55 protein-coding genes (2 of these 55 running past the window's edge) are annotated in these 56,599 nt (G+C 69.4%); 27 read left to right on the plus strand and 28 right to left on the minus strand.

Translation table 11 applies throughout. The features are described from left to right. Positions 1-1,644, minus strand: partial view of a BTAD domain-containing putative transcriptional regulator gene (locus OG866_RS18345; RefSeq protein ID WP_329335998.1) — the 5' portion only. It extends 1,320 nt beyond the left edge of the window; 1,644 of the gene's 2,964 nt are visible here — the first part of the coding sequence; it begins with the start codon at positions 1,642-1,644; the stop codon falls past the left edge of the window. 345 nt (positions 1,645-1,989) lie between these two features. Between OG866_RS18345 and OG866_RS18350 the strand changes: the two genes are divergently transcribed. Then, a complete protein-coding gene (locus OG866_RS18350) occupies positions 1,990-2,658 on the plus strand; it encodes a hypothetical protein (RefSeq protein ID WP_329336000.1) in 669 nt (222 codons plus the stop codon). Beyond that, positions 2,655-3,716, plus strand: a complete 1,062-nt coding sequence (locus tag OG866_RS18355) for a hypothetical protein (protein ID WP_329344177.1) — start codon at positions 2,655-2,657, stop codon at positions 3,714-3,716. The genes OG866_RS18350 and OG866_RS18355 overlap by 4 nt, the downstream gene beginning before the upstream one ends. 107 nt (positions 3,717-3,823) lie before the next feature. On the opposite strand, the gene OG866_RS18360 is transcribed toward OG866_RS18355, so the two are convergent. Together OG866_RS18360 and OG866_RS18365 are read right to left on the minus strand one after the other, a co-directional pair. Beyond that, positions 3,824-4,702 (minus strand): hypothetical protein, encoded by an 879-nt coding sequence (locus tag OG866_RS18360; protein ID WP_443063645.1) that lies wholly within the window; start codon positions 4,700-4,702, stop codon positions 3,824-3,826. Between the two features lie 7 nt (positions 4,703-4,709). Next, complete coding sequence (locus OG866_RS18365) at positions 4,710-5,117, minus strand: ATP-binding protein (RefSeq protein ID WP_329336003.1); 408 nt, start codon at positions 5,115-5,117, stop codon at positions 4,710-4,712. Positions 5,118-5,345: 228 nt separating this feature from the next. On the opposite strand from OG866_RS18365, the gene OG866_RS18370 reads away from it, so the two are divergent. Further along, entirely contained in the window at positions 5,346-6,197 is an 852-nt protein-coding gene (locus OG866_RS18370) for a helix-turn-helix domain-containing protein (RefSeq protein WP_329336005.1), read from the plus strand. Positions 6,198-6,205: 8 nt separating this feature from the next. Then, positions 6,206-6,421 (plus strand): DUF397 domain-containing protein, encoded by a 216-nt coding sequence (locus tag OG866_RS18375; RefSeq protein ID WP_329336006.1) that lies wholly within the window; start codon positions 6,206-6,208, stop codon positions 6,419-6,421. Here the strand turns inward: OG866_RS18375 and OG866_RS18380 are convergent. From OG866_RS18380 to OG866_RS18410, 7 genes are all read right to left on the minus strand, one after another. Beyond that, the gene (locus OG866_RS18380) at positions 6,396-7,346 is read right to left on the minus strand and encodes an SUKH-3 domain-containing protein (RefSeq protein WP_329336008.1); all 951 of its coding nucleotides are present in this window, start codon (positions 7,344-7,346) and stop codon (positions 6,396-6,398) included. The genes OG866_RS18375 and OG866_RS18380 overlap by 26 nt on opposite strands. Positions 7,347-7,398: 52 nt before the next feature. After that, entirely contained in the window at positions 7,399-7,869 is a 471-nt protein-coding gene (locus tag OG866_RS18385; protein WP_329336009.1) for a hypothetical protein, read from the minus strand. A gap of 27 nt (positions 7,870-7,896) precedes the next feature. Then, positions 7,897-12,498: a DUF6531 domain-containing protein gene (locus OG866_RS18390; protein WP_329336010.1), complete on the minus strand. Its 4,602-nt coding sequence runs from the start codon at positions 12,496-12,498 to the stop codon at positions 7,897-7,899. Between the two features lie 95 nt (positions 12,499-12,593). Then, positions 12,594-13,064, minus strand: a complete 471-nt coding sequence (locus OG866_RS18395; RefSeq protein WP_329336012.1) for a hypothetical protein — start codon at positions 13,062-13,064, stop codon at positions 12,594-12,596. Beyond that, the gene (locus tag OG866_RS18400) at positions 13,061-13,381 is read right to left on the minus strand and encodes a hypothetical protein (RefSeq protein WP_329336013.1); all 321 of its coding nucleotides are present in this window, start codon (positions 13,379-13,381) and stop codon (positions 13,061-13,063) included. The genes OG866_RS18395 and OG866_RS18400 overlap by 4 nt, the downstream gene beginning before the upstream one ends. Beyond that, positions 13,368-13,982, minus strand: a complete 615-nt coding sequence (locus OG866_RS18405) for a hypothetical protein (protein ID WP_329336014.1) — start codon at positions 13,980-13,982, stop codon at positions 13,368-13,370. Before OG866_RS18405 ends, OG866_RS18400 begins: the two co-directional genes overlap by 14 nt. Before the next feature lie 2 nt (positions 13,983-13,984). Beyond that, positions 13,985-14,632: a hypothetical protein gene (locus OG866_RS18410; RefSeq protein ID WP_329336016.1), complete on the minus strand. Its 648-nt coding sequence runs from the start codon at positions 14,630-14,632 to the stop codon at positions 13,985-13,987. Between the two features lie 151 nt (positions 14,633-14,783). Between OG866_RS18410 and OG866_RS18415 the strand changes: the two genes are divergently transcribed. After that, positions 14,784-15,119: a hypothetical protein gene (locus OG866_RS18415; RefSeq protein ID WP_126273691.1), complete on the plus strand. Its 336-nt coding sequence runs from the start codon at positions 14,784-14,786 to the stop codon at positions 15,117-15,119. A gap of 24 nt (positions 15,120-15,143) precedes the next feature. Here the strand turns inward: OG866_RS18415 and OG866_RS18420 are convergent, their stop codons facing one another. Next, positions 15,144-15,557: an SsgA family sporulation/cell division regulator gene (locus tag OG866_RS18420; protein WP_329336019.1), complete on the minus strand. Its 414-nt coding sequence runs from the start codon at positions 15,555-15,557 to the stop codon at positions 15,144-15,146. 239 nt (positions 15,558-15,796) lie between these two features. Here OG866_RS18420 and OG866_RS18425 point away from each other — a divergent pair, with 239 nt between their 5' ends. After that, the gene (locus OG866_RS18425; RefSeq protein WP_329336021.1) at positions 15,797-17,449 is read left to right on the plus strand and encodes a sigma-70 family RNA polymerase sigma factor; all 1,653 of its coding nucleotides are present in this window, start codon (positions 15,797-15,799) and stop codon (positions 17,447-17,449) included. 73 nt (positions 17,450-17,522) lie between these two features. Here OG866_RS18425 and OG866_RS18430 read toward each other — a convergent pair whose 3' ends face one another. The 9 genes from OG866_RS18430 to OG866_RS18470 all read right to left on the minus strand — a co-directional run bounded on the left by OG866_RS18430 (position 17,523) and on the right by OG866_RS18470 (position 24,135). Continuing rightward, positions 17,523-17,939 carry a pilus assembly protein TadG-related protein gene (locus tag OG866_RS18430; RefSeq protein ID WP_329344178.1) on the minus strand — a complete coding sequence of 139 codons (417 nt, stop codon included), beginning with the start codon at positions 17,937-17,939 and terminating at the stop codon, positions 17,523-17,525. Positions 17,940-18,007: 68 nt separating this feature from the next. Further along, entirely contained in the window at positions 18,008-18,445 is a 438-nt protein-coding gene (locus OG866_RS18435) for a TadE/TadG family type IV pilus assembly protein (protein ID WP_329336023.1), read from the minus strand. Between the two features lie 3 nt (positions 18,446-18,448). After that, entirely contained in the window at positions 18,449-18,829 is a 381-nt protein-coding gene (locus OG866_RS18440) for a TadE family protein (RefSeq protein ID WP_329336025.1), read from the minus strand. A gap of 118 nt (positions 18,830-18,947) precedes the next feature. Continuing rightward, positions 18,948-19,199: a hypothetical protein gene (locus OG866_RS18445; RefSeq protein ID WP_194084078.1), complete on the minus strand. Its 252-nt coding sequence runs from the start codon at positions 19,197-19,199 to the stop codon at positions 18,948-18,950. Positions 19,200-19,266: 67 nt separating this feature from the next. Then, a complete protein-coding gene (locus OG866_RS18450; RefSeq protein WP_329336028.1) occupies positions 19,267-20,190 on the minus strand; it encodes a type II secretion system F family protein in 924 nt (307 codons plus the stop codon). Continuing rightward, the gene (locus OG866_RS18455; RefSeq protein WP_329344180.1) at positions 20,187-21,137 is read right to left on the minus strand and encodes a type II secretion system F family protein; all 951 of its coding nucleotides are present in this window, start codon (positions 21,135-21,137) and stop codon (positions 20,187-20,189) included. The genes OG866_RS18450 and OG866_RS18455 overlap by 4 nt, the downstream gene beginning before the upstream one ends. Before the next feature lie 74 nt (positions 21,138-21,211). Then, complete coding sequence (locus tag OG866_RS18460) at positions 21,212-22,519, minus strand: CpaF family protein (RefSeq protein ID WP_329336030.1); 1,308 nt, start codon at positions 22,517-22,519, stop codon at positions 21,212-21,214. Beyond that, a complete protein-coding gene (locus OG866_RS18465) occupies positions 22,516-23,388 on the minus strand; it encodes a hypothetical protein (RefSeq protein WP_329336032.1) in 873 nt (290 codons plus the stop codon). Before OG866_RS18465 ends, OG866_RS18460 begins: the two co-directional genes overlap by 4 nt. Positions 23,389-23,403: 15 nt before the next feature. Next, positions 23,404-24,135 carry a hypothetical protein gene (locus OG866_RS18470; protein ID WP_329336034.1) on the minus strand — a complete coding sequence of 244 codons (732 nt, stop codon included), beginning with the start codon at positions 24,133-24,135 and terminating at the stop codon, positions 23,404-23,406. Positions 24,136-24,543: 408 nt separating this feature from the next. Between OG866_RS18470 and OG866_RS18475 the strand changes: the two genes are divergently transcribed. From OG866_RS18475 to OG866_RS18540, 14 genes are all read left to right on the plus strand, one after another. Beyond that, entirely contained in the window at positions 24,544-25,443 is a 900-nt protein-coding gene (locus tag OG866_RS18475) for a hypothetical protein (RefSeq protein WP_329336036.1), read from the plus strand. A 29-nt stretch (positions 25,444-25,472) separates the two neighbouring features. Continuing rightward, positions 25,473-26,219 carry a hypothetical protein gene (locus OG866_RS18480; RefSeq protein WP_329336038.1) on the plus strand — a complete coding sequence of 249 codons (747 nt, stop codon included), beginning with the start codon at positions 25,473-25,475 and terminating at the stop codon, positions 26,217-26,219. A gap of 60 nt (positions 26,220-26,279) precedes the next feature. Next, positions 26,280-26,810: an SMI1/KNR4 family protein gene (locus OG866_RS18485; RefSeq protein WP_329336040.1), complete on the plus strand. Its 531-nt coding sequence runs from the start codon at positions 26,280-26,282 to the stop codon at positions 26,808-26,810. A gap of 69 nt (positions 26,811-26,879) precedes the next feature. After that, on the plus strand, positions 26,880-28,928 hold the full coding sequence (locus OG866_RS18490) for a hypothetical protein (RefSeq protein ID WP_329336042.1): 2,049 nt from the start codon (positions 26,880-26,882) through the stop codon (positions 28,926-28,928). Continuing rightward, on the plus strand, positions 28,918-30,177 hold the full coding sequence (locus tag OG866_RS18495; RefSeq protein WP_329336044.1) for a hypothetical protein: 1,260 nt from the start codon (positions 28,918-28,920) through the stop codon (positions 30,175-30,177). The genes OG866_RS18490 and OG866_RS18495 overlap by 11 nt, the downstream gene beginning before the upstream one ends. A 183-nt stretch (positions 30,178-30,360) precedes the next feature. Beyond that, on the plus strand, positions 30,361-32,748 hold the full coding sequence (locus tag OG866_RS18500) for a lamin tail domain-containing protein (RefSeq protein ID WP_443063646.1): 2,388 nt from the start codon (positions 30,361-30,363) through the stop codon (positions 32,746-32,748). Between the two features lie 993 nt (positions 32,749-33,741). Beyond that, complete coding sequence (locus tag OG866_RS18505; protein WP_329336048.1) at positions 33,742-34,413, plus strand: hypothetical protein; 672 nt, start codon at positions 33,742-33,744, stop codon at positions 34,411-34,413. Further along, positions 34,404-35,495 (plus strand): hypothetical protein, encoded by a 1,092-nt coding sequence (locus tag OG866_RS18510; RefSeq protein WP_443063537.1) that lies wholly within the window; start codon positions 34,404-34,406, stop codon positions 35,493-35,495. Before OG866_RS18505 ends, OG866_RS18510 begins: the two co-directional genes overlap by 10 nt. A 128-nt stretch (positions 35,496-35,623) precedes the next feature. Then, the gene (locus OG866_RS18515) at positions 35,624-35,911 is read left to right on the plus strand and encodes a hypothetical protein (RefSeq protein ID WP_329336053.1); all 288 of its coding nucleotides are present in this window, start codon (positions 35,624-35,626) and stop codon (positions 35,909-35,911) included. 46 nt (positions 35,912-35,957) lie between these two features. After that, positions 35,958-37,304: a putative T7SS-secreted protein gene (locus tag OG866_RS18520; RefSeq protein ID WP_329336055.1), complete on the plus strand. Its 1,347-nt coding sequence runs from the start codon at positions 35,958-35,960 to the stop codon at positions 37,302-37,304. A gap of 13 nt (positions 37,305-37,317) precedes the next feature. Beyond that, the gene (locus OG866_RS18525) at positions 37,318-37,737 is read left to right on the plus strand and encodes a hypothetical protein (protein WP_329336057.1); all 420 of its coding nucleotides are present in this window, start codon (positions 37,318-37,320) and stop codon (positions 37,735-37,737) included. Continuing rightward, positions 37,727-38,395 carry a hypothetical protein gene (locus OG866_RS18530; RefSeq protein ID WP_329336058.1) on the plus strand — a complete coding sequence of 223 codons (669 nt, stop codon included), beginning with the start codon at positions 37,727-37,729 and terminating at the stop codon, positions 38,393-38,395. The genes OG866_RS18525 and OG866_RS18530 overlap by 11 nt, the downstream gene beginning before the upstream one ends. Next, positions 38,392-39,006: a hypothetical protein gene (locus OG866_RS18535; protein WP_329336060.1), complete on the plus strand. Its 615-nt coding sequence runs from the start codon at positions 38,392-38,394 to the stop codon at positions 39,004-39,006. Before OG866_RS18530 ends, OG866_RS18535 begins: the two co-directional genes overlap by 4 nt. Then, entirely contained in the window at positions 39,003-39,986 is a 984-nt protein-coding gene (locus OG866_RS18540; RefSeq protein ID WP_329336062.1) for a hypothetical protein, read from the plus strand. The genes OG866_RS18535 and OG866_RS18540 overlap by 4 nt, the downstream gene beginning before the upstream one ends. On the opposite strand, the gene OG866_RS18545 is transcribed toward OG866_RS18540, so the two are convergent. Both OG866_RS18545 and OG866_RS18550 read right to left on the minus strand, forming a co-directional pair. Continuing rightward, a complete protein-coding gene (locus tag OG866_RS18545) occupies positions 39,977-40,657 on the minus strand; it encodes a hypothetical protein (RefSeq protein ID WP_329336064.1) in 681 nt (226 codons plus the stop codon). The two genes, OG866_RS18540 and OG866_RS18545, sit on opposite strands and share 10 nt — an antisense overlap. 101 nt (positions 40,658-40,758) lie before the next feature. Next, a complete protein-coding gene (locus OG866_RS18550; RefSeq protein WP_063826091.1) occupies positions 40,759-41,058 on the minus strand; it encodes a WXG100 family type VII secretion target in 300 nt (99 codons plus the stop codon). A gap of 346 nt (positions 41,059-41,404) precedes the next feature. Here OG866_RS18550 and OG866_RS18555 point away from each other — a divergent pair, with 346 nt between their 5' ends. Both OG866_RS18555 and OG866_RS18560 read left to right on the plus strand, forming a co-directional pair. Continuing rightward, positions 41,405-46,012 (plus strand): FtsK/SpoIIIE domain-containing protein, encoded by a 4,608-nt coding sequence (locus tag OG866_RS18555; protein WP_329336069.1) that lies wholly within the window; start codon positions 41,405-41,407, stop codon positions 46,010-46,012. After that, on the plus strand, positions 46,009-46,638 hold the full coding sequence (locus tag OG866_RS18560) for a hypothetical protein (RefSeq protein WP_329336071.1): 630 nt from the start codon (positions 46,009-46,011) through the stop codon (positions 46,636-46,638). Before OG866_RS18555 ends, OG866_RS18560 begins: the two co-directional genes overlap by 4 nt. On the opposite strand, the gene OG866_RS18565 is transcribed toward OG866_RS18560, so the two are convergent. Both OG866_RS18565 and OG866_RS18570 read right to left on the minus strand, forming a co-directional pair. Then, positions 46,631-48,448, minus strand: coding sequence for a serine/threonine-protein kinase (locus OG866_RS18565; RefSeq protein ID WP_329336073.1), 1,818 nt, complete (start codon positions 48,446-48,448; stop codon positions 46,631-46,633). The two genes, OG866_RS18560 and OG866_RS18565, sit on opposite strands and share 8 nt — an antisense overlap. A gap of 75 nt (positions 48,449-48,523) precedes the next feature. Beyond that, positions 48,524-49,372: a menaquinone biosynthetic enzyme MqnA/MqnD family protein gene (locus OG866_RS18570; RefSeq protein WP_329336075.1), complete on the minus strand. Its 849-nt coding sequence runs from the start codon at positions 49,370-49,372 to the stop codon at positions 48,524-48,526. A 286-nt stretch (positions 49,373-49,658) separates the two neighbouring features. Here OG866_RS18570 and OG866_RS18575 point away from each other — a divergent pair, with 286 nt between their 5' ends. Then, positions 49,659-49,862 (plus strand): cold-shock protein, encoded by a 204-nt coding sequence (locus OG866_RS18575; protein ID WP_007490911.1) that lies wholly within the window; start codon positions 49,659-49,661, stop codon positions 49,860-49,862. A 91-nt stretch (positions 49,863-49,953) separates the two neighbouring features. Here the strand turns inward: OG866_RS18575 and OG866_RS18580 are convergent, their stop codons facing one another. Next, positions 49,954-50,511 (minus strand): helix-turn-helix domain-containing protein, encoded by a 558-nt coding sequence (locus tag OG866_RS18580; RefSeq protein WP_329336077.1) that lies wholly within the window; start codon positions 50,509-50,511, stop codon positions 49,954-49,956. 69 nt (positions 50,512-50,580) lie between these two features. On the opposite strand from OG866_RS18580, the gene OG866_RS18585 reads away from it, so the two are divergent. Genes OG866_RS18585 through OG866_RS18595 form a run of 3 tightly spaced genes read left to right on the plus strand, consistent with a single transcriptional unit; the run spans position 50,581 to position 52,270 of the window. Next, a complete protein-coding gene (locus OG866_RS18585; protein ID WP_329336079.1) occupies positions 50,581-51,258 on the plus strand; it encodes an AzlC family ABC transporter permease in 678 nt (225 codons plus the stop codon). Further along, complete coding sequence (locus tag OG866_RS18590; protein ID WP_329336081.1) at positions 51,255-51,569, plus strand: AzlD domain-containing protein; 315 nt, start codon at positions 51,255-51,257, stop codon at positions 51,567-51,569. Before OG866_RS18585 ends, OG866_RS18590 begins: the two co-directional genes overlap by 4 nt. 50 nt (positions 51,570-51,619) lie before the next feature. Continuing rightward, positions 51,620-52,270, plus strand: a complete 651-nt coding sequence (locus OG866_RS18595) for a class I SAM-dependent methyltransferase (protein ID WP_329336084.1) — start codon at positions 51,620-51,622, stop codon at positions 52,268-52,270. On the opposite strand, the gene kstD is transcribed toward OG866_RS18595, so the two are convergent. Together kstD and OG866_RS18605 are read right to left on the minus strand one after the other, a co-directional pair. Further along, entirely contained in the window at positions 52,267-54,006 is a 1,740-nt protein-coding gene (gene kstD, locus OG866_RS18600; protein WP_329336086.1) for a 3-oxosteroid 1-dehydrogenase, read from the minus strand. The two genes, OG866_RS18595 and kstD, sit on opposite strands and share 4 nt — an antisense overlap. A gap of 64 nt (positions 54,007-54,070) precedes the next feature. Next, entirely contained in the window at positions 54,071-54,628 is a 558-nt protein-coding gene (locus OG866_RS18605; protein WP_329336088.1) for a DUF6817 domain-containing protein, read from the minus strand. Between the two features lie 154 nt (positions 54,629-54,782). On the opposite strand from OG866_RS18605, the gene OG866_RS18610 reads away from it, so the two are divergent. Further along, a complete protein-coding gene (locus OG866_RS18610) occupies positions 54,783-55,676 on the plus strand; it encodes a LysR family transcriptional regulator (RefSeq protein ID WP_329336090.1) in 894 nt (297 codons plus the stop codon). A gap of 53 nt (positions 55,677-55,729) precedes the next feature. Here OG866_RS18610 and OG866_RS18615 read toward each other — a convergent pair whose 3' ends face one another. Further along, a protein-coding gene (locus OG866_RS18615) for an FG-GAP and VCBS repeat-containing protein (RefSeq protein WP_329336092.1) crosses the window boundary here: on the minus strand, positions 55,730-56,599 show its 3' portion. 507 nt of this gene lie beyond the right edge of the window; 870 of the gene's 1,377 nt are visible here — the last part of the coding sequence; the start codon falls outside the window, past its right edge — the gene reads right to left on this strand; the stop codon is at positions 55,730-55,732.

Consider the following 56,599-nt stretch of genomic DNA (forward strand, 5'->3'; position numbering starts at 1 on the left):
GGCGGCGACGGAGGCGAAGACGGCGGCCCGGTCGGCCTCGGGGCCGGAGAGGGACACGATGCCGGGCACGGACTCCAGGTTCAGGAGCAGCCGGGAATCGTCCATGGTGCCGAGGCTGACCAGACCCGGGTACGGGGCGGCGGCGTCGACGTCCTCGTACCGCTCGGCGTCGCTGCGCGCGAGCATCCAGAACGTCTGGTCCTGCCCGAGCTGCCAGGGCGCGGGCGGGTTGCCGGACGGCTGGGCGAGCTGGAGGTGAAGGTCACCGTTGCCGCCGAGCCAGGCCGCGTACGCGGTGGGCAGCGGGCGCGACTCGGCACCGAGGGACGCGGCGAGGCCGCGCAGGGAGCGGTCGAGCAGTCGTACGCCTTCGGGGTCGGCGCCCACGAGCAGGGCGTCCTGCGCGTCGGCGGCGTCCCCGGTCGGCGTGGGCGGCTCCATGCCGCGCCGCCCGCCGACCGCACCGAACGCCGACTGCCACAGGGCCTGACGGCGACGCCGGCCGAGGGCGCCGAGGAGACCGGCGGCGAGGAGGGGGGCGCCGATGAGGGCCGTGGGGAGGCCGAAAGAGGATTCTTCTGTGGCAGCGGTGGCGTGCTGCTGCTGGTGGCTGGGCTGCTGGTCGGGGGCGGGCCGCTGTTCGGGGAGGGAGACCTGGGAGGCGCCGCCTTGCTGGCCTCCACCCTGCGCGTGGCCGCCGCCTTGGGCGTGGTCGCCGGTCTGGCCGTAGTCGTGGACCTGCTGCTGTGCGGCGGAGCCACCGGCCTCCGCGGGCATCTCCACGAGGTCACCGCCCCGCGCGTCACCCGGCATCTCCATGATCCAGCCGGGCCGGATGAGGCTGGCCTCGGACAGCTTGGAGCCGTCGGGCTGTACGCGGTCCTTGTTGAGCTCGAAGATCTCCTTGTACCGGCGCCCGTCGCCGAGGTGGCGCTCGGCGATCTCCCAGAGGGAGTCGTGGTGCCGGCCCTCGGGCGGCTGGATCCGGTAGTACTTCGTGTCGTCGGACTTGGCCGTGCTGCCGCCCTGCGCGTCCGCGTGGGAGGCGGCCTGGGAGGCCTGTTCGGCGAGGGCGGCGGCGGTGCTGGCCGCCTGCTCCTGCTGCTGGGCGAAGAGGCCCGGGGTCTGCTGGGCGGCGGCGACGGTACCGCGCTGGTTCCCGTCGAGGCTGTGCTGCCCGATCTGCGACAGCCCCGGCGTGAGGCTGGCGGCCGTGGCACCGACCAGCAGCAGCGCGGCGACGAGCTGCCGGGCGAGGATCTGACTGGGCCCGGCGCCGGGAACGCGCCCCGGCACCCCCACCCCGGAGACGGCGGCCTTTATCTCCACGAGCACACAGGCGGTGAACTGCGCCCAGGCCAGCCACACGATGACGGTGAGAATGTGGAGGAAGGTGCCGGTGGTGATCGGCTGCTGGAGCCACTCCACCTTCGGCATCCCGCTCGGCAACGGCCACCCGACCGTCATGGCGAGCGCTCCGGGCACCCCGACCACCAGCACGGCGAGCGCGACGAACGCGAAGAACGCCTTGACGAAGTCCCCGAACGTCCGTCGCCGGATCCGCACGGGCTGGGGGGTGCGGTTGCGGGGCGTGCTCGCAGGCGTGGCGCTTCCCGTCGAGCTTGAACTGCGGCGTCGCGGCATGGCGGGTGTCCTGGGTGGTGTGTGTGGTGAAGGTGCGGTGGGCGCACTGGGTGCACTGGGCGCAGTGAGAGGTGTACTGAGCCTACAGAGATCTTATGTACGGCGTCGAAGAGCGGTCAGCCCCTGTGGACAACCTCCCTCTCCACCCCCGCTCACTTCCTCACGACCTGCCGGACAGGCCGGAGTTGCCCCACTTTCGACCGTGGTTCACTTGCACCCTTCGCAACTGCCACGCCACACTCTCACGTTCCCCACACAATCCCCAATGACCCGTCATGGGCGCATTACCCGCCCCTGATAGCGTCGTTCCCCGTTGCAATCGCCAATCCTCGGGGGAGATCCATCGTGGCCCGCCGCACCCTGCCCGTCACCGCCGCCGCGTTCGCCATGTCGGCGGCACTTCTGCTCTCCGCGTGCGGCGGGGGCGACGACACGTCGTCGGACGACATCAAGGGGGCGGACACGGGGTCGGGGAGGCCGTCGGCTTCGGCTTCCGCGTCGGCATCGCCCGCGGCGGACAGACCGGACGTGAGTCTCCCCAAGGACCTGGAGCTGGTCTTCGACTTCGAGACGCCCTCGGACGCGGACAACGCGGCGGCTCTCGCGGACGCGGCGAACTACATCCGTGCGCTCAACCACGGCATCACCGAGCAGGATCCCTCCGACCCCGCCTACCAGTACTACTCCGCCGGGGACGCGGCCCGATACGCGAACACCCAGATCAAGGAGTACGTGAAGGGCGGTTGGACGCTCACCGGCAAGGACCGCTACTACCGGGCGGAGACCAGCGCCGCCGGCGAGTCCAAGTCGGTGAAGCTCGTCCGCGTCGCGTTCTGCGAGGACCAGACCAAGGTCTACGGCAAGGAAGTGAAGAGCGGGAAGGTCCTCTCGACCGAGGCAGGTCCGGAGAACTACCTCAAGTTCAGCATCGTGATGGCTTCGGCGAAGAGCTCCCCGGTCTGGCGTGCCCAGCAGATCACGGTCAAGGAGAAGGCGACGGAATGCGAGGAGTGATCTCATTGCGTCGAGCGAAGTGGATCCTGCCCCTCGCCACGGGAGCCCTCCTCTGGACCGCGGGCACCGCCTACGCCGCCAAGCCGGTCCCCGGCGGACACGACACCACGCAGGGCGGCGCCGACGGCAAGACCCTGCTGGCCTCCGCCAGTCAGTCCCGGATCAAGGTCACCCAGGTCAGCGGCCCCACGAGCGGCAAGCGCGGTCCGGTCTCCTCGGTCGACGTCAACTGGAAGCCACCGGCCTGCTGGTACGAGCCGGTCTTCACACCCGCGTCGCTGAAGGACTTCTCGGAGAACACCGGTGTAGGGGACGTCGGCATCCACGAGTACTGGGCCGGTAAGGGACTCTGGACGGACTACTACCGGGACAAGAAGTCCACGATCAACTACTTCGAGGACGGGAAGACGGTCGAGGGCTACAAGAACTACAACCTCGGCCAGGACGGCTACTTCTGGCGCAGCGTGGCCCCGGACATCTCCGACCCGGACTCCTGGGACTGCTCCCGCATCATGTTCTGGCAGCCTGCGGGCCAGATCCCGAAGATCGCCCACGCGCCGACTCCCGAGACGCTGGCGAACTACGCCTACGACAAGGTAGAGGTACCCGACACCGAGATCGAGCTGAAGCCAACCACCAAATCCACAGTGAACCTGCCGACTTGGGTCTGGCTGGACAAAGGCACCTTCCAGGAGGTCAAGGTCCGCGCCGAGCTCCCGGACACGGGTCTGTGGGCGGAGACGACGGCCAAACCGGTCGCGCTGCACCTGGACCCGGGCACGGAGGACGCGCAGACGTTCCCCGCCTCGGGTGACTGCGAGATCAACGACGACGGCTCGATCGGCACCCCGTATTCCACGGGCGACGCCGACAAGACCCCGCCCTGCGGCATCCGCTACCTGAAGGCTACGAACGGCACGCCGTACCACCTCTCCGCGTCGGTGACCTGGCAGATCACGTGGGAGGGCTCCGGCGGCACGGGAGGCGACCTCCCCGACGGCACGTTCGAGACGACGCAGGACATGAACGTCCAGGAGATCCAGGCGATCAACCGCTGACGCGCGGAGTCCGACTCCCCTAGGAGCGACGCTGGAAGAGAAGCGTGAGCGGGCACCTGGATTCGTCATGACACTCGCCGTGACCTGCCTCGCACCCAGCCACCGCATCACACGGGGTCATCGGCGAACAGGTCCTCCGCCTGGCTCGCGTGGACAGCTCGCTGCGCCCACACCTCAAGCTGGTCCAGGTCGGAGCACGCTTCCACCCGGTCACGCACGGAGTCCGGGACCGCGATTCCGCGCCACTCGAGGATGTGCAGAGTCATCTCGGCACGATCCTCGATCCGGCCCTGCTCCCGCACCTTCTCGGCAACCTCGTGCCGGAAGAAGTAGTTCACCGGCATCATCAGCTCCTTCCAGATCTGCTTGGCCTGGGCATCGACCAGGCATGACTCGACGAACTGCGCGATCATTCCCGCGCTGTCGCCGTCAGTGGTCTCCAGAGCCGCCGCCAGCGGTCCCAGTATGGCAGCGGCGCCCGGCCCCTTACCATGCGTCATCGCCGAGAACGCCGCGAGGAACACATCCCGCCGCGCCTCCTCCTCGCTGGTGATGAGCGGCACGTTCTCCGGGCTCAGCACGAGCGGCCGTACGGTGAGCGAATGCCAGCCGGGCAGCCCCAGCCGGATCGGCCGGGCAGCCCAACGGGCCGTGGACCTGCTCTGGGTGAGCACGATCAGGACCGGCTCCCAGCGGTACTTCGCGTACAGGTAGCTGAGGTAGTAGGCCCAGCTGCTCCGCTTGTCGTCGTCCCGCGCTCCCTGTGACTCGACGACCAGCAGGTACACCCCTTCATCTGTCTCCGCCCGCAGCAGCGTGTCCACACGTCGCTCGATCGGCTCGATCTCGGTGAGATCCGCGTTCAGGACAGCGAAGTCGCGCGGCTCGGGGATGGGGATGTGCAACACATGCTGAAGGGTCCGCGTGAAACCCGCCGGGTCCTTCTGACTGAACCGGTGCAACCCTTCCTTTCCATACGACGTGATCAACGAGCTACGCCGCGACAAGGTCACACCACACGTACTTGCCCCGGTGGCCGTTCCTGGCGAGCGGCTGCCATCCCCAGACGTCGGCGGAGGCACGGACGAGGGCGAGCCCACGCCCTGCCTCGGCGCCGAGGAGCTTGGCCAACTCCCCCGGCGGCTCAGGCGGTTCAGGGTCCGCGTCCCACGCCCCGATCCGCAGCACGCCGCCCGCCCAGCTCACCCTCAGCGCCGCGGGGCCCTTCGTATGGCGTACGGCGTTGGAGACCAGCTCCGCCGCGAGCAGTTCGGCGGTGTCGACGAGGCGGATGAGGCCGTGCATGGTGAGGATGAGGCGGAGGGTGCGGCGGCAGACAGTGACCGCGCGGGGGTCGTGCGGGATGTAGAGGGAGTACTCCCAAGGCTCGGTTTCGGGCATGGCAGCTGAACTCCTGTCGGGGGTTGAGGGGTTGTGGCTCGGTCCGGTGGCAGTGCCGCAGCCGTCGTGGCAGGACGGAGTGGTGCGCTTCCGGGGGCCCGGCGTTCCGCAACGTGTGCGTCGCGTCACTGACAGTAGGGGCCAATTTTGGTCCGACGCAAGCCGTTGCCGTAATCTGCCCCTCGAACGAGGCACTGCCGCAAGGCAGTTGGGCGCAGGGAGAAGGACATGCCACGCAGGCAGCAGGCCACGGCGCGCCAGGCGCGCTTGGGCGCCGAGATGCGGAAACTCCGCGAGGCGGCAGGCCTGAAGGGGCGCGCAGCCGCCGCGCTGCTGGGTACGGACTCGGCACAGGTGAGCCAGGTCGAGGCGGGCCTCGCGGGTCTCAGCGAAGAGCGCCTGCGCCGGATGGCCGCCCACTACGCCTGCGCGGACGAGGAGTTGGTGTCAGCGCTGGCGGCGATGACCGCCGACCGGACGCGCGGCTGGTGGGAGGAGTACCAAGGCCTGCTGCCCACGCCGTTCCTGGACCTCGCCGAGCTGGAGCATCACGCCCGCTACCGCTGGGACGTGGACTTCCTGCACGTCCCCGGACTGTTGCAGACGCGGGACTACGCACACGCGCTCTTCTCCTACGTGAACCCGGAGCACCCCGCGAGCGAGCTGGACCGCTGGGTGGAGCACCGCATGCAGCGCAAGGTCATCATCGAGCGCCCCGATCCGATCCCGTACCGGACCGTGCTGCACGAAGCGGCACTCCGCATCCGTGTCGGCGACCGCGCCGCCACGCGGGCTCAGCTCACCCGCATCATCGAACTCTCCGAGGCCGACCACATCACCGTGCGCGTCATCCCCTTCGACCTGGACGGATTCGGCGGAGCCGGGAGCGACATGGTGTACGCGGGAGGTCCCGTCCCCGCGTTGGACACCGTGGTGCGAGACGGCCCCAACGGCACGGTGTTCATCGACGCCGAAGCTCAACTCAGCCGCTTTCGAACGCTCTTCCGTAAAGTGGAGGCGGAGTCACTGGAGCCCGGTCGTTCCCGCGACTTGATCCACAGGTTGACGAAGGAGCTGTGAGGCACCCCATGGACACCCCCGGCATCTGGCGAAAGTCGTCCTACTCCGGCGGAGGCGAGGGCAACGCCTGCGTAGAGATGGCGAACCTGCGCACCCACATAGCGATACGCGACTCCAAGCACCCAGCCCACGGCACCCTCGCCTTCCCACCCACCGCCTTCGCCACGTTCCTCAACAGCCTCAAGAGCCTCAAAGGCCTCAAGACGACCGAACTCTCCTCGTGAGCCTCTGCATCGCCTCGTCCGGCGTGGGCGCCAGAAGCGCGATGGAGTCCATGCCCACGTACACCGCGCCGTCCTCCGCGATCCCCAGGTACTGGTTCCGGCGGTCGACCATGCCGATCGGATAGAGGTACGTCCCGGCCTGCTCACTCAGGTCGTCGAAGATCTCTTCGTCCCACAGAGCGAGCAGCGGATCGAGCCGGAATTCACCCCAGGGCATGGAGTCCCACGGCTCCCGGAACGGGATCCCCACGCCACCGAATTCGGCAAGGAACCGCCGCGCGGCCTCGTGGATCTCGAATTCACCGTGCAGACGCAGCACGCTCTCCCAAGTCGCGGTAGGGACGGAACGCCCTGGGTACCACCCGGCGGCGCGCAGTACACGCCGGTCCGTGTCCTCTCCGACCGCCACCACCCCCACGCGATCCCAGAACGCGTGCGCGCGCACCGGAGTCCGTGGAGCCCAGAGGTCGGCCACAGCCGCCTGCGAGCGTACGAGAACGTCCAGCCCTCGGTCGGCGGAGTCGGCAAGCTGCTCTACGTCCTCCCTGGCGAGGTACAGAGCCCCGTCCTCCGCCATGGCCAGGTAACTGTTCCCGTTGTCGGCCCGGCCGACAGGGCACAAAGGCGTCCCGGCCTTCTCACTCAGCCTGGCGAAGGCCGCCTCGTCCCACTCAGCCGTGAGCGGGTCGAACCGGACGGCCGATCGCGTCGCGACAGCGTCCGCGGGCCAGCCGTAGGTCACCAACCCACCGAATTCGGCGAGGAATCGACGGGCGGCCTCATGGAAATGGAACAGGAAGAAACCGCGCTCACGAAGGAGTTCCTCCCACGTCTCGGTCGCCACCGAACGCCCCGGCTGCCATCCCGCCCGCCGCAGCACACGGTCCGTCTCCATGGACCAGCGCTGCATCGGCTCATGACTCATCTACGTGCCGATACGGGCCGACACGGCCCTGGCCACCAGTCGGTACACGAAATCACTGCTCCCGACGACCGCGTACGAATTTCCAGGCATCCTCGGCCGCATACGTGACGGTCAACCGCCAGGTCTCCAGTTTGTCCCACACCTTTGACGCGATCTTCCGCCACTTGAACCACGGCGGCAGTTGCCGGAACGGGACGTGGTCCAGGGTGTCGTCGACGGCGTTCTCGGCGATGCCGTGATGCCCCTCCGCACGCAGCGCCGCGTACAGCTCCGGTGTCAGCGTGCCGTTGAGCCGGGCCGCGGTGCCGGCCGCGGTGTAGGCGAAGATTCGCTGGTCGCGGTCCGGCAGCCGCATCGCCTTGAGGATGCGCGGCGAGGCGTCTTCCAGGGAGCAGTTGAAGGCCAGTCCGATCGCCGCCGTACCGAGGTGTTGCTCACCGCGCTCGTAGGCCGCGTCCCAGTCGGCGGGGTCGTCGAGACCCAGCAGACCCTCGCCGCTTTCCCAGTTCCACTCGGACGGCATGACTGGTCGTCTTCCTTCTTTCGTCCCTCACCCGTCGCACGGAGGCGGCGGGAGCACCTTCTGCTTCTTCTTGTTGTTGATCATCTTGGCCCTCACCAGCTTGGTCAGAGTGTTTTCCTTGACAGCGCTGGACGGGTACGAGGCCTGGACGTGGCCATGGTAGATCTCCTTGACGATCTTGCCGTTCTTGTCCGTGACGTAGTCGTGCCGGTCGAGCACCACGATCTCGTTGTTGACGTGGTCCACGCCGACGCGCCGGAAATCGTCCGCGTTGCTGCCGTCGCCCCGCGTGATGGATCGGTCCAGCGCGGCCTGGCCGTTCGAGGGAGCGCGGCCGATCTCGCCCTTGGCCGACGACGAGGAGCTCGAACCGTGCTTGTCGTACGTCGAGTCGTCGTAGATACGGATCGGCTCGTCGCCCTCCAGGCCGAGCGGGTCGCTCCAGCGCAGCGGGTTGTCGACGTAAGCGTGGTGGTTCGGCGCGGGTTCCAGGCCCAGGGGGTCCGGTGAGAGGTAGCTCGCGGTGTCCGGGTCGTAATAGCGGGACAGGTTGTAGTGCAGGCCCGTCTCCGGGTCGCGGTACTGGCCCGGGAAGGACAGTGGGCACAGGTCTCCGGCGTCGCCGCCGGGCAACGGCCGTCCCCACAGGGTCGTCGCCGAGCGCCAGGCGATCTCCCCGTCCTCACCGATCAGTTCGCTGGGCGTGCCGACCAGGTCGGTGACGATCGCGTAGAACCGCCGGTCGACCGAGGCCTGGTCGTCGTCGGCCCGCCACTGGCTGCGCACCTGCGCCGCCGCCCGGTGCGTGCCCGGCTCCCAGTCCCAGGTGTCGGTCTGCGCCACCCCGTCCCGCAGCGTCTGCTGCTCCGCGAGGTTGCCGGCGTCCCAGGTGAAGAGGGTCTCGTCGGCGACGGAACCGTCCTCGCGCACCCGTGCCTTTGCGGTGCGGCGGCCCAGCACGTCGTAGCGGTAACGCCATACGCCGTTGTCCGGCGTCGTCGCCTCGGTGAGGTGGTCGTCCGCGTCCCAGACGTACGTCCAGACGCGCCGCAGCCCGGACAGCGTGCGCCGGATCACCCGGGTCACCCGACCCTGCGCGTCGTGCTCGTAGGAGGTACGGCCCGCCGAGGTGACCTTGGTGCCGGAGTGCCGCGCCGCGCCCTGGGCGTCGTCGCCGCCCGGCGCCGGGTGCTCGGCGGCGGTGAGGTTGCCGAGGTCGTCGTAGGCGTAGGACTCGGTCCAGGTGTCCGCCGAAACCCGGGTGACGCGGCCCACGGGGTCGAGGTCGAAGCGGCGGGTGCCGGAGAGGCGGTCGGTGATCGCGGTCAGGTGGCCGTCCGCGCGATAGGCGTAGGCGCGGGCCTGGCGGACCGTGGGAGCGCCTTGCTGGCTGCTGCCGCCGGTGGCCGTCGCCGCCTGGACGACCTGCTCCACCAGGCGGTGGCCGGAGTCCCACGACTGCGTCAGGGTGGCCGCCGCGCCCAGGCCCCGGGAGGTCTCCCGGCCGGCCGCGTCGAACGCGAAGGTCAGCTCACCGGCCGCGGTGACGAGCGAGACGGGCAGGCCCGCGGAGTCGTACGACCACTGCGACACCGCACCCGAGGGTGTGGTCCGGCGGATGCGCCGCCCCAGCAGGTCGTAGGCGCTGGTGACGGTCCGGCCGTCCACCGCCTCGGCGACGATCCTGCCCGCCGCGTCATACGCGTACGAGACGCGGCTGTCGGCGTTCACGGCCTCGGTCAGCCGTCCGGACACGTCGTACCGCAGCTCGGTGACCGCGCCGCTGTCGGTCTGCGCCGTCACGACCCGGCCCGCGAGGTCACGGGTGATCCGCACCGACTGGCCGGTGCCGTTCCTGCGCTCGATCTGGCGGCCGGTCGGGTCATAGGCGTAGGTGAGCGTGCGGCCGTCGAAGTCCGTCTCGGCGAGCAGGTGGCCGGCCGCGTCGTAGTCGTAACTCCACCGGCCGCCCTGCGGGTTGGTCACGGCGGTGAGGCGCAGCTCGGCGTCGTGGGTGAAGACGTAGCGGGTGCCGTCCGGGTCGGTCCGGGCGCTGGGCAGGTCGAACGCGCCGTACTCGAAGACGGTGGCGGAACCGCCCGGCTCGCGGTGTTCGGTGAGGTTGCCCTCCGCGTCGTAGGCCCAGGACTCCCGGCCGCCGTCCGCGCGCTCGCGCCACAGCAGCAGGCCCTCGGGGTTCCAGCTCTGGCGGACGGTGCCGCCGACGGGGTCGTCGATGCGTACGACACGGCCGTACACGTCCCGTTGCACCGTCACGACGCTGCCGCGCGGGTCGACGACCCGCACCGGCATCCCGGTGCCGTCGGTGTCGTACCGGAACGTGTTGCCGAGCGCGTCGGTCTGCGCGATCCGGTGCCCGCGTTCGTCGTACGCGTACGAGGTCACCGCGCCCAGCGGGTCGGTGCTGGTGAGCAGGTTGCCCCGGTCGTCGTAGGTGCACTCCCAGCGCGAGCCGTCGGGCTGAGTGACGGCGACGGGCTGGGCGTCGGCGTCGTACTCCACCTCGATGCTGGTGCCGTCGGGCCGGTCCATGCGCACCGGCTCGCCGTGCGCGCCGAGCGTGAAGCGGGTCGTACGGCCCAGCTCGTCGGTGCGGGAGAGCATCCGCCCGTAGCGGTCCCACTCGGAGTACGTGCGGTGGCCGAGGGGGTCGGTCTCGGCGGTGAGCTGGAGGAGTTCGTTGTAGTGGTACGTCGTCGTATGGCCGAGCGCGTCTGTGTAGCGCGTCTCGCGGCTCTCCGTGTCATATGTGATCGAGGAGGCGAGGCTGCCGTCCGAGCCGGTACCGCCGGTGCAGCGGTCCAGGGCGTCGTAGGTGAAGCGGTAGGAGTATGCGTTGCGGTCGGTCCACGACGTGATGCGCCCGCGCGCGTCGTACGTGAGCTTCCGGGGCAGACCGCTGGAGTTGTGGATCTCGGTGAGGTTGCCGTCGGGGTCGTAGCCGAAGCGCTTGAGTGTCGTGCCGTCAGGGCCGTCCTCCGGGTTGTGGAGGCGGAGTCCGGTGACGCGTCCGCTGTCGGCGTCGGTGTCGACGTACACGTGGCGGCCCGCCGAGTCCCGTACGGCGACCGGTGTGCCGTCGTCGTCGCGGTCGAAGTCGATACGGAGGCCGTTGCGGTCGGTGATCGCCGCGAGGGGGAGGGTGAAGACGTCGTCTGCGGCCGTGGGGCGTCGGCGCGGGGCGAAGTGGCGGGTGATGCCGCTGCCCGGGTCGGTGATCCGCACGGGGGTGCCGGGGGCGCCGTCCCAGTCCAGCAGCAGGCGCGGGCCCTCCGACGGCAGGACCGAGGTGCCCGGTGTGGGCACCGGGTAGAAGAGGAGCATGCCGTCCTCGGTCGCGAAGACGGCGCCCTCGTCGTCCAGTTCGAGGCGTTCGTCGAGGGTGGAGGCCCAGGACTGCCCGAAGGAACGGCCGTACGGGTAGGTCGACAGGTGGGTCCGACGCAGCACGGTCGGGAGCAGGCCCGGCAGGTCGACGTCGGTCTCCTGCATGAGCATCTCGCCGGAGATCATGTCGATCGGGTCGCCGTTCTTGCAACGGCCCTTCGGGGGCTTGCTGTGCGCGGCGGCCTCGTCGGCCTCCTTGCGCAGGCCCTTCTTCCCCAGCCCCTTGGCCATGGCCTTGAGGCCACCCTTGCCGAGCATCTTCAGCCCCTTGGCGAGGCCGCCGAGGGTGGTCAGGCCCTTCATGCCGGGGATGCAGTCGAGCGCGGCCAGGCCTACGTCCCATAGGGAGGCCTGGCCCTTGGAATATTTGTAGAGCGTGTCCGCGAGTACGACGAGGGCCGCGATGAGGACGATCGCTCCGAGGATCGGCCCACCGATGATCATCGCGATGACACCGACCACGGCAACGACGATCTTGCAGACGGCGACGATGTTGTCCCAGTTGTCCGTGAACCAGTCCCCGACCTCCTCCCACCAGGAGCGGTTCTGGATGCCGGCGTCGGACGCCTCGTCGATCTTCGTCTTCGCGGTGTGGGCGGCTTCCTCACGCATCTTCCGCGCGTCGGCGGCCATCTTCTTCGCGGCGGCGAGGGCGTCCTGCGCGCTGTCGACGTCCGACTGGGCGCTGGTCTGGGCGGTCTTGGCGTGCTGGGCATCACGAGTGGCGGCACGAACCTTGCCCTCATCCGGCTTGTCACCGCCCGACTTACTGCCGGTCGGGTCGTCCTTGTACTTGTCCGCTTCCTTGTTCGCCCGCGTCACCCACGAATCGGCCGACGTGAGACGGGAGCTGGCGGAGGAGAGGTCGCTCTGTGCTTCCCGCCCCTTGGCCAACGCCCGGTCGGCCAACGCCTGCGCCCGCTCCAGCTTCGGCCAGAAGTCGGTCAGCGCGTCCCCGCACAACTCGTACGACTTCTTCAGCTTCTTCAGGTTCTTCGGGACATCGCCGAACTCGTCCTTGAAGACTTCGGCAGACTTGCCCGCCCACTCCAGCAGGGTGTCCTCACCCGCCATGCCGTTCACCAGGCGGAGGGCATCCGAGACGTCATCGGCGAAATCGTGAAGTGTCTTCGCCAGCCGCTTGATCCGGTCCGGATCACCCGGCGTCGGATCCTTGTCCAGATCCAGGACATGCCAGTCCGTGGGCCGATGCCCCGCCATACCGCAACCCCCGTCACGCGTGCATCACTCTCAACAGCTATGTGCACCCGCGAACCTACAGGGAACGGTCGTTCGACGCGACAAACAGCATGTCATCAGGTCCGACGGCGTCCGCGCAGCGCCCGCCAGGCCTCGCCGATTGCCTCCAACGGCCGTAGCCACCACCTCAGCAGCGTCTCCCGCACCGTCACGTAGACCCACCGCCGCTTCAGCCACGGCGGCAGATCCCTGAAGGGTACGAACGTCAGCGTGTCGTCGATCGCGTGGTCGGCGGCGCCGCCGAGGCCCTCGGCGCGCAGGGCCTCGTACAGCTCCGGAGTCAGGCGGCCGTCGAGGCGGGCCAGGTGGGCGGTCGCGGTGAAGGGGAAGTCCCGGCCCGGGCCCGGCAGCAGTTCCAGGGCGCGGATGATCCGCGGGGACACCACCTCAGGAGGGCAGTTGAGGGCGAGGCCGATCACCGCGGCGCCCAGCTTGTCGTCGTTGCGGTCGAGCGCGGCGTCGACTTCGGCCGGGTCGTCCATGCCGAGCAGGCCTTCGCCGGTTTCCCAGTTCCAGTCGCGTGTCATGCCGAACGTTCTTCTCTGGTGTCTCGTCCCATGACCCAGGCCTTCATCCTCGTCACGGCCCACGCCAATTGATCAGCATCGGCCAACTCCAGCACCTCGTCTGTCACCTCGCCACTGGCCACCTTCGCCAGCTGGAGTTGCGCCTCCGCCGTGTCCCAGACAGTCAACGCGGCCAGGCGGTCCGGGCCTTCGAGGGTGAGGCAGGCGCTCGGTTTGGGGCGGCTCGCGATCGGTGCCTGCCAAGTCACCTCGTACCGCCGCTCGTCCAGCTCCGCGCGCAGGCGGCCGTACCACCTACGCAGTTCATCCAGGTCCATCGAGCAGCACGCCCTCCAGCGCATGGGCGTACGCCCTCACGCCCGCCCTCGCCCCCTCCGGCGTCGGCGAATCCGGTCGCAGTACGCCCGGCAGGAACGCCACCCGCCACATCCGGAAGACTTCCGTCATCGAACATCTCCTGTCCGGGCCCAACAGCGCAGCCGCACTCCGCACCGCCGCTACGACGAGAGGCGCGCCTCTCTCCACCCCCGGCCCCCGCACGATCGCGGCGCCCACCAGCCCTTCCATGAGCCTCGTCAGCTGCAAGTCGGCGCCCATGCCGAGCATCCGCCCGAGCACCCGTGGATTGTCGACGCCCGGTGGATACTCCTCGATGCAGCCCGAATGCAGCATCAGGGACTCGGCCGTCACCTCCCCCGACCCGTCGCCCCAGCCACCCTGCCGCTCGAAGAGCCGCATCGTCCCGGGTGAGAAGTCGCCGATCTCCCGTACCCCCGCCAGCAGGCCGTCCAACTCTCCCCGGTGTGCCGTCACGAAGGTGGTCAGCGTCGACGAACCCGCCGCGGCCGCCAAGTCCAGCACCGACCACAACGGCCCGAAGACGTCGTACGCCAGCCCCCGCTCGTCGGCCCGTGCCACCGTCAGCCGGTGAACCGGAACGTCGACGTGATCGCGTCGAAGATGTCGAAGAAGGAGTCCGCGAGGTCCAGGACCTGGCTGCTACCGCCCACCAGGGCGACCTTGCCCTCCTGGCCGGGTACGGGGATGTACGTCTGCATCAGGACGGCGCGGATCGTGCGGTTGAGGGCGTCGCCGGGTACGACGATGTCCTCGATGCCGTAGGTGCGGGCCGCCGGGCCGACGCCGGGAATGTCGACCGTCGTGACCTTGCGCCAGGAGTCGCCCTCCTTCTTGGCTTCCTTGACGGCGAGTTGGCTCGCGATGACGGAGGGGTCGTTGGAGAGGGGCTCGCCGCGTTCGTTGCGGCCGCCGACCATCGACACCGTCACCGAGCCCGTGATCGGGGTGTCGCCGCCGAAGTTCTCCGCCATGCAGCCGCAGTACAGGGCGCCCGACTTCCAGGCGTCGGCCGCGGCCTTGCGGAGGAAGTCGTTGTAGACGTCCTTGTACTGCGCCAGTTCCGGGCGCTGGGCGATCCGGTCGTTGACCATGCGGTGGATCGAGTCGTCCCGGGATTCGGGGCGTACGTCGAACTCCCACCACGACTCGGGGACCTTGATCTGGAATCCCCCGCGCTCGACCGTGAGCGCCTCCATGTAGCGGGCCATGCCGTCGACCTTCCCCGTTGTTCGTACTTCTCCGTTGTTCGGAAGTACTTCGCGCTAGTAGTACGCGTTTGCACGATCGCTCGCTGCAACCGTTGCGTTGTACCGTGCACGTCAGAGTACGAGATCGGCATCGGAACCGGGGGACGGGGACATGGGACAGAACGGCAAGAGTGACCTCTCGCTCCCGCTGACCGAGCTGGAGGACTACGGACGCCGGCTGCGGTCGATCAAGACCCGCCTCAACCACACCAAGAAGCTGTTCGAGCAGTACAAGGACGACATCGGCGACGGCAGCGTCAACGACGCCCTCGACGACTTCGAGTCCAACTGGGAGGACGGCCGCGAGGACATCACGCAGCAGCTCGACGCGCTGTCGAAGATGTCGGACGCCGTCGTCCGCGAGTTCAAGAAGCTCGACGACGAGCTGGCCAAGCAGGTCAACGACAAGATGAAGACCGAGGACAAGCGGCCGAAGAAGGAGAAGTAGGCCAAGGCCTGGCCCCTGCCGGGCTCATACGCCACCCAACAGGGCGGCCAGTCCCTGTTCCAGCTCCGGCCCCACGGGCTCGCCGCCCGGCTCGGTGATCGTGTACGAGCGACGCAGAAAGCGGTGGAGCGTCGTCGTGTCGAAGAGGACGATCGCCACGCCCTCCGGCGCGCGGAACTCCACCGCCGTGCATGCCGGTCCGTACGGGCTCACGTGTACGTTCCCCACGCCCGCCGGGGTGCCGATGCCCTCCTCCAGGAGGCCGCGGGCGAAGGTCCAGGTCAGTTCCTCGCCGTCCAGCGAGATCCACGCCGGGAAGACGAAGTGGACGGCCAGCGGGTCGCGCGAGATGTAGCGGAGGGTCACCGTCACCGCCAGCTCCTCGTCGTCGGGGGTGAGCAGGCTGGCGCCGGTGGGCTGTTCCAGGGTGATGGACATGTGCGCGGTCTCCGTTGCGGGGCGTCTCGTGTGGACGGTGGACATGCGGGGCGGCGGCCCAGCGGGCCGACGTACATGTACGAGCACGTGCGGGCCGGTTTCATTACGCGACTTCGGCGGTCAACTCATGTGACGTGCGCCACTTTCCATGACGCTTGAAACTTTGATTGAAAGTTTTGTCATCTACGCTGACAAACCCTTCCCTGCCCCTCCCCCCGCAGGCCCTGGAGCGTTCCGCCATGTCCGACGGTTCCACTGCTTCGACCTTCTCCTATGCCCGGATATACGAGGAGCAACAGCCGCGCCTCGTCGCGTACGCCCGCTCCCTCACCCGGAACTCCTGGACCGCCGAAGACCTCGTCGCCGAGGCCCACTTCAGGGTGTGGCGGCGGCTGTCCGAGGGGCACGAGATCGACAACGTGCCCGCGTATCTGATGACGACCGTGCGGAATCTCGCGACCGCCGCCGCCGGAACCGCCGTACGGGAGACACCGCGCGACCCGCACAGCGACGAACGCGTCGTCGTCCCCGCGCAGGGAACGCCGGCGCAGGCGCCGGGTGGCGGCGATCCGGCCGAGCAGGTGTCCTCCGTCGACCTCCTGGTACGGGTGCTGGGGCAGTTGCCCGAGCGGTGGGTCAAGGCGCTGTGGCTCGCGGAGGCGGAAGGACAGCCGCTGGCGGCGATCGGTCCGCAGGTGGGCACGAAGGAGGGGGCGACGGCCGTACTGCTCCACCGGGCCCGGGAAGGCATGCGGCAGGCGTACCTGCGGGTCCAGGCCGGAGCGCCGGACGACCCCGCCTGCCAGGTGCACTGGGCGCGTATGCCGGCCTATGTGCGGGGCACCGCCACGGAACGGCAGTCCGAGCGGCTGCTCGGGCATGTGGACACCTGCGACGACTGCCGGGCCCGGCTGGCGGCGCTGATGACCGCCAACGACCGGTTGCCGGCGCTCGTCGGGCCGGCGTTGCTGGTCTTCGTGGCGGGGGGCGCGGGGAAGTACCTGCTCGCCGGTGCGGCCGGGGGGACGGGGGGTGGGGTGCTGGCGGGAGTCCGGACGGCCACCGCCGGTGGTTCCAAGACCGCCGTCGCGGCCGGTGCGGTCGTGGCGAGCGCCGCCGTGCTCATCCTCGCCCTCGGGCCCGGCTATTCCACTCCGACTCCGGCCGAGCGGGCGCCTGTCGCGGAGGCTCCGGCCGCCCAGGCGCCGGTGGCCGAGGCACCGGTGGCCGGGACTCCGGTGAGTGGCGGTGGTGGTGATACGACGAGACAGGCGGCCGGTGTTGACAGCGGTGGCGGATCAGGCGGGGCGTACGACGCCGTCGCGGCTGTCACCGGCGTAGGAGAGACGGTCGTCACGCAACCGCAGGGCGGCGATCAGCCCACGGAGACTCCGAGCGACCCGGCGGACGGTTCCGTCCCTCCGCCGACCGACCCGGCCCCGGCCCCGGCCCCACAGAAGCCCGTACCTCCGACCAAGGACACCCCGGAGAAGCCTGCGCCCCCAGCCCAGGACACTCCAGAGGAGCCCACGCCCCCGGCTCAGGACACCCCCGAGGACCCGGCACCGCCCACCGAGGACACACCGGCTCCCGCAGCGCCGAGCACACCGGCCCCCGACCCCGCGCCCGAGTCCCCGACTCCCGTGGATCCGGCGCCTGCTGAGACCCCGACCCCGGCCGACCCCCCGGCGTCCACCCCGCCCCCGACCACCCCGCCACCCACCACGACGGCTCCCGAGCCCACCGAACCCCCGGCTACGGCAGATCCCGCACCCACCCCTGAACCGGCCGCCCCAGAACCCGCCGCCCCTGAACCGACGGCCCCCGAACCGACCGTCCCCGGAGACAACTGCCCCGCCCCAGAAGACCCTTACTCACCCGCTCAGGAATGACCGACCCGGCGTCGGAGGCGGATCAGAACGCCTCCGGCGCCCGCACACCCCACCCCCGCCGCCGGCTACCGCCTCAGCCGACCTCGTTCTCGGCGACGGCCTGCCCGTGCACGACGACATCCCCGCCGTAGAACATCCCCGTGAACACCGGCGAGTACGTCAACTGCACCTCGACCTCGACCTGTTCGGCGTCAGCCGTCACGCAGTGCGTCGCGGCGATGTCCGCGCCGGACATGTCCATCTCGCGGGCGAACGCCTTCACGCGGGCGTCGCAGTTGCCGAAGTTGATCGGGGCGGGGCCGTTCTCGTCGTCGTAGAGGGAATCGAGGTCGATGTCCTGGGCGGCGTAGCGGGCGGCCTGTTCGGCGATGTCGGCGGCGCGTTCGCGCTTGCTGATGGAGAGGCCGCCGTCGATCACGAAGGCGGAGAGGGAGAGAAAGACGAGGGCGAAGATGATGACCGCGCCGGCGCCCGAGCCGCGGTCGTCCATCGCGGCCCGGCGGGCGGACAGCCAGCCACCGACGCGGTCCCGCACACCGTTCACCCCGTTCACGCCCTTCACGCCGTCCTCCGGAACGGATCCAGCGGTGAGCTGAAGCTCGCCGTCAGGGTGGTCGGGACGTCCAGGCCGAGCATGGCCAACCCCCGGACCTCGCAGCTCACTTCGACCGTGAAGAACGTGGCCGCCTCGAAGCCCGCGCTCGTCTGGTCCACCGTCACCGGGCCCGAGCAGACATCCGCGAGATCGGCCTCCGCGGCCTTGCGGGCCTCGGACATCGCCGTCGCGTGGTCCTTCTGGATCGAACCGGCGCGCGCCGCGTCCCGGGCGGCGCTGTCGATCGCGCCCCGGCCGTCGACGAGCTGGCCGAAGGCGACCAGGACCAGGATGAACAGGATCATCACGGGGGCGAGGATCACGACCTCGACCGTGGACAGGCCCCGGTCGCGTTCATCACCGCGGAACCGGCGGGCCACCGCGCGCAGAGAGGACTTCATCGTCTAGTTCCCGTCCTCCTGGACGAACCTCTCCACGGGCCCCTGCGACTGCGCGTGGACCGTCAGATCCAGGCCCGGGAAGACGGTCGGGACCTTCGCCGTGATCTCCACGCCGACCGTGTTCTGCTCGGGCTGGAGCATGGTCACGTTCGGCGACAGCACCAGCGTCGGGCCGAGCTGGCTGATGTAGCTGTCGACGACGTCCCGCGCCTCCCCGCGCCAGCCGCCCGGCTGGGCGTCGGCCGTGGCGCGGGCCTTGCGGGCGCCCGCCTGGGCCGCCGCCTGGGCGACGTGGTCGGCGAAGAAGTACAGCGCGAACTGGACCGTCGCGAAGATCATGAAGAAGAGGACCGGGGTGAGCAGCACGAACTCGATCGCGGTCATGCCGGAGTCGCCGCGGGCGGACGCCTCTTTCCGAGCCGTCTCCACCCTGCGGCGTACCCATCTGCCCACGCCTACGCCCACGCGCAACCCCGTCAACTCAACCCCGTAATCAGTGAGATCAGCAGGTCTTGCCCGCGTCGGCGCCCTTGATGCAGTCGCCGACCTTGTTGGCGCCCTCGCTCAGGGCGGCGTTGATGATCGCGGCGACGACGCCGACGATCGCCACGACGACCGCGGAGATGATGACCCACTCGACCGCGGAGGCACCGCGGTCCAGCTCGCCGGAGCGGGCGCGCTCGACGCGCGCGGTCAGGAAGGTGACCAGGAAGTCCACGGCCGGGATCCCGGTGCTGAAGTTCCGTCCGTTCATGATGTGTTGTCCTCTCGGTACAGCGGTTGGCAGCAGTTCTGGAGACGGTCTGACGGGCTTGGAGGCTTCAGGAGACCTGGAAGACCCGCATGGCCGCCGGGAAGATCAGGAAGACCAGGAATCCGGCGCAGAGCAGCAGCTGGGCCACGAGCATCGACTGCGACTTCTCGCCCGCGCTGCCCTCGATCTCGGCGAGTTCACGGTGCCGCATGGTCTCGGCCCGGGAGGCGAGGGACTCGCGGACCTTGGCGCCGTCGTCCGCCACCAGGGCGAGGGAGGCGGACAGGTCCTTCAGCTCCTCGACGCCCAGCTCCTCTCCGAGCGCGCCCAGCGCCTGCCACTGGCTGATGCCGGTGATGCGGGCGTCGGCGAGGGCGTTGCGGATGCGCTGGGTGGCCCAGCCGTCCGAGACCTCCGCCGCCGCCATCAGCGCCTCCGGGAGGCCCCGGCCGCCGGCGAGGCTCATCGACACCAGGTCCAGGTACGCCCCGATCACGCGCCGCAGGTCACGACGCTTCTCGGCGGCGTCCCGGCGTACCTCCAGGTCGGGCAGGAAGAAGAAGATGGCCCCGAAGGTGAGCGCCAGCCAGACCGGGATGATCGGGCTGCTGCCCAGGCTCAGCGTCCACGCCACCGCGAACAGGAACGGGCCGAAGAACAGGCCCGCCACCCCGAGCAGCACCTTCGTGGCGAGGAACTTCTCCCAGCCGCGGTCCAGGACGGCGAGGTCCGCGCGCAGCGAGCGCAGTTCCCAGCCCTGCTGCATGTAGAACTCGGCGACGCGCAGGCCGACATCGGCCCGCAGGGAGCCGATTCGGCCCTGGTCGGCGGAGGTCCGGGCGGACTCGTACGCCGCCCCTCGCGCGCGCATCGCGTCGATCCGCGCGACCTGGGCGACCGCGCTGCGCTTCGACGGCATCAGGGCGCGGACGAGGACGTAGATGCCCAGGCCGATGACCGCGCCGACGACGAGCGGCATGGTCAGACTCATCGTCGTACCCCCTCTTCCTGCTGGAGCGTCTGGGGCGACTGGGACGACGGGTTGCGTGGCCGGACGAACTGGACCGACGACTCGTCCTTGACCAGGAAGCGTTCGGGCGTCTCGATGGTGGACAGCTTGCGCAGCCACCAGAAGCCGAGCGCGAACAGGCCGCAGACACAAGCCAGTACGAGCTGGCCGACTGCGGTGCCGTACGGCTCCACGAAGTCGCGGTTGAAGATGGACAGGCCCAGCACGAAGGCGATCGAGACCGCGACCACGATCTGCACCGAGCGGCGCGTCGAGGACCGCTGGGCCATCACGCGCTGGCGCATGTCGACCTCTTCGCGTGCCGACTTGGCGAGCGCGCCGAGGACCTGCCGCAGACCGGGGCCGCGGAGGCGGGCGTTGAGGATGAGCGCCGCGACGATGATGTCGGCGGACGCGTCGTTGATCTCGTCGGCGAGATGCTGGAGCGCGTCGGGCAGCGGGGTGCGGGAGCGGAGGCGGTCGACCAGGGCGTCCAGGTGGGGTCGCAGCACGGGGGCCGAGGCACGGGCGGACGCCGGGATCGCCTGCTCCAGGCCGACCGCGCCGGCGATGGTGTCGCGCAGGGACTCCGTCCAGGAGGCCAGTGCCTCAACGCGCTTCATCGCGGCGCGCTCCTCACTGGCCCCGCCGAACAGCCGGTCCCAGAAGAAGACGAGCACACCGGCCGCGATACCGGCGACGGCCCAGCGGGTGAGCAGAAGGACGACGAGTCCGACGATGGCGGCGAGTGAGCCACGCTGCCCCGCGAACCGGATCAGTTCGCTGGCCCGCTCGGCGGCCTTCTGCTTCTCGTGGTCGGGTTTGACCGGCAGACCGCGTACGGCGGCGACGAGCAGCGCGAGTCCGCCGCCGACGGCGACACCGCAGGCCAGCGAGTAGAGGACGGCGGTGGAGAAGAGGCCGCCCATGGAGCCAAGCGAGTCGAGTGCCGCGAGATCCACGGGATTTACCGGATTCACTGGATTCACTGCGAGATTCATGATTACCCCCACGTTCCCGTGGGCCGGTAGCCCTGTGCGATCAGGTCCTCCACGCAGGCGATCGGCGCGTGCGGCACGATCCGGCCGTCGTGTGCCTCGGCGAAGACCTCACTGGACAGCACCCGGCCGTCGACGCCGTTGACCTCGCGGACCGAGGTGACCATGCGCTGGAGGCGGCCGCCCGTCTGGTAGTTGTTGCGCCGCTGGATGAAGACGACGAAGTTCACCGCGCCCGCGATCAGCATCTGGCTTGCCTCGATGGGCAGTCGCTCGGAGGCCTGGAGCGCGTACGTGGAAATACGGTTGAAGACCTCGTGCGAGCTGTTGGCGTGGATCGTGGACAGCGAGCCGTCGTTGCCCTGCGACATCGCGTTGAGCATGGTCACGATCTCATCGCCGAGCACCTCACCGACGATGACGCGGGAGGGGTTCATACGGAGTGACCGGCGGACCAGCTCGGCCATCGAGATCATGCCCTGGCCCTCGGAGTTGGGCAGGCGTTCCTCGAAGGCGACGACGTTGGGGTGGAGGTCGGCGAAGGTGTCGAGGCCGAGCTCCAGCGCCCGCTCCACGGTGATGAGGCGCTCGTGCGGCGGGATCTCGTTCGCGAGCGCACGGAGGAGTGTGGTCTTACCGGCGTTCGTGGCGCCCGCGATCATGATGTTCTTGCGGGCGCGGACGGCGCAGGCGAGGAAGTGCGCGACCTCGGGGCTGAGCGTGCCGTTCCCGACGAGGTCGGAGATGAAGACCTTGCCCATGCGGGCGCGACGGATGGACAGCGCCGGGCGCCGGGTGACGTCCATGACCGCCGACAGACGCGAACCGTCCGGCAGGCGCAGGTCGAGCTGCGGGTTGGCGGAGTCGAAGGGGCGGGAGGACAGACCCGAGTAGGCGCCGAGCACCTGGATGAGCTCGATGAGCTCCTCGTCGGACTCGGCGACGGGGTCGCCCGTGACCTCGCGGCCGTCGGAGTAGCCGACGAAGACCTGGTCGTACCCGTTGATGTCGATGTTCTCGACGTCCGGGTTGTCGAGGAGAGGCTGTAGCCGTCCCACGCCGAACAGCGCGGCGTGCACGGCGGCGGCGTACTGCTCCTCGGTCTCCGCGTCCAGCGGAGTGCGCCCGGCGTTGATCTCGGTGCGGGCGTGGTCCTCAAGGATCTGGGCTATGACCGCGCGGGCGTAGTGCCGCTCGTCCTCGCTCGACATCGGCGTGACACCGGCGACCTGGTCCTGACGCCGCTGCTCGGCGATCCGGTCTCCGGCGTCCTGCCGGAACCGCTTGACCAGTTGATGGTCGACAGCGGTCATCGCCCGGCCTCCGCATGGCCGTTCGTCATCTGGCCGTGCAGCTGACCGTGCTGGGCCTGGGTGGGTACGGACCACGCGGCGCCGTACTGCTGGTAGAGGTCCGCGGTGACCTTGCGGGCGGAGCGGATGAGCAGCGACTTCTCCAGACGCCCGCGCTTGCGGCCGGCCAACTGGTCGGCGCCGGCGGGGTCGTCGGCGATGGTGCCGACGACTCGGGCGCCGGTCTGGGCGTGCACGAGCATGTCGTTGACCTGGCCCGCGAGCTTCGCCGCGTTGTTGGTGTCCGCGATGAGGACGACGCCGATCATCGGGTTGCCCATGGTCGCGACGCCGCGCTGACCGCCGTGCAGCTTGTTGCCGAGGGCGGCGGCACGGTCGCGGACCCGCGCGATGGCCTCCGGCTCGGTACGGGAGATGAGCAGCACGAGGGCGGCGTGCGGGAAGAGGTCTACGACGGGAGTGTCGCCGGCGATGCGGCCGCAGTCGGCGATGACGTCGGCGGCGGCGTGCGGGGACTCGGCGAGCGCGGCGAAGGAGTGGCCGAGGGTCGGCCAGAGCCCGGCGAGACCGGCGGCCTGCTCGGCGTTGCCGAGACCGACCAGCACCTCAAGACCGCCGCTCAACGGCTGGACGTGGTCCCAGAGTTGGTCGGGGACCAAGCCACGGCGCGCGGTGGCGGCGATGGACAGCATGCCGGTGTTCGGGTTGAGCGGGCCTCCGTGCGCGGCGGCACTGCGGTACACGAGGTCGCCGCCCGCCGGGTCGGTCTCGGCGAGCAGGACGCGCCGCGGCCAGACCGCCGCGAGGGCGACGGCCGCCGTGGTGACGCCGGGGGAACCCTTGTCGGCGGCGAGAGCGATGAGCGCCATGGGTGGGGCCGCCTTCTAGTTGCTGCTGTTGCTGCTGGGGACGAGGACCAGGACGACCTCGCTGTTGGCGGCGGCCTGGGCGAGCGCGGGGGCGACGTCGGAGTCGACGGCGAGCGTGTAGGCCGAGTTGGCGCTGCCGACGATCTCGTCACTCTTGGCCACCGGCACGCTGGTCACGATCGCCTTGTCGACGAGCAGCGAGTTGCTGTTGCCGGACGAGGAGGCCGAGCTGTTGCTGTTGGAGCCGGATCCGCCGTCGGTGACGCGGTAGGCGGCGACGGTGTCGCCCTCCTTGATGCCGGCCGGGTACTGGCCGGCCTTGAGGGAGAGGCCGACGAGGGTCTTGCCGTCCGCGGCGCCGACGTCCGAGCCGAACATCTGGCCCATGACGACGGTGTCCTCGTAGATCGTCGACTTGGCCTTGAGGGTCTTCAGGGTGCCCAGCTGTGACCACTTGACGTAATTGATCGCGGAGTCCTCCGCGACCATGACGGAGGTCGCGTTGGACTCGTTGACCGTCCCGCCGACGGGAATGTCCTTGGTCACCTTGACGACCTCGATACGGTCACCGGCCTGCAACACCAGCATGGTCGCGCCCAGCGCCCCCACCAGGATCAGCAGCACCGCCAACGCGGCCAACGCCGGTTTGCGCTCGCGAGGCGGCGTGGGAAGCCGGTCACCGACCGACGGCTGAGCCGGAGCGGCGGAACGACCCTGACCCGCCCCCGTACGCTCTTGGATCTTCACGCAACCGCTCCCCGTACACCCAAGAAAAGTTCTGCCAAATGAGATGGAAATTAGGACACTTCACCCGGGTCTACCCGACTTGTGCGAATAGCCATCGCTGAGGTGAGTGTCAAGCCATCGCACCGTATCAGCCGCACATAAGCCCCTCAAGGCGCGCTCGAGGTCATGCACCTCACCCCGCTCCCCGTTATCCATCTGCAACTTCAGGCGCATGTCGCCCAGTTCTGCGGGACCCGGAAGGGGGCTGTCATCTGTGCGGGAGCGAACCGAGGACGCATACCCCGTCCCGCCCGTAACGCGACGTTCGTCACGACCCACCCATGAGGCCTGCACGATTCGCTCACGAAGGCCCGATGGCGCCGTGCCATGATCTTTGCTCGGTTTCACGGACACGGGGGCGTTGAGTCAATGACAGATGTAGAAGCGGGGCTTCTTCCGATCGGCGGGGCAGCACTGGCGTCCGACCCGCGGGTCCTGGCGGCGGCCCGGGCGATCGGCGCCCGCAACGGGGTCGACTACACGAACGACGCGGCGGTGTCGGCGTTGCTGACGGAACGCCGCGACGCGGCGAGCAGAGCGCAGCACCGACCGATGGCCTGGGTGGCCGGCCTGCTGCTGGTGGCGGGCGTGGTCTGGGGCTTCGCGGCCGCGGCCGCCCCGTCGCTGGGCCCGAAACCGGCGCTGGCGGCGGTCCCTGCCTTCGCCCTGGCCATCGTCATGCTCGTCCAGGTCCGCAAGGGGTGGAAGCGTGAGCTGAGGCACCCCGCGCTGGCTGGTTACCGCGAGCTGCTGGGCGTGGCCGTGGCCCACGGGATGCCGTTGGCGCATGTGCCGGCGTGGCTGGAGGGGCGGTCGGAGCTGTCGTCCGAGGCCCCTTACGAGCCTGGGAAGGGGGCGACGCCGATCCCGTCGTACCGGAAGGTGGACACGCCTGCCGCGCCCACGCCCACCGCATACGCACCCGCTCCCGTCCCCCCGAAGCCTCCGGCCGTGGCCGAGTACGAGCGCATCGCCGACTCCGGTGGCTGGCACGACGAGGCGGGCTGTCTGCTCGTCCTCGCGGGCGGCATCGGCGCGATGTGGGCGTGGTCGGAGACCGAACCGATCGGCTACGGCGCCCTGGCCCTGATCCCCCTCGCGATCATCGTCTGGCTAGTCGGCAACAACCAGGGCGGCGAGAAGGCACGACTGAGGGCGGAGGCGACGGAGTACGTCAGGGCGATCGCGGCGGCTCAGGCGGCCGGGGCTCAGGTTCCCGAACTGTCGCCGCAGTTGCAGAAGTTGCTGCACGGAACATACAACCCGTAAGCACCCAGAAGACCCACTGAGGAGCCCCCATGAAGCCAGCCGCACTGGTCGCTCTCCCCCTTCTGTCCGCGCTGTCCCTCGCCACGCTCACGGCGTGCGGCGGAGGGGACGGAGACGGGGGTTCGGACGCGAAGACGACCGGCCAGGCGAAGGCCACGGCCACCGCCTCACCCGCGAAGCCCTCGGTGGACCCGGCGAAGGAACTGGCGAAGCTGCTCGTCACAAAGGTCGAGTCCGACGACAACGACTACAACGTCAGGGAGCCGGCCTCGGGCGACGCCATGGCCACGAGCCAGGACCAGTTGACGCTCGACAAGAAGGTATGCGCCCCGATGGCGTACGCGACGAACTACCTCCCCATCGGCGACCCGGAGGCGTCCCTGACCCGTATCGCCGACAACGGAAGGACCGTCTACACCTACATCACCCTCGCCACCTACTCGGCGGGCAAAGCCGAGGCGGCGATGAAGGGCCTGGCCGAGGCGGCCTCCGCCTGTACGGCGGGCTACACCGCGAAGTCCACCAAGGCCTCCACCACCTACTCCTCGGTGAAGAAGGAGACGGCTCCGTCGGCTTCAGGCGCGGACGAGTCGATCGCCACCGCCTCGACGGTCGACTACAAGGGCACCCAGACGATGCGCACCCAGACCTTCCGTTTCGGCGACACGATCGTCAATTACTTCTCGATCGACAGCGGCGGCTTCATCAACGGCCGCTCGGCCCAGGCCACGGTCCCCACGGACCTCGTCAAGGCCCAGAACGCGAAACTGGGTTAGGGCCGCTCGGCGAGGTCGCAGCGCGGACCAGTGTCAGTGCTCGTCACTACTCTGCGCCCCATGACCACCCCACCCGACACCACCCACCGCTCCTACCCACCCGCCCTGGTCGCCGTATCCCAGACCGAGTTCGACTACGACGACGGCGACGGCATCGACTTCGAGCCGTACGCCGCCTTCCTCACTGCCGACGACACCACGGACTGGCTGCGCCAGTGGACCGGCAACCACGACCTCGACGGTGCCGCGTACCGGATCTTCGGGCAGGACGGTACCGGTGGCGCGGCGGCGCTCTGGTGTGCGCGCGAGGACGGTCAACTCGCCGACCAGCCCGTGGTGTTCCTGGGCTCCGAGGGCGAGACCGGCGTGGTGGCGGGGAGCCTGTCGGACTTCCTGTGGGTCCTGGCCGACGGCTTCGGCCCGCTGGAAGCGGCCCTGTTCCCGACCCGCGACCCCCGCCCGAACGCCCACCTCACCGCCCTCGCCCACCGTCACGCCACCACCCCACGCCGCCCGGCGCACGCCATCTTCGCCGCGGCCCGCGCCGAGTTCCCGACGTTCGACGAGGACATCGAGCAGCTCTGCCGCTGAACCAAGGGCCCGGGCTATACCGGCATCGAAGGTTTCGCACTAGCGAACCATCCCAGTAGAGTGCCGCGCGTGAAATCACGTGGGGATCGGGGGAGTTCGGCGATGCGGGCGGCGACGAAGAGGACGGTCCGAACCACCAGGACGAGACCGCTCGCGGTCCTCGCCTTCCTGATGGCTCTCTTCGCGACCGTCACCCCGGCAGCAGAGGCCGCCTCTCCCTCCTCCGACACCCAGGCCGCCTACCTCGCGGAGCAACTCCGTACCAACCCGGTCTACGTCACCGACCAGCTCCCCCGCGAGATCCCGAAGTCGACGACCCCGTCCTTCACCAAGCTCGCGCAGCGCACCGGCGTCCCGACCTACGTCCTCGTCCTCCCCATGGAGGCCACCGACGGCGAGGCCCTCCTCGGCGCGGTGCACGACCGGCTCGGCAAGGACGGCCTGTATGTCCTGATCGACGACTCGTCGGTCACGGACGCCACGGCGTACGGCGTGAGCGCCCCCGCCGACGACGCGGTCACCACCGCCTTCTACGAACTCCCCTTCGACGCAGGCGCGTTGCGCAGCTTCGAACGCTTCGTAGAGGTCGTCACCGAGAGCAGCGAGAAGGCGGCCGCACGCGCACAGGCGGCCCGCGACAAGTACGACGCCGACGGTGAACCCGCCGACCTGTACATCGGCCCGAGCGACCGTGACAACCAGTCGTTCCTCACGGGCATGGCGATCACGGGCGTACCGCTGGCCATGCTGCTCCTGATTCCGTACGTACGACGCTGGTGGCGCCGTAGGCCGGGCGCCCCGGTGTCCCTCAGCAAACCCCGGCCGTCCCGCCGCCGTACCCGCTGGCTGCTCCCCCTGGCCGCCGTCGCCACCGCCGCCGCAATCGCCGCCGCCGCCCCGCACGTCTTCGACCAGACGACGTCCAGCGCGTCCCCGCGCCCCCGGGCGGTCGACCTCAACGCCCGCCTGGACCGGGTCGTCGAGGGCCTGACCGAAGACCCGGTCTACCAGGACCCGGAGAGCCCGCACGCCCTGGACGCACAGCAGGTGTCCCAACTCACCACCCGTATCAAGAAGTTCCAGTCCTCGAAGGGCGGCGGCCCGGTCTACATCACCCTCGTCCCGCAGCTGTACGAGGACGAGTCCGGGAGCGACGAGGAGTACTTCGCGTACGCCGTCCACGACAAGCTGGGCAAGGACGGCGTGTACATCGTCGCCGACCCCCTGGACGGCTACATCAACGTCTTCAACTACGGCCTGGGCCTGGACTCCTACGGCCTCCTCTACGACCTCCCGGAGTCCGTCACCTACGGCGACGAGAAGTCGGACGCGGCCGACGACCATCTCCTCGGCGAGCGTCTCACCTCCGTCATGACCGCCCTCGACAAGACGGAGCGCACGGACGAGCCGACGACGCCCGGCGATCCGTACCCGCTCACCGACCCGATCACCGAGGACGAGCTCCAGCCGCTCTTCTACGGCGACTTCTGGCCGGGCCTGTTCATCGGCGCCCTCGCGGCGGGCGCGGTACTCGCGCTGGTCGCGGCGGCGCTGGGTATCGTCCGCAAGTCGCTCCTGCGGCGCAACCCGGAACCGCTGCCGGGCTCGACCCTCCCCACCGTGTCTCCGGCCATGCCGACGGAGTCGTACCTGCGCGACACGGCACGCGCCGAACTCCATGCAATGGCACGTGAATTCGGCACCGGCGAAACGGCCGACACCCGCGCCCGGAACCGCTACGACGCGACGATGCTCCTAGCACCGGACGGCGAGCGCGTGGACGACCTGTCCCCCGCCACCCTCACCGCGATCATCGTCCTGGCCCGAGCGACCCGCGCCGCCCTCACCGGCAACGACAGCACCCAGTGCTGTGGCGTGAACCCTCTGCACGGCCCGGCGAAGACCAAGCGCCACGTCCGGACGTCCAGCGTGGAGACCCGCAGGCGGATGCTCCCGGTGTGCGAGATCTGCCTCGACGACCCGCACAAGATCCCGGCCCGCCTGCTGAAGCTGCCGCCCAACGGACTGCCTTACTACGAGGACGAGTTGTTGTCGGCCGCCCCCGACGGCTTCACGAAGCTCGTCCGCAGGGTGCGGGAGGCGGCACATGTGCAGTAGGAACGCGAGACGCGCCCTGGCCGCTGCCGTCCTGCCGACGTTGGCACTGTCGATCCTCTCGGCCTCCCCCTCGGCAGCGGCCGAGTCCCCCGGCGAACACATCGCGAACGCCCTGCGCGAGTCACCCGTCTACGTGGCCGACGCCTACGCGAGCGCGGTACCGCCCGCCCGACAACGGGAGTTGACGCGGCAGATCGCTGCCACCGGCCTGCCCATCAAGGTCGTTCTCACCCCCCTCACCAAGGGCGACGACTTCGACGGCGAGGCGGACACCCTGGCGTCGGTCGTCCATGACCGCCTGGGGCTCCGCAAGTTCATCCTCATCACCACGGACGGCGACTTCACCGACGCCCTCGACGGCTTCGAGTGGCCCGCCGACACCCACCAGACAGAGGACGCCGTGGCCGCCGCCGGCCTCCTGGACGAGACACGGGACGCGGGGCTGGCCGACCTGACGGCGAAGGCCGTGGAGCTGGTGGCGGAAGGGGACGGGACGAGGGTGCACGAGGAGGCGATGCGGGACTTGGGGGACGCGGCGCCCGCGTCGGCTCCCAAGACAAGCTCAGGGAGTACGACTTGGACATGGCCGCTCGTCGCGATTCCCACGCTCGCGCTGCTGACGCTCGGCGCCCTGCTCCTCGTACGAGGGCGTCGTCGTAGGACGGAGGTTTCTCCTTCCCCCTTCGCCCACCCGCAGGCGGTCTTCGCCGCGGCCCGCGCGGCGGACGAGTCGGCGCTGCGACGGCGGGCGGAGCAGGAGGTCATCGCGCTGGGAGAGGCCGCGGCCGGGACGACGGAACCGGCCGAAACGGCGTCCCTGCAACGCGCGTTGGACGCGTACGCCGCCGCAGCCACGGTCCTGGACTCCGCGCGCGGCCTGCCGGACCTGGCGGGGGTGCTGGCACTGGTGACGGAAGGCCGGGACGCCCTGGCCGCCACCGCCTCCCCTCTCCCTCTCTGCTTCTTCAACCCCCTGCACGGCCGGGCGACCCGCCGCACCGTCTGGCGTCCCGTGGGCCGCCAGGACCGTGCGCGTGTGGCGACCTGCGCCGCCTGCACCGCAGCCCTGCGCCACCGCCGCGCCCCCGAAGTCCTCACCGACACCACGGCGGACGGCCGCCGAGTCCCGTACTTCGAGGTGCCGGCCGGGCGGAGCGTGTGGGCGGCGACAGGGTACGGGTCGTTGGTGCGGGGCGAGGACAGCCTGACGGCGCGGGTGGCGCGGGGCGACTTCACGCGGCTCAACTGACACCGGCCACCAATCCGTTCCCCGAATTTAACGCAGCCCCTCTTGGCACCCTCCTTTCTACGCGCGTAACTTGAGCCGACTCCCCACGGGTCCCCCCACGCCCCCGCCCCCTGATCCGAGGAGACCGCCAGCGTGTCCACCCCCGCGCGAAGAAGATCCGGCGCCCGTCGCGCCGCGTACCCGCTGATATCCGTGAGCGCGGCAGGCGCCCTCGCCTTCACCGCACTGCCCGCCGCCTTCGCCGCCCCCTCCAGCACGGCGGTGATCTCCGAGGTGTACGGCGGCGGAGGCAACTCGGGCGCGACCCTGACCCGGGACTTCGTCGAGCTGGCCAACGCGGGCTCCGAGGTCTTCGACCTGTCCGGCTACAGCGTCCAGTACCTCCCCGGCACGGCCTCCGCGAGCTCCCAGTGGCAGGTGACGTCCCTCAGCGGCTCCCTGGCCGCCGGCAACCGCTACCTGATCGGCGAGGGCACCGGCACCGGAGGCACCACGGCGCTCCCCACGCCGGACGCCTCCGGCTCGATCGCGATGAGCGCCACCACCGGCACCATCGCCCTCGTCTCCGGCACCACGGCCCTGACCTGCAAGACCCCCGCAGACTGCACGGCCGACAGCCGGGTCCTCGACATCGTGGGCTACGGCACGGCGGTCGTCCGCGAGGGCAGCGGCCCGGCGACGGGCGCCTCCAACACGGCGTCCGTGGCCCGTGCCGAGTCCTTGGCCGACACGGACGACAACGCGACCGACCTCACGGCGGGGACGCCGACGCCGGTCAACTCGGCTGGCCAGACGCCGGATTCGGGCGGCGGAGACGGCGGGGGCGGCGGGGGCGGTACGACGGACCCGGGCACCGTCCGTGTCCACGACATCCAGGGCACCACCCGCCTCTCCCCGTACGCGAACAAGGCGGTCACGCGCGTTCCCGGCATCGTCACGGGCGTTCGTACGTCGGGCTCGAAGGGCTACTGGATCCAGGACCCGGAGGCGGACGCCGACGCCCGCACCAGTGAGGGCGTCTTCGTCTACACGGGTTCGGCCACTCCCAAGGTGGCGGTCGGCGACTCGGTCCTGGTCACGGGCAAGGTCAGCGAGTACCACCCGAGCAGCACCAGCCAGTCGGTCACGGAGATCACGGGCCCGACGGTGACGGTCCTGTCGTCGGGCAACGCGCTTCCCGAGGCCGTGGCCCTGGACGCGACGACTGTCCCGGACGCGTACACGCCGGACGCGGCGGGCGGCAGCATCGAGTCGCTGCCCCTCGAACCCACCACGTACTCGCTGGACTTCTACGAGTCCCTGGAAGGCATGAGGACCACGGTCACCGACGCCCGCGTGGTCGGCGCGACCGACGCCTACGACGAGTTCTGGGTGACGGTGAAGCCGGACGAGCACCCGACGACCCGCGGCGGCACCGTCTACTCCTCCTACGACCAGCCCAACACGGGCCGGGTGAAGGTGGCGTCGCTGGACACGACCGGCCCCGTGGCGAACGTCGGCGACGAACTCTCCGGCACGACGGCGGGCCCCCTCGACTACTCCACGTACGGCGGCTACATCCTCCAGGCCACGCAGCTGGGCACCCTGACCGACAACGGCCTCAAGCAGGAGGTGACCCGCCGCCAGAAGGGCGACGAGCTGGCGGTGGCCACGTACAACGTGGAGAACCTGGACGCGCTGGACGCACAGGAGAAGTTCGACCGCCTGGCGGCGGGCGTGGCCGTGAACCTCAACTCCCCTGGCATCGTGGCCCTGGAGGAGATCCAGGACGACAACGGCGCGACGAACGACGGCACGTTGACGTCAGAGGAGACGCTCACGAAGTTCACCGCCGCAATCCGCGCGGCGGGCGGCCCCCGCTACTCCTGGCGCTACATCACCCCCGAGAACAACACGGACGGCGGCGAACCCGGCGGCAACATCCGTCAGGTGTTCCTCTTCAACCCCAAGCGCGTCGACTTCGTGGACCGCGCGGGCGGCGACGCGACGACGGCGACGAGCGTGGTGAAGACGCGCAAGGGCGCGCAGCTCACGTACTCCCCGGGCCGCATCAACCCGACGAGCGACGCGTGGGACAGCAGCCGCAAGCCCCTGGTAGGCGAGTTCCGATTCCACGGCGAGTCGGTGGTCGTCATCGCCAACCACTTCACCTCGAAGGGCGGCGACCAGCCCCTCCACGGCCGCTACCAGCAGCCGACCCGCAGCTCGGAAACCCAGCGCGCGGCCCAGGCCACAGAGGTGAACACCTTCGTCAAGTCCCTCCTGGCGGCCGACAAGGACGCCAAGGCGGTGGTCCTGGGCGACCTGAACGACTACGAGTTCTCGAACACGGTCAAGACCCTCACATCCGGCAACGTCCTGACCCCCCTGATCACGACCCTCCCCCCGTCAGAGCGCTACACCTACGTCTACGACGGCAACTCCCAAACCCTGGACCACACCCTGACGACCCCCGCGGTGACCCACTTCGACTACGACGTGGTCCACATCAACGCGGAGTTCGCGGACCAGGCGAGCGACCATGATCCGCAGATCGTACGGATCGATGTGAGCCGGTGCCGGGGGCACTGAGCCACGGAGTCACTGAGCCTCTGAGTAACTGAACCTCTGACCGCTCGGCGTGTGCAGAGCCTGCGGGAGCGTCCGTCGTTTCGCTTCCGCAGGCTGCCTGCGCAGGGCAAGGGATCAGCGCCCGATGGAGCCCCAATTGCGCCGCGGGCGCGGGGGCTCAGTGGGCCGTGCGGACGGCACTGGGGACCGAGCCGGCGACACGGGCGGGTTCCGTCGCGCCCTCCGCTCGGAGAACCACTCCCCGACCTCCGTCACCAGAAACATCCCGCTGAGCCCTCCCATCACCACCACCAACCCGACCCCGAACCAGGCGCCGTTGTTCCCCCGTACGAGCTCCCGGGCACTGGCGAAGCCGAGCACGAGACATGTCGCCAGTACAGCCACCGTCCAGGGCCACATGCCAGGTCCCGCGACCGGCGCCTCCCGACGCCCTTCGCTGAAGGCCGCGTACCAGAACCGGCAGCACCACCACACCATGGGACACGACGCCAAGGCGCCAAGGCCGAACCCGGTCCGCCCCAGTCCCGAGAGATCATGTGTGCCGAAGGTCGCGACGCTCAGCGCCGCGCAGAGGAAAGTCCAGAAGAGCAACAGCATGACGCCGACGGCCATGCGGTTCCTGCGACTGCCCCCGAGAGCGTGTGTGGGAATGTAAACGATGATCAGCTCCTGTCTCGCGTGAGTCTCGACGACCCGCACGCGCTTACGGACGTTCCGAACCTAATCCTTCCCACGATCCGCCGATCCGCTCCGGCGCCTCAACGTCTCCGGACGTGTCAGCTTCCAGGTACAACCGACGGCCCCGGACACAGATCGCCAACGTGTCCAGGGCCGTCGCCCGTTCGAGCACGATCAGGACACAGCTCACATCCGCAAGCGCCCCATTCGACCGGACTTGCCCCCGTTCACAGGCAAGTTCGCTCTGGCGAAAACGGGAACCTCACCGATACCGTCAGACTCTTGACTGAACTTATTTCTCACGGGGAGTTCACTGTGAAGCGCCGCACATTGCCCGTTGCCGCCGCGCTGGTCGCGACGGCGACTCTGCTCCTTACCGCCTGCGGCGGCGAAGACGACGGCTCGAAGGGCAACGACAAGATCGCAGGCGCCGACCAGGGGTCGCAGACCCCGAGCGCGTCGGCGTCGGCCTCGGGGGCACCGGCGGAGGACAAGCCGGACGGTGTGGACGTGTCCCTGCCCAAGGACATGAACCTCGTCTTCGACTGGGACAAGCCGAAGAACAAGAACGAGGCGGCAGCGATGGAGGACGCGGCGAACTTCGTCCGCGCCATCTACCGAGGCATCGACAAGCAGACGACCAAGGACGCGGCCCTAGCGGCTTACGCCACCGGCGATGGCCTCCACTACGGGCAAGTGCAGATCAAAAGCAGGATCGACGGCGGCTGGACAGCCACCGGCACTCGCCGCCACTACCAGGCCACCACCCGGTCCGCCTCGAACGGCAACTCGGTGGAGGTCGCGTTCTGCGTGGACTCGGGCAAGTTCTACAGCAAGGAAATCAAGACCGGAAAGGTCGTGAAGAGCAAGTCCAGCATCGCGGACTACGACCACTTCAAGATCATCATGGTCAAGGTTCCCACGGGTGAGGCTCTGTGGCAGGCGTCCGAGGTGTACGTCCAGACGAAGGCAGCGGAGTGCCAGTGAATCGCGCACTGCGGACAGCCCTCAGCACCAGTACAGCCGCGCTCACGCTGGCCTTCGGCGTCCTCGTCCTCACAGAACCAGCCTCTTCCACAGAACTGCCGACAAACGACAAGGGTGGCAAAACAGAGGGGGCCGGCGGCAGTGACGACAGTGGCATCTACGCCACAGCTGAGATCACGTATTCCGGAGCCGTCGCGAAGAACGGCAGCACGGGCAATGTGACGTCCTCTGACGTCAACTGGACGCCCCCGCCCTGCTGGTACGCCCCCTATCTCGGCGCCAAGGACTTCAAGAAGAAGATGTCCGAGGAGATCGAGACCGCCAAGAACACCCCCGGCATGGGCGGAACGGCGGGCTCGGCGATCGGGGAGATGCAGCGCCACTACGAGGACGAGTACGGCTGGACCGACACCCCCGGCTACAAGGACTACAACGTCGACAAGGACGGCGACGGTATGTTCTGGGCCGCGGTGAAGAACCCCGACGAGCCGGACGTACTCAAGCGCAACTCGTGCAACGAACTCCCCTTCTGGGTCGAGAACGGCGACACACCGCCGCCCCGGTACAAAGAGGCGATCAAGCCGGAGATCCTTGCAGCCCTGGCGTACCAGCACATGACACTGCCGGACACCAAGGTCACCCTCGCCCCCGAGGCCACCACCAAGGTGAACCTCCCCACCTGGGCCTGGCTCGACAAGGCCGTCTTCGACGAGGTCCAGGCCACGGCCGCCGTCAACGTCCCCGGCTTCAACATCCAGGCAACGACCACCGCCAAGCCGGTGTCCCTGAAGCTGGAGCCGGGCACGGACGACGCCCAGACCTACCCGGCCTCGGGCGCTTGCACGATCAACGCCGACGGCTCGATCGGCGAACCGTACGCCAAGGGCAAGTCGGACGAGACTCCGCCCTGCGGCCTCAAGTACCTGCGCTCGTCGGGCGACGGCACGTACAAACTCCGCGCCACCATCACCTGGCAGATTTCCTGGACCGGAACGGGCGGCGCCGGCGGCGACCTCCCCGACGGCACCTTCGGCAACGAACAGCCCGTGACCGTCCAGGAAATCCAGGCTGTCAACCGCTGACAGCCCGTGGGAGACACGTTCGAAGGTCCCTATGCGTCCCACCACAGAACGGGACGCATAGGGACTGTGCGCGAGCTCGAAAGCGGCAAGGCCACCCGCCCACGAGAGAACACACGGAGAAAATTTCGATGTCGGACTTGATCGTGGACTACACACTGCTCAGCAATTCCGCGACGCAGCTGAATGAGATCGAGAAAGAATTCAAGGAACTCGGTGAATGGAAGGCTGAAATCACCTCTGTCGTCGGTGCCTCCGAACTCAAGAAGGCCATGACCGATTTCATCGACAACTGGGACGACAACCGAAAGAAGCTCCTCGAGGACCTGGACAGCGTCGGAAAAATGGTCGAGGGAACCCGGGACGCCTTCATCGGCCTCGATGACGAACTCGCCAAGACCGGCAAGAAAAAGAAGTAAGAAGAACCCGATCGCCTACTGAAGCATTGTTCATGGGGGATAAAAAATGGTAAGGCCCAAGGACTGGCATCCGCTACGCGAAAGCGACCCTGTACCCGGGGATCCGGATGGTGTCCGCGACCAGGTCAAGCACATGAAAAAGGTCGCCGAGTACCTGCGCACGCAGGCCAAGGCGCTCACCGCCATGGCGGACGCCGACAATCTCAAGGGTGAATTCGCGGAGAAGCTGTCCGAGAACGCTCGGGGGCTGGGGCGGAAACTCGACCTGGCAGAGGACCGTTACCGCGAGGTGAAGGGACACCTCTCCAACTGGGCTGATGAACTTGAGGAGTTCCAGAAGAAGGCGGACAAGGCGCTCAGCGACGCCAAGGATGCCCAGCAGGTGATCGACAGTCGCAGCACCAAACCCGATGACAAGTCCAAGGACAAGAAGAAGGACGAAGAGGATGCGGGTGATTCCCACAAGGAAGATCCCGTTCTGAAGCAGGCCAAAGAAGACCTCGAGGACGCCCGCAAGCGCCTCAACACGGCAGAGGGCGACTACCAAGAGCGTGCTGGCCACTTCGCCGGCAAGATCCGGTCGTCCATCGACGATGACATGAGGGACAGTTGGTGGAACGACTTCAAGGGATGGGTCGCTGACCAGGAGTGGCTCAGCACTGTCGCCGACTGGGCCAGTTGGATCGCCACCGCCGTGGGCGTCATCGCCATGTTCTTCCCGGCCATCGGTATCATCGCGCTCGTCCTGACCGTAGTGGTCGCCGCCATCCATCTCACTCAAGCGGCCACAGGAAACGGCTCATGGTTCGACGTGGTCATGGATCTCGGCGCGCTAAAAATGGCCCGCAACGGCATCAAAGCAGCAAAGGCCATCAAGGCTCTGCAGCAGGCATCCCGGAAGACCGCCGGCGGTCTCGCCAGCGCAGAGAAGGCCGCACAATCAGCAGCCCGGAACCAAGGAGCCAGGAAAACTGCCACGCGGGCGGCGAGGAAGCGTGGCGGCACTTCTAGCGCGAACCGCCAGAACGCCAAGGCGCGAGTCCAGAAGATGCTGGACAAGAACCGCAAAGCGGGCCAAAAGGCGGAGACCGAGGTACGCGACGCTGAAATGCCGCAGATCTCCGCAAAAGAGAAGGCCAGCGTTTTGGGTGACGCGGAGGTCGGTCAGCAGGTGAAGGACATCAAGAAGTGGCGGGATGCCTACCCTGACAACACCAGCCTCGCGGACAACGCCCGCCAAGCCGAACGCAACAAAGACCTGCTCCAGGGGTCATGGGCCGTCAGCACTGGGCTCGACGCCGCCGACAAGACCGCGGACTCCGTCACCGACGACGGGTACAGCAGAATGAAGGACGGCATGACGGCACCGGTGCCCATGACGTCACAGTGGTGAGGAACGCTCGACGATGACCGATCAGCAGCAACCCGAGGAAACGATCGAGGGCGACCCGCGGGCACAAGGCATCGCTTACGGGCTCGGCGCCGTTAAATGGATCTTCGTGTTGGCACTTGTCCGCCTCTTCGCAGGACCGATGACCAAGGATCTGTTCGACAACGAGCTGCTCCCCATGCCCACATGGGACTGGTCGCTGTTCGCCCTCACTCCGGGAATTCTGGTGTTCCTGTGTCGACGCCCCTCGGACTGGCAACATCTCAGCAGCGAACTCACCATCCTCCGGTGGGCGCTGCGCTTCTACCTGATCTACGGTCTCGCTTTCGCTCTGTTCCAGGGCGTGTGGGTGCTATGGATCGCTGTCGCAGCCGGAATCGGCGGCCTTGTCGGAATTTGGAAACTTGAGCACAGGGAGCCGACGCATGGCCGCTGAAGAGCAGACGAGGACGGCCGCCGTAGCTGGTCCTCCGGTGACTGGCTACCGCCTCCTCCTCCCCGGGCAGTGGGATCAGGTACCTCTGCGGCAGGGCACTGAGGAGGCCATCCGGCGCATCCTGGTGACCGCATTCTCACGTATCCCTGACGACGCGCCGCAGGACAAGATCGGCCCGTACAAGCGTGAGCTCGAGCGGCGCTTCAGGGCAGCTGTCGCCCAAGCCCAAGAAGGAAAGGCTCTGGACCTTTATCTCCCGGTCAAGCCGACGGCGGATGTCAACCTGGGTGCGTCCATCGTCGTTTCGGAGACTCTCCTGCCTCGACACGAGCAGGGAGCGGGGCAGACCGAGCCGACTGAGGTGGCTGTTCAGCTGCTGTCGCGGGACGGAGTCGACAACGCAGATCTGAGCTCAGGCGAGATCGACGGAGCTCTCGCTGTCCGCCGTGAACACGTTGCTGACGCCGACCCCGCGCGCGATGCGGAACTCGCATCGCGCCGCGTGGAATACATCATTGCCGTACCCGACGACCCCGGCCGGTGGTTCGTGGCTGCCTTCTCGACCGTCGGAGGCGGGGACCCGCGCGACGAACTGGCCGACGCTCTCGTCGAATGGTTCGACGCCGTGATGGCGACCTTCCGCTGGAGGCGGGGATGAGCGACTTCTTGCCTGTTATCGACATCGAGGACATCGACCCATACCCGTGGACCGTGCTCCCGCCACGCGGAGGCGAAACGGGCCCCTTCGAAGAGTGGCGCGACATTCAATCCTGGTGCCGGGAGGAAGCCGAGGATCTGTGGCTGGATCGCGAGCTCGACCCCGGGCCGAACGGTGTCGACTTCGTGGCAGGCACATTGGAACGCTGCGCCGAGGCTTTTTCGCCACCGGGTTCGGACCACTGGCTCTTCCTCCATCGCGATCACCCGACCGACCTTCCGCTGCCTGTCATGGCGGCGATCGGTCCGTCGACAGAAAGTCGAGAGGAGACCCTCCGCGCCCTGACCCTCGCGGATGACCAAGACGCTGTGGAGCCTCCGGTCGTCAAGCGCTTCAAGTCCGCCAAGCTCGGTGAGGGACTTACTGTCTTTCGCTACGTGCCGCAAGAAGGTTCCCGACATCTATTGGCCTGTGTCCGTTATGCCTGGCAAGTTCCGGAGTGCGGAGCCGACGTCGTGATCTGGACGGCCACTGAAGATGTCGCACGGATCATGCAGGCCGCGGAGGATTTGGAGGCCCTTGCTCGTTCGCTGGGGATCTACGCGCCGTGAACATCTGGCACCCCTCGCCTGGTGAAACCCTCCTGGCCCGCATCCCGGTCACCTTCGCCACCGGCGCCGCCATGCCCGTCCGAGGCATGCGCTGGTTCCGGGACGTCGAACGCAACGACATCCAGGCGGAGTTGTCCGGCTGGCCCGAAGGGCCGACGTACACGGCCCGGTCCGCCGGGGGCGCCATGGGCCGCGGCGCCCTCACGAACCTCGGGTTCTTCCTCGGCAACGTCCTCGCCGCCATCGTCAGTTCGCTCGCCCCCGGCACCCAGGGGTCGTTCGGTGACGCCGGTTCCAAGACCTCCGACGATCCCGCGAACGAGGTCGACGACTTCCCCGTCCTCTGGGGCGCCCCCGGCACCATCGCCCGAAGCCTCCCCTGGCAGTTGGACCCCGCCCGCAGGGATCAGCAGCGCTACCGCACGCACCTGATCGTCACCGACCGGCGTGTGATCGTCGTAGGGCTGGCTCACCGTGAGCGGGGCGAGAAGCCGCCCGTCGAGGACGTTGTGCTGTGGGAGACCCCGCGGTCGAACATCGCCGAAGTCGTACGGCGGGACTTCAAAGGGGGCGACGACTTCAGGATTCTCTTCGCGGACGGCTCCTGGTGCAGGCTCTCCTCGCACTGGCGGAGCCTCGCCATGGAGTACCTGGTCGATCACCCGGACCTCGTGCCGCTGACGTCCCTGACACCCGCCCAGCGCGAGACCGTCGAAGCCTTCGTCGCCGCTCAGCCTCCCGACGCCTCGCCGCCCGCTGTCACCCGGCACGAATGCGGCTGCTACGGCGTGGAGGTTCTGGCGCCCAGCACCACGACCTCCTTCTACGGCATCCACGGCGAGAGCATGACGATGGATGCCCACGGCGCCGAAGTCGGCATCTCGGGGTACCACTTGGAGGACTGGTCGCCCGAGGAAGTGCGCGAGCTGCGAAGCCAACACGTCCCGGTCGCCCCTTCCTACCGGGACTCTCAGGGCTGAACGCCCGCTCCGTCTCCCTCGTCCCCGTCCGCCGGCACCAACCTCATCCGCCCCGTCACCAGTTCATCCACCACCCGCACGACCTCGTCCGCATCCCGCTCGTCCCACCACGAGACCCACACCACGCACAGGTCATGCACCCCCGGCGGAAACAGGGCGTACTTGATGAACGAGCCCCTTCGCCGACCGAAGCCCAGCCGCCCTCTCTCCGTGTACGTGGCCTGCACACGAGCCGCGGAGCCGTAAGGCAGATCCATGTAACGGACGTCCGGTTCGCCGATGATCTCAGCGTCCGCCACATCCAGGAGCAGCGGGACGACATCAGCCGGCGAAGGCCTCGGCGCCCCCTCCTCCCCGTACCAGTCGGACCTGAGTTCCGCGACAGCCCGCCCGCCCGGCGTGTAATACGCCGCCGCCGAGTTCGACTCACCGCTGTTGAGCGCGAGCGCCCGGCGTCGCAGGTCGCGGGTGAGGGCCTTCGTGCCGACCTCGAGCCTCGCCGGGTCGAAGTACGTCGTCGCAACCGCCGTGGCCGTCGCCCAGGCCTCGACCCAGCCGCCTTCCTCCCGCGTGAGGTCAACCCATCCCGGCTGGAACGCGAACTCGAATACGCGGCTGTCCAGCGGGGCTCCTTCGGCACCGGCAGCGACCTCAGTCCCGTTCTCGCCCACTTCCTTCCCTCCCCGTCTCCGTAAAAGCAGCCGGTGCGGCAGGCGGCACGCATGCACCACCCACCGCACCGGCAACCGCAACACCCGTCAAAGAACGAGCGTCACTTACGAGCCGACTTGGCCAGCTCCTCGTCGATCTGCTCGAACTTGTCCGCGGCGGTCGTGAGGTAGTCCCCCATGCCGTCCAGACCGTCCAGCGTGTCCTTGGTGCCGCGGACGAACTCGTCGAAGTTCTCGTCGAAGGCCTTGGACGAGCTCTTCGTCACGTAGCCGGACTGGACGAGGTTGTTGATGTACTTCTTCAGCCCGTCCAGCTTCTCCTGGAGCTTTTCCTTCTCCTTCACGACATGCTTCGCAGCATCCCGCATGTCCTGATAAGTGACATCAAGGTCCTTGGCCATGTGGCCGCTCCCTATCAAAACGCCGCAGGGCCAACCCCCGTGGCTCCCTGTTTGCAGAGCGATCGGCATCCGGGCCGCCCGGGGTACCGGGGCAGCCGGTGTGATCGTCCGCTCTTGGTGCAGCAGCTTACGGGTGGGACCTGAGGTGTCACATCCCCGGTTGTGAACAAGACGTCGTGAACTCGTGCACACGCCGTTGCCATCGGGAAGCAATCCGCCTCACCGGGCCCCGGCCTCGCCTCCCCGCTCCCCAGTTGTCACACCCACCCGATATCGTCGCTTCCTGCCGTGGCCTGCGTTGCAGAAGCAGCCAGGGGGGCCACAGTGGCCGTGGGGAGGACATAGCGTGCGCCTGACTCTGACCGTCGTCGACCCGTTCGGTGGCGGCACCGCCGATGTCGTGCTCGATGCCGATCCCGAGTCCACCGTCGGGGACATCGCGGAGGAACTCGCCAAGCAGGTCGGGGCCCACGGGGGCGCTCAGGTCATTCCGCTCGGGCTCCAGCAGCACCAGCTCCCCGCCAACAACGCCCCCCTCGTCTACGTCGACGGGTACGGCGTCGATCCCTCCGCCACCGTCGTCAACTCCCCGCTGCGCGACGGCGCGGTCGTCTCCCTCCAGGACCCCGCCGGGTGTCTGCCCGGCGAACCCACCGGCCTCGTCGAACTCCGCGTCGTCGGCGGCCCCGTCGCCGGGTTCGTGCACCGGCTCGGCGTGGGGCGGTACGACATCGGCAGCGGGCCGGCCTCGTACATCCGTATCGACGACCCCGAACTCGACGCCCGCGCCCTCACCTTGTCGGTCGCCACCGACGGCACCTGCCAGGTCACCGTCCACACCAAGGCCGAGAACGACGACGACCCCGCCCCCGTCACCCTGGACGGCGAGGCCATCAAGGAGGAGGAAGGCAAAGAGAACAAGGGCGGCAAGACCGACTGGCCCCTCGGCGGCCATATCGCCGTCGGCAACACCCTTCTCGAACTCTCCCGTTACTCGCCGCCCAACGCCGCCCTCAAGTGGTCCGACGACGGCGTCGGTCTCGACTACAACCGGCCCCCGCGCCTCCGGCCCCCGGACCGGCAGACCAAGTTCCGGCTGCCGTCCCCGCCCCGCGAGTACGAGGCCCGCCCGCTGCCCTGGCTGATGGCGCTCACGCCCCTCGTCGGCGCCATCGTCTCCGTGCTGATCTTCCAGCGCTGGTACTACCTGATCATGGCGGGCCTCAGCCCCCTCCTCCTCTTCGCCAACTACTTCAACGACAAGAAGCACGGCCGCAAGTCCCACGCCAAGCAGGTCAAGGAGTACGAGGAGCAGAAGGAGAAGGTCGAGAAGGACGCCCAGGACGCCCTCGTCGCCGAGCGCACCGACCGGCGGCACGCCATTCCCGACCCCGCCACCGTCCTCTCCCTCGGCACCGGGCCCCGGACCAGACTCTGGGAGCGGCGCCGTACCGACCGCGACCATCTCCTCATCCGGGTCGGCACCGGGCAGATGGACTCGGAAGTCGTCCTCGACGACCCCGAGCAGCTCGACCACAAGCGGCAGGTCACCTGGAAGATCGAGGACGCCCCCGTCGCCCTCTCCCTCCGGTCCCTCGGGGTCATCGGCATGGCCGGGCCCGGCGACTCCGCGCGCTCCATGGGGCGTTGGGCCGTCGCGCAGACCGCCGCGCTGCACAGCCCCATGGACGTGCAGTTCTACGTCCTGAGCGAGAACACCGCGCAGGAGTCCTGGGACTGGACCCGCTGGCTCCCGCACGCCAAGCCCGGCTCCGGTCAGGACGTCAACGTCCTCATCGGCACCGACGCCGAGACCGTCGGCGCGCGCATCGGTGAGCTGACCCAGATCCTCGACGCCCGCAAGAAGGCCGCCGAGCAGAACAAGGGGCAGGGGACCGGCTTCAGCGACCCCGACATCGTCGTCGTATGGGACGGGTCGCGGCGGCTCCGGTCGCTGCCTGGCGTCGTCCGTATCCTCCGCGAAGGCCCCGCCGTCTCCATCTACGCCCTCTGCCTCGATGCCGAGGAGCGGTTCCTGCCGGGTGAGTGCCAGGCGTACGTCGTCGCCGAGCCGCCCGCTCAGGAGTACGACTACCTTCAGCAGGCCCAAGCCCAGGCCCAGCAGCAGGCCGCCGGGGGCTTCCCCTCCTTCCAGGCCTGGCACCACACCACCGAGGACCCCGGCCAGACCCAAGCCGCCGACAAGCTGCGGCTGCGCGTCGAGGAGGCCGGGGCCGAGCGGATCAAGGACGTGCGGCCGGACTTCGTGTCGGCGGCCTGGTGTCTGCGGCTCGCCCGCTCCCTCTCTCCGCTCCGGGACATCAGTGGGGAGACCGAGGACTCCGCCCTTCCCTCCGCCTCGCGGCTGCTTGACGTCCTTCAGCTCGAACCGCCCACCAGCGATGCCATCGTGGCGCGTTGGCGGATGGGCGGGCAGTCGACGATGGCCGTGATCGGTGAGTCGTACGACGGGCCCTTCGGCATCGACATCCGCAAGGACGGTCCGCACGGTCTCATCGCCGGTACCACCGGTTCCGGTAAGTCCGAGCTGTTGCAGACCATCGTGGCCGCGCTGGCCGTCGCCAACACGCCCGAGAACATGACGTTCGTGCTCGTCGACTACAAGGGCGGCGCGGCGTTCAAGGACTGTGTCCATCTCCCGCACACCGTCGGCATGGTGACCGACCTCGACGCCCATCTGGTGGAACGGGCCCTGGAGTCCCTCGGCGCCGAGCTGCACCGGCGCGAGCACATCCTCGCCGCCGCCGACGCCAAGGACATCGAGGACTATCAGGACCTGGTGCGGAGGGATCCGTCGCACGCGCCCGTGCCCCGACTCCTCATCGTCATCGACGAGTTCGCGTCGATGGTGCGTGACCTGCCGGACTTCGTCACGGGTCTCGTCAACATCGCTCAGCGAGGCCGTTCCCTCGGCATTCACCTCCTTCTCGCCACCCAGCGGCCCTCCGGTGTCGTGTCTCCCGAGATCCGCGCCAACACCAACCTCCGTATCGCGCTGCGCGTGACCGACGGCGGTGAGTCGTCCGACGTCATCGACTCCCCCGAGGCCGGGCACATCAGCAAGAGCACACCGGGTCGGGCGTACGTCCGCCTCGGGCATGCCTCGCTGGTGCCCTTCCAGTCGGGGCGTGTGGGTGGGCGGCGGCCGGGTGCCGCCGATCCGGCGGTGCTGATGCCGTGGGTCGGCCCCCTGTCCTGGGAGGACCTGGGCCGCGCCGCGCTCGTCAAGCCCAAGGCCGAGTCCCGTGAGGACGAGGAGATCACCGACCTCAAGGTCCTCGTCGACACCATCCGGGACGCCAACCGCTCGCTCGGCATCCCGCCGCAGCACAGCCCCTGGCTGCCGGCGCTCGACGAGATGCTGCTGCTCGACGACATCCAGGTGCCCGCGTTCTCCGGCGGCCCCGGCAAGCTGGCGCCCGCGCCGTACGGTGTCGAGGACCTGCCGGCCCTCCAGGCGCGCCGCCCCGTCTCCGTCGACTTCGCCTCCTTCGGGCATCTGATGATCGGCGGTGCGCCGCGCAGCGGTCGTTCGCAGGTGCTGCGGACGCTCGCGGGCTCGATCGCGCGCACGCACTCCGTGGCCGATGTGCACATGTACGGCATCGACTGCGGCAACGGCGCGCTCAACGCGCTGACCCGGCTGCCGCATGTGGGCGCGGTCGTCGGGCGTAACCAGACCGAGCGGGTCGTACGGCTCGTCAACCGCCTCAAGGGCGAGATGGACCGGCGCCAGAACCTCCTTGCCGACAAGGGGTTCGCGGACATCGGCGAGCAGCGGGCCTCGGTCGCCGAGGACGAGCGGCTGCCGCACATCGTGGTGCTCCTGGACCGCTGGGAGGGCTGGGTGCCCACGCTCGGCGAGGTCGACCACGGGTCGCTGACCGACGAGTTGCAGACGATGATGCGCGAGGGTGCCTCCGTCGGTATCCACCTGGTCCTCACCGGTGACCGCACGCTGCTGGTCGGCCGGATCGCGACCCTGACGGAGGACAAGTACGGTCTGCGGCTCGCCGACCGCAGCGACTTCTCGGCGCTCGGCATCCCGGCCCGCAAGGTGCCGGAGGAGATTCCGCCGGGCCGTGGTTACCGCAACGAGTTCGGTACGGAGACCCAGTTCGCGCTGCTCTCCGAGGACACGACCGGTCAGGGCCAGGCCGCCGCGCTGGCGGCCATCGGCGAGGCGGCCGCCGCGCGCGACGCCGCCGTCCCGCGCACGCACCGCCCCTTCCGCGTGGACAGCCTGCCGAGCCGGGTCTCCTTCCCGGAGGCCTGGGAGATGCGCGACCCGGACGCGTCCCGCGCCAAGCTGTGGGGTCTGGTCGGCATCGGCGGCGACGAGATCGTCGGCTTCGGTCCGGACCTGGCGCAGGGTGTGCCGACGTTCGTGGTCGCGGGCCCGGCCAAGTCCGGCCGCTCGACGGTCCTGATGAACTTCGCGCAGTCGTACCTGACTCAGGGCGTACGACTGGTGATCGCCGCCCCCCGCCAGTCCCCGCTCCGTCAACTCGACGGAACTGACGGCGTGTTGAAGGTCTTCACCGGTGACGACATCGACGAGGACGAGTTCGAGGAGCTCATGGACGAGGCGAGCCCGGAGGAGCCGATCGTCGTTCTCGTCGACGACGGCGAGATCCTCGAGGACTGCGACGCCGCGAGCCAGTTCAAGAAGCTCGTCTCGCGCGGCGCCGAGCGCGGCCTCGCCATGGTCATCGCCGGTGACGAGGAGGACGTCTGCTCCGGCTTCTCCGGCTGGCAGGTCGACGCCAAGAAGGCCCGCCGCGGCATCCTCCTCTCCCCCCAGGAGACCTCCTCCGGCGACCTCATCGGCGTCCGCCTCAACCGCGGGCTGGTCGGCGGCCAGATCACCCCGGGCAAGGGCATGCTCCACCTCGGCGACGGGGAGCTGCGGACGGTGGTCGTGCCGGGGTGAGCAGCGGTTCGGCCAGGCCGAAGCGGCGGAAGGCGGCAGGGGCGGCGCTGCGGTACGAGCACGTGCCGGGCCGCCCGTCGTCCGGGGCGGGCAAGCGGAGGACCACCGTCGGGGACCGGGTGTTCGGCTGCCTGGTGCTGCCCGTCTTCGTCGCCCTCATCATGCCGCTGGTCTTCTTCGACATGTACTGGAGCCACGACGTATGGGGTGACCTCGCCCCTGCCTGGCCCGGCGGGACCTACGCGTTCGCGGCCACCGTCGGTGCGGTGGCGCCCTTGGCCTTCCTCGCCTGGGCGGCACCGCTCACCCGGATGGAGTGGAAGAAGAGCAAGCAGCGGTCGCTGTCCTGGGCCGCTGCCTCCCTTCCCGGCCTCGCGGCGTGCTACCTGATCGCGGGGGTGATCCACGGCGCCTGGCGTCCCAAGCGGAGCCGACGGCACGGCGACTGCTACACCGAGGGCGGCCCTTGCCGGCTGCACGAGCAGCATCCCGAGGCGGGGCTGGTGGGCCTTGTCGCCACGGTCGCCGTGCTCGCGCTCCTGATCACGCTGTTCGTGAAGTACGGCATCAAGCGCTCGGCGAGCCCCGAGGAGTCGCCCGACTCCCCCACGCCCTCCACTACTTGACCTTCGACAGCCGCGCCTCGGGATTCCCCTCCGCCTCGCTCTCCGAGACGTACTTCAGATCGTCGCCGACCGGGATCAGCCGGACCGTGTGGGCGGCCGGGTTGCAGCCCTCGTGGTTGGACTTCGCGCCGACGGAGGTAGCGATCAGCTCCGTCTTCGTGACCTGCTTCAGGGTCAGTACGTCGTTGCAGACGCCGCCGAGGATGTCGGTCTGCTTGAGCTTGCCCAACTGCTCACCCACGGCCACCTCTTTGACCGTCAGCCGGAAGGTGCCCATCGGGATGCCGGAGCCGGTGGCCTGGCCCTCCCAGGTGCCGAGGTAGCGGTCGGGGACGCCCCCGGGGGCCGTGTCCTCCGCGCCGCTGCTCTCGCCCGGCGCCGAACTCGCCGTCTGCTGCGGCGAATACGCGTCGGAGCTGCCGGCGTTGGTGTCCTTGTCGTCCTTGGGCAGCAGGTCGAACAGGAACACCGACCCCACCGTCACCGCCGCCAACGCTCCGGCGACCGCGAGCGCCACCGTGCAGCTGAGCCGACGCCCGCGCCCGCCCGCGCCCGGCACGGAGGTCGCCGCCACGGAGACGGAGAGCTTGCCGGGATGGTCGCGAGGGACGTCCGTGTCGGACAGCACCGGCACCGCATCACGCGGTTCGGGCACCACCGGTACGACGGGCGCCGCGACCGGCATGACCGGCGGCGGTCCAAACTCCCCCACGGTCGGCAGCACCGCAGGCGCCCCCACCACAGGACTGCTGAACCCCACCACCCCCGAAGCAGCGACCCCCGAGACCGCGCCTCCCGAGACCGCGTCCCCCGAAGCCGCACCCCCCGAGACCGCGCCCCCTGAACCACCGACCCCAGAAGCCCCCGAGGCACCCGAAGTCCCCAAGGCCCCCGAATCCCCCGAACTCCCCCCACCCACCTCCAGATTCAGCAACTGCACCGCGCTCCGGCTCACCCGCTCCACCAACGCCCCCGGCAGCCACCCACCCGCCACCAGCCGCGCCGCGCCCTCCGGAGCGAGCCGTCGGGCCACCTCGCCCGGGCTCGGCCGTGCCCCCGGCTCCTTGGCCAGGCACTCCGCCACCAGCTCCCGCAAGTCGCCGCCCAGCAGCCCGAGTTCGGGCTCCTCGTGGACGACCTTGTACAGGAGGGCGGCCGACGAGTCGCCGGGGAAGGGTGACTCCCCGTTCGCCGCGTACGCCAGCACCGCGCCCAGCGAGAAGACGTCCGCCGCCCCCGAGACGACCTTGCCCAGGATCTGCTCCGGGGACATGTATCCCGGCGAGCCGATGGAGACGCCGGTCGACGTCAGGGAGGCCGTGCCGTCCGTGGCGCGCGCGATGCCGAAGTCGATGAGGAGCGGGCCGTCCAGGGTCAGCAGCACGTTGGACGGCTTCACGTCCCGGTGGACGAGGCCCAGTTGGTGCACGGCGGCCAGCGCCTCCGCGAGCCCCGCCCCCAGCGCCCGTACCGAAGGCGCGGGCAGCGGACCGTCGTCGGCGACCGCCGCCGTCAGGGACGGGCCCGCCGCGTAGGCCGTGGCCACCCACGGCACGGCCGCGTCCGGGTCGGCGTCCAGTACGGGAGCCGTCCACGCGCCGCCCACCCGCCGCGCCGCCTCGACCTCGCGGCGGAAGCGGGCGCGGAACTCCTCGTCGAGCGCGAAGTGCGGGTGCACGACCTTGACGGCGACCGTACGGCCGCCGGTGTTGCGTCCCAGATAGACCCGGCCCATCCCGCCGGAGCCCAGCCGGCCGAGCAGCCGGTAGGGCCCGACGGCGGTCGGCTCATCGACTCCGAGTGGCTGCATGACGCCCACCCTCCCCCGTGCGGCCGTCCGGACCCCGTCCGACTCGGCCGGGACCCCGTAAGACTCAGATGCAGATTACGGCTGAAGCAGTTCCACCTTCACGTCCGCCGGGAATCCCGTCGTCGGCCCGACCCGGCGGGCGAACTCCGCGACCGCCTCCAGCTGCGGGCCGCCGAACCGGAAGTCGAGGGTGGTGAAGTACTGCTCCAGGACCTGCTCGTCGAAGGACTCCCAGCGGGCGGCCTGCTCGGCGACCTTGCCGACCTCGTCGAGGGAGAGGTTCCGGGAGGCGAGGAAGGCCTCGTGGACCCGGCGGGTGATCACCGGCTCGCGCTCCAGGTAGTCCCGGCGGGCCGCCCAGACGGCGAAGACGAAGGGCAGGCCGGTCCACTCCTTCCACAGCGCGCCGAGGTCGTGGACCTCCAGGCCGTACTTCGGCCCGTCGAGCAGGTTGGCCCGCAGCGCCGCGTCGCCGATGAGCACCGCCGCCTCCGCCTCCTGCATCATCAGGCTGAGGTCGGGCGGGCAGGTGTAGTAGTCGGGCTGGACGCCGTACCGCTCGGACAGCAGAAGCTGCGCGAGGCGTACAGACGTTCGAGAGGTCGAGCCGAGGGCGACGCGCGCGCCGTCCAGCTCGTCCAGCGGGGCCTGCGAGACGATCACGCAGGACATCACCGGGCCGTCGCAGCCGACCGCGATGTCGGGGAAGGCGACGAGGTCGTCGGCGTTGCGCAGGAACTCGACGAGGGTGATGGGGCCGATGTCGAGGTCGCCCTGCACGAGCTTCTCGCTGAGCTTCTCCGGGGTGTCCTTCGTGAGCTCGAAGTCGAGGAGCGTGCCCGTTCTCGCGAGCCCCCAGTACAGGGGCAGGCAGTTCAGGAACTGGATGTGGCCGACGCGCGGCCGGGTGCGGTAATTGTCCACATCGTGAGGCTAGACCCTGGCCGCTGACATACGATTGCCGCCCCCGCCGTCAACCCGACACGAGCGAGATCAAACATCCGGGTGACGTGATCTTGACCTCTATTGCTTTCGGCTGCCCACATGCTAGGCTCGCCGCAAGTTGCAGTTTGGTTTCCCTTGCAGTACAGAGCCTGCGGAGCATGTAACCGCAGGCTCTAGTCGTTTTCAGACGTATGCAGTTGTGCAGCACTGTTTTCACAATCGCAGGTTCTGGAGCAGGGCAACCCTTTGGGCCCAAGGAGGGCTTATGGCTACCGGAACCGTGAAGTGGTTCAACGCCGAAAAGGGCTTTGGCTTCATTGCCCAGGAGGGTGGCGGCCCGGACGTGTTCGTCCACTACTCCGCCATCAACGCGAACGGCTTCCGTTCGCTGGAGGAGAACCAGCAGGTCTCCTTCGACGTGACCCAGGGCCCGAAGGGCCCGCAGGCGGAGAACGTCACCCCCGTCTGAGACTCCTGAGTCTCTGATCCGGACCTGAGTGCAGTACCCAAGGAGCCCCGCGCCGCAAGGTGACGGGGCTCCTGCCTTTCCCCGCACGGGCCTAGATGTGCTGCATGACCAGCACGAACGTCGTCCCGGGGGCGAGCGCCTCGTACGAATGCGGCACATCGCCGCGATACGCCATGTAGTCCCCCGGCGCCAGCTCGACCTCCTCGCCCACCGGCCCCGCCCTGACCTTCCCCGTGCTCACGATCAGATGCTCGTACGTGCCCGGAATGTGCGGCTCCGATGTCCGGGCCGCGCCCGGTTCCGCACTGATGCGGTAGATGTCCCGCCGCGCCCCGGGCGGGCTGGAGGACAGCAGCGTGCCGACGTAGTTCGCCTGCTCGGACGCCACCGAGGGCCCCTGCCCCGCCCTGATCACCTGCACGGGCGGCGCCGGCGGCTCCACCAGCGCGCTGAACGGCACCCCCAGCGCCACCGCCAGCGCCCACAGCGTCTCCACGCTCGGATTCCCGCCGCCCGCCTCCAGCTGGGACAGCGTGGACTTCGCGATCCCGGCCCGCTTGGCGAGCTCCGAGAGCGACAACCCCGTACGTGTGCGCTCGCGACGCAGCGAGGCGGCGATCCACTCCAGCGGAAGACGACTGTCGGGCATGTTCGTTCGCTCCATCGGTACGACTGTTCGCCTTGACGAACGCGACTCTTCCTGTTCATTGTAGAGAACATGCGTACGGCAGAGCGAACACCTCAACGCGGCCTGGTGCGGGACGCCTCCCTCGTCTGGCTGGCCAGCGGTGTCGTCGGTGTCTCCTTCGGCGCGATCGCGGTCGCCGGCGGCCTGCCCGTGTGGGTCCCCGTGGTGATGTCCCTGGTCGTCTACGCGGGCTCCGCCCAGTTCAGCGCGGTCGGCGTCCTCTTGGCGGGCGGCGGCCCGCTCGCCGCCGCGGCCACCGGCCTGCTCCTCAACACCCGCACGGCCGCCTACAGCCTCGCCGTCGCGGAAACCCTCGGCCGAGGCCGCTGGGCCCGGCTCCTGGGCGCCCACCTCGTCACCGACGAGACGGTCGCCTTCGCCCTGGCACAGTCCGATCCGGTACGGCGTCGTACGGCGTTCTGGGTCTCCGGGCTCGGGCTGTTCGCCGTATGGAACACCGGCGTCCTGGTCGGCGCCCTCGCCGGCGACGCGATCGGCGACACGGCCCGCTACGGCCTGGACGCGGCCTTCCCGGCGGTCCTGGTGGCGCTGGTCCTCCCGGCCCTGCGGGCGGATTCCGCCGTACGACGATCCGCGGCCCTCGGCGCCTGTCTGGCCCTCGCCCTCACACCCGTCGCCCCGGCGGGCGTGCCCGTGCTGCTGGCGCTGGCCGGACTCCTGGCCTTCGGAAAGGGGCGCACGGCATGAGCGCGACCGTCGCCATGATCCTGGCGCTGTCGGTGGGGACGTACGCCTTCCGGCTGGTGGGGCCCGCGCTGCACGGACGGGTCGAACTGTCGGCGCGGGTCCAGGAGTTGCTGTCGGCGGGCGCGGTCGTCCTGCTGGCCGCCCTGCTCGTGACCGGGGCGCTGACCGAGGGCGGCGGGTTCGCGGGGTGGGCGCGGCCTGCGGGAGTGCTGGTGGCGGGTGTGCTGGCCTGGCGCCGGGCGCCGTTCGTGGTGGTGGTGCTGGGGGCGGCCGGGACGGCGGCGGTGCTGCGGGCGGTGGGGGTGGCGTAGGGACGGCGGGAGCGGGGTTGTCAGTGGGGGGTTTTGTAGCGTCCCCGGCCATGACCGACTCCGATTTCCTGACCCGTACCCGGGTGTTCTACGACACCGTCGCCGAGGACTACGCCGAGCGGTTCCGTGATCCGTTCGCGGACGCGCCGGTGGAGCGGGCGATCTTCGCCCTGTTCGCCGAACTCGTCGGCGCCGGTGGTGCGGTGGCGGACCTCGGGTGCGGGCCCGGCCGGGCGACTGCCCGTCTCCGGTCGCTGGGGCTGGACGTGTTCGGGGTCGATCTCTCAGAGGGGATGCTCGCCATCGCGCGGCGGGAGAATCCGGACCTGCTGTTCGTGCGGGGGTCGATCCTGGAGCTGGACGTGGCGGACGGGGCGCTCGCCGGAGGGGTGTCCTGGTACTCCTCCATCCACACCCCTGTGGAGGAACTGCCCGCGCTCTTCCGGGAGTTCCGGCGGGTGCTGGTGCCGGGCGGCCATCTGCTCATCGGCTTCCAGGTCGGCGACGAGCCGAAGCGCCACGACAAGCCCTTCGGGCACGACGTGATCCTCGACTTCCAGCGGCGGCAGCCCGAGTTCATCGGCGGCCTGCTGGAGGCCGCCGGGTTCGAGGTCGTGTCCCGGACGGTACGGGCGGCGCAGGGCACGGAGGTGACCCCGCAGGCGTTCCTGATCGCCCGCGTGCCGGGGGCCGCTGTCTAGAGGGTGCCCGCGATGTCCTTCGCCGCGATGTAGCCGAAGGTCATCGCCGGTCCGATGGTCGAGCCCGCGCCCGCGTAGCTGTGCCCCATGACGGCGGCGCTGGCGTTGCCGGCGGCGTACAGGCCGGGGACGATCGTGCCGTCGCCGCGCAGGACGCGCGCGCGGGCGTCGGTGACGAGGCCGCCCTTGGTGCCCAGGTCGCCGGGGACGATACGGAAGGCGTAGTACGGGGGCAGCCACAGGGGCGCGAGGCAGGAGTTGGGGAGGACGGAGGGGTCCGTGTAGTAGTGGTCGTAGGCGCTGTCGCCGCGGTGCTGGTCGGTGTCCTTGCCTTGCAGGGCGAGGGAGTTGAAGCGGGAGACCGTCGTGCGCAGGGCCGCGGGTGCCACGCCGATCGCGGTGGCGAGGGCGTCGACGGTCCAGGCCTTGTAGGCCGCCCCCGAGCTGTACCAGTTGTCGGGGAAGGCGAGGGTGGGGCTGACGTCCTTGAACAGGTACCGGTTGCGGTAGTTCTGGTCGACGATCAGCCAGGCCGGGATGTCGGGGTCGGCGGGGTTGCGGTCGTACATGATGTGGACGACGTCGCTGTAGGGGGCGGCCTCGTTCACGAACCGTCCGCCCGCCGCGTTGACCATGAGGCCGCCCGGCAGGGTGCGCTCGGCGAGGCAGAAGTAGGGCTGGCCGGGGAGCGGGATCGCGGGTCCCCACCAGGCGTCCTCCATGAGGGCCAGGGCGCCGCCGGCCCGCTGTCCGGCGCGGATGCCGTCGCCCGTGTTCTCCTTCGCGCCCACGGTCCAGTCCGTCCCGATGGGCTGCCGCTGGTACTGCGTGCGCATGGCGAGGTTGTGCTCGAAGCCCCCGGAGCCCACGACGACGGCGCGCCGGGCGCGGTAGAGACCGGCGGGGGTGACGGCCCCGGTGACGGTGCCGCTCTCGACGAGGAGATCGGTGAGGGGAGTGTTGAGCCTGACCGGGACGCCCGCGTCCAGCAGCCCCTTCCTCAGCCCACCCGCGAGCGACTGCCCCATGGTGAGCGGCTTCTGGCCGAGCGTGAGGGCCTTCGTCCCCCGCGCCAGACACTCGGTCGCCACGGCGAGCCCCTTGGCGCTCACCGCGGCCAGGGTGAGCCACTTGTAGTCGGCGGAGAACACCACCATTCCGTCCGGGACTTCCATGTACGACGGGTTCAGATGGGCGAGTTCGGCGCCGAGGACGTTGCCGTCGAGGTAGTCGGGCTCGATGGAGCGCCCGTTGGGAAGGCCGCCCGGCAGTTCGGGGTAGTAGTCGCTGTACCCCTCCATCCAGCGGAAGCGGAGCGGGCTGTTGGCCATGACGAAGGAGATCATGGCGGGGCCGTGGGCGAGGAACGCCTTTTGCCGGGCGGCGGGGACGTCGGCCCCGACGACGGCGGCGAGATAGGCGGCGGCCTTGGCGGGCGTGTCCGGGACGCCGGCCGCGAGGATCACCGGGTTGTTGGGGATCCAGATCCCGGCACCGGAGCGGGCGGCGGAGCCGCCGAAGGTGGGCGCCTTTTCGAGAACGACGCAGCTCAGCCCCTGTTTCGCGGCAGTGAGCGCGGCGGTCATCCCGGCCGCGCCGGAGCCGATGACGACGACGTCGTAGGTGCCGAGGAGAGGGACGTCGGCGGCGTCGGCGGACTGAGGGACGCCTGACGCGGCGAGAGCGAGCCCGGCGGCGGCCGAGGTGCCGATTACTTGTCTTCGGGTCGGGTTCATGGGGCCACTCCCACATTCTGATGGTGTGTCAGAAAGGGGAATGTTGCGCGGGGACCATGTGAAGTCAAGAACCGTGCTGATGAGTTGACGACACCAGGACCGATACGCAGTCCCGCCAAGCCGGTTCGCTCAGCAGGGGGCGGAAGCGGGTGAACAGGCCGAGGAGAGCCGGGCCGTGGCGGTCGAGGAAGGCGGGGTCCTCGGCGGCGAGGTCGAGTTCGTTGGCGGCGGTGAGGTCGGCGAAGTCCTGGCGGAGAGCCGGGGTGGGGGTATGCGTTCGGCCGGTGAAGCGGTCACGGAAGGGGGCGGCGAGGGTCGGGTAGGTCGCCTCGCGGTCGCAGCTCGCGTAGAAGTACACGATCGACTCGGCCTCTTCGCCGATGGCTGCGACGAGGTCGGTGCGGCGATCGAGCGGGAGCAGGGGGTGGGGGAAGCCGTCGGTGCCGTAGAAGGCGTGGCAGAGGCCGGCGAGCTGGAGAGCGGGGCGGGCGTTCCAGGTGGCGAGGCGGATGCGTACGCGGTGGAGGTGGGCGAGGAGGGTCCCGCCGGGGTGCGCGGCGTGTTCGGCGCCCAACTCTCGGAGAAGTGCGTCTGCTTGGCCGAACAGCTCGTCGTACGCCATGAGGGATCCCTTCCGGTGGGTGGGTCGGCACCCGCTCCGTCCCGGGGTGGAGCGGGTTGCCGCCCGTGGGGCCCTGGAGTTGATCGTCGTACACCATCAGAGCCCAGTCAATCCTTGGGATTTATGCATGGACCCAAGTGCTAGCTTGGGTCTCATGACCCTTGATGACCTGCGGGTGTTCGTGGCGGTGTGCCGGGCCGGGAGTCTGAGCGCGGTGGCGCGGGAGCTCGGGTGCACACAGTCCGCGGTGAGCCAGCATGTGAAGCGGCTGGAACGGGAGACGGGGGTCGCGCTGGTGGAGCGGCAGCCGCGGGGCGTCGTACCGACGCAGGCGGGCCGGGTGTTGGAGGCGGCGGCAGCCGAGGGGATCTCCGGGCTCGACCTCGCCGTACGGCAGTTGCGGGATCTGGTCGACGGGGCGAGCGGGTTCGTGCGGGTGGCGACGGGCGCGACGACGGTCCGGCACTTCATGGGGGACGCGGTGGTGGAGTTCCGGCGCCGCCATCCGCGGGTCAACCTCGAGTTCCGGACCGTCAGTTCGGGACGCGGCAGCTTCGAGGCGCTGGCCGACGGGACGCTGGATCTGGCGTGGATCACGCTCGGGCCGCCGGTGCGGGGGATCGAGCAGCGTGCGGTGGCGGAGCTGCCGTGGGTGCTGGCGGTACGGGCGGACGATCCGCTGGCGGAGCGGGAGCGGCTGGGAGTCGCCGAGCTGGCGGACGTACGGCTGATCCGACTGCCTCCCAACTCCGCCTCGGCCGCCCAACTGGACGCCTCATGCGCGGAGTCGGATGTGCGGCTTGCCTACGACACCAACGTGGCCGACTGGGACACGGCGTTGTTGCTGGCCGAGTTGGGGGTGGGGCGGGCGGTCGTTCCGGAGCTGTCGGGGCTGGCCGCTACGGGGGACCGCCTTCGCCTGATCCCCTTGCCGGATCTGCGCCCGCTCCCCGTGGGGTGGGCCGTACGGCGGTGGGACGCGCTCAGTCCGGCGGCCCGGGCGTTCGCGGACATGGTGGAGAAGTTCCGTCGGACACCCGGGCGGTAGCGGCGGGAGCCTGGCGTTCCTGTAAGGGCTGTTTTCTCGCCCCCGCCGCCCTGCTACTGCGGGAACGCGGCCACCACGGGCAGTTCCTTGGAGCCGGTGCCCGTGACGCCGGAACCTGTACCGGGCAGGAACACGCTCGGGTCGTAGTAGTTGCTCGACACCAGCAGATCCTTGTCGCCGTCGCGGTCGATGTCGCGCAGGCGGACGTCCTGGCCGAAGCTGCCGTACTCGCTCGGGCTTCCGGGGACACCGGCGCTCGCGCGGGTGAACCACTGCGAGTTCGTGCCCGTGAGACCGGACCTGGAGCCGCGCAGGATGTGCACGCCGCCCGCGTTGTCCTGAGAGCTGACCGTCTCCTCGGGTACGCCGACCGCCAGGTCCGGGTAGCCGTCGCCGTTGGTGTCGCCGGCGGAGAGGCTCTCGCCGAAGCTGTCGTTCTTCGTGGCGGCCGTGGCCACTCCCGAAGTGGACTGCGAGACGCGGTACTTCGTGGCCGGCCCGGTGCTGCCACCACGCCACACGACCACCGAACCGGCGCGATTGTTGTACCGGGTGTCGCTGACCGCAAGGTCCCCGTAGCCGTCCTTGTCGAAGTCAGCGACGACACCGGTCGGGCTGTAGTCGGGCTTGGAGCTGTTGACGATCGTCCGCTTGCCCGGCTTGATCGTGGAGCCGCCGCGCAGGAACCAGGCGTCCTGGGTCATCTTGTCGTCGTGGTAGCCCTGGCCGAGCAGGAACAGGTCGGTGGCCTTGTCCTTGGTGACCTTGCCGGCGACCAGGCCGGTGGGTTCGAGGATGTCGCCGGCGACATGCTTGGTGACCGAGCCGGTGCTGCCGGACTTGGCGAAGCCGCCGCGGTAGACGTACACCGTGTCGATGCCGTTGGCGACCGCCAGGTCGGCCTTCCCGTCACCGTTGAAGTC

The organism is Streptomyces sp. NBC_00663 (assembly GCF_036226885.1).
In the GTDB taxonomy this organism is placed as follows: domain Bacteria; phylum Actinomycetota; class Actinomycetes; order Streptomycetales; family Streptomycetaceae; genus Streptomyces.

Excerpts from the sequence above, each read along its gene's own strand:
- OG866_RS18365 (WP_329336003.1), bottom strand. The coding sequence starts at position 5,117 with ATGCCCGAAACCGAGCCTTGGGAGTACTCCCTCTACATCCCGCACGAC.
- OG866_RS18370 (WP_329336005.1), top strand. The coding sequence starts at position 5,346 with ATGCCACGCAGGCAGCAGGCCACGGCGCGCCAGGCGCGCTTGGGCGCC.
- OG866_RS18375 (WP_329336006.1), top strand. The coding sequence starts at position 6,206 with ATGGACACCCCCGGCATCTGGCGAAAGTCGTCCTACTCCGGCGGAGGC.
- OG866_RS18380 (WP_329336008.1), bottom strand. The coding sequence starts at position 7,346 with ATGAGTCATGAGCCGATGCAGCGCTGGTCCATGGAGACGGACCGTGTG.
- OG866_RS18385 (WP_329336009.1), bottom strand. The coding sequence starts at position 7,869 with ATGCCGTCCGAGTGGAACTGGGAAAGCGGCGAGGGTCTGCTGGGTCTC.
- OG866_RS18390 (WP_329336010.1), bottom strand. The coding sequence starts at position 12,498 with ATGGCGGGGCATCGGCCCACGGACTGGCATGTCCTGGATCTGGACAAG.
- OG866_RS18395 (WP_329336012.1), bottom strand. The coding sequence starts at position 13,064 with ATGACACGCGACTGGAACTGGGAAACCGGCGAAGGCCTGCTCGGCATG.
- OG866_RS18400 (WP_329336013.1), bottom strand. The coding sequence starts at position 13,381 with ATGGACCTGGATGAACTGCGTAGGTGGTACGGCCGCCTGCGCGCGGAG.
- OG866_RS18410 (WP_329336016.1), bottom strand. The coding sequence starts at position 14,632 with ATGGCCCGCTACATGGAGGCGCTCACGGTCGAGCGCGGGGGATTCCAG.
- OG866_RS18415 (WP_126273691.1), top strand. The coding sequence starts at position 14,784 with ATGGGACAGAACGGCAAGAGTGACCTCTCGCTCCCGCTGACCGAGCTG.
- OG866_RS18420 (WP_329336019.1), bottom strand. The coding sequence starts at position 15,557 with ATGTCCATCACCCTGGAACAGCCCACCGGCGCCAGCCTGCTCACCCCC.
- OG866_RS18425 (WP_329336021.1), top strand. The coding sequence starts at position 15,797 with ATGTCCGACGGTTCCACTGCTTCGACCTTCTCCTATGCCCGGATATAC.
- OG866_RS18430 (WP_329344178.1), bottom strand. The coding sequence starts at position 17,939 with ATGGACGACCGCGGCTCGGGCGCCGGCGCGGTCATCATCTTCGCCCTC.
- OG866_RS18435 (WP_329336023.1), bottom strand. The coding sequence starts at position 18,445 with ATGAAGTCCTCTCTGCGCGCGGTGGCCCGCCGGTTCCGCGGTGATGAA.
- OG866_RS18440 (WP_329336025.1), bottom strand. The coding sequence starts at position 18,829 with ATGACCGCGATCGAGTTCGTGCTGCTCACCCCGGTCCTCTTCTTCATG.
- OG866_RS18445 (WP_194084078.1), bottom strand. The coding sequence starts at position 19,199 with ATGAACGGACGGAACTTCAGCACCGGGATCCCGGCCGTGGACTTCCTG.
- OG866_RS18450 (WP_329336028.1), bottom strand. The coding sequence starts at position 20,190 with ATGAGTCTGACCATGCCGCTCGTCGTCGGCGCGGTCATCGGCCTGGGC.
- OG866_RS18455 (WP_329344180.1), bottom strand. The coding sequence starts at position 21,137 with ATGGGCGGCCTCTTCTCCACCGCCGTCCTCTACTCGCTGGCCTGCGGT.
- OG866_RS18460 (WP_329336030.1), bottom strand. The coding sequence starts at position 22,519 with ATGACCGCTGTCGACCATCAACTGGTCAAGCGGTTCCGGCAGGACGCC.
- OG866_RS18465 (WP_329336032.1), bottom strand. The coding sequence starts at position 23,388 with ATGGCGCTCATCGCTCTCGCCGCCGACAAGGGTTCCCCCGGCGTCACC.
- OG866_RS18475 (WP_329336036.1), top strand. The coding sequence starts at position 24,544 with ATGACAGATGTAGAAGCGGGGCTTCTTCCGATCGGCGGGGCAGCACTG.
- OG866_RS18480 (WP_329336038.1), top strand. The coding sequence starts at position 25,473 with ATGAAGCCAGCCGCACTGGTCGCTCTCCCCCTTCTGTCCGCGCTGTCC.
- OG866_RS18485 (WP_329336040.1), top strand. The coding sequence starts at position 26,280 with ATGACCACCCCACCCGACACCACCCACCGCTCCTACCCACCCGCCCTG.
- OG866_RS18495 (WP_329336044.1), top strand. The coding sequence starts at position 28,918 with ATGTGCAGTAGGAACGCGAGACGCGCCCTGGCCGCTGCCGTCCTGCCG.
- OG866_RS18515 (WP_329336053.1), top strand. The coding sequence starts at position 35,624 with ATGTCGGACTTGATCGTGGACTACACACTGCTCAGCAATTCCGCGACG.
- OG866_RS18520 (WP_329336055.1), top strand. The coding sequence starts at position 35,958 with ATGGTAAGGCCCAAGGACTGGCATCCGCTACGCGAAAGCGACCCTGTA.
- OG866_RS18525 (WP_329336057.1), top strand. The coding sequence starts at position 37,318 with ATGACCGATCAGCAGCAACCCGAGGAAACGATCGAGGGCGACCCGCGG.
- OG866_RS18530 (WP_329336058.1), top strand. The coding sequence starts at position 37,727 with ATGGCCGCTGAAGAGCAGACGAGGACGGCCGCCGTAGCTGGTCCTCCG.
- OG866_RS18535 (WP_329336060.1), top strand. The coding sequence starts at position 38,392 with ATGAGCGACTTCTTGCCTGTTATCGACATCGAGGACATCGACCCATAC.
- OG866_RS18550 (WP_063826091.1), bottom strand. The coding sequence starts at position 41,058 with ATGGCCAAGGACCTTGATGTCACTTATCAGGACATGCGGGATGCTGCG.
- OG866_RS18565 (WP_329336073.1), bottom strand. The coding sequence starts at position 48,448 with ATGCAGCCACTCGGAGTCGATGAGCCGACCGCCGTCGGGCCCTACCGG.
- OG866_RS18575 (WP_007490911.1), top strand. The coding sequence starts at position 49,659 with ATGGCTACCGGAACCGTGAAGTGGTTCAACGCCGAAAAGGGCTTTGGC.
- OG866_RS18580 (WP_329336077.1), bottom strand. The coding sequence starts at position 50,511 with ATGCCCGACAGTCGTCTTCCGCTGGAGTGGATCGCCGCCTCGCTGCGT.
- OG866_RS18585 (WP_329336079.1), top strand. The coding sequence starts at position 50,581 with ATGCGTACGGCAGAGCGAACACCTCAACGCGGCCTGGTGCGGGACGCC.
- OG866_RS18590 (WP_329336081.1), top strand. The coding sequence starts at position 51,255 with ATGAGCGCGACCGTCGCCATGATCCTGGCGCTGTCGGTGGGGACGTAC.
- OG866_RS18595 (WP_329336084.1), top strand. The coding sequence starts at position 51,620 with ATGACCGACTCCGATTTCCTGACCCGTACCCGGGTGTTCTACGACACC.
- kstD (WP_329336086.1), bottom strand. The coding sequence starts at position 54,006 with ATGAACCCGACCCGAAGACAAGTAATCGGCACCTCGGCCGCCGCCGGG.
- OG866_RS18605 (WP_329336088.1), bottom strand. The coding sequence starts at position 54,628 with ATGGCGTACGACGAGCTGTTCGGCCAAGCAGACGCACTTCTCCGAGAG.
- OG866_RS18610 (WP_329336090.1), top strand. The coding sequence starts at position 54,783 with ATGACCCTTGATGACCTGCGGGTGTTCGTGGCGGTGTGCCGGGCCGGG.